Source organism: Staphylococcus coagulans (assembly GCF_022557135.1).
Classification (GTDB): domain Bacteria; phylum Bacillota; class Bacilli; order Staphylococcales; family Staphylococcaceae; genus Staphylococcus; species Staphylococcus coagulans.
In genome coordinates this window covers 275,512-319,580 of the sequence record NZ_CP092966.1, presented here as the reverse complement: position 1 = coordinate 319,580, position 44,069 = coordinate 275,512, and the positions used below count along the sequence as shown (strand labels likewise).

Annotated in this window: 38 protein-coding genes (1 of these 38 running past the window's edge); 14 read left to right on the top strand and 24 right to left on the bottom strand. The window is 36.0% G+C overall.

The window, feature by feature from the left end:
* On the bottom strand, nt 1–2,219 hold a 2,219-nt coding region (locus tag KM149_RS01390; protein ID WP_241415479.1), incomplete at its 3' end, for an Ig-like domain-containing protein.
* Nucleotides 2,220–2,839: 620 nt separating this feature from the next.
* The gene (locus KM149_RS01385) at nt 2,840–3,160 is read right to left on the bottom strand and encodes an HTH domain-containing protein (protein ID WP_214971391.1); all 321 of its coding nucleotides are present in this window, start codon (nt 3,158–3,160) and stop codon (nt 2,840–2,842) included.
* A gap of 363 nt (nt 3,161–3,523) precedes the next feature.
* Between KM149_RS01385 and ssuE the strand changes: the two genes are divergently transcribed.
* Nucleotides 3,524–4,072, top strand: coding sequence for an NADPH-dependent FMN reductase (ssuE, locus tag KM149_RS01380; RefSeq protein ID WP_214971394.1), 549 nt, complete (start codon nt 3,524–3,526; stop codon nt 4,070–4,072).
* 147 nt (nt 4,073–4,219) lie between these two features.
* Here ssuE and KM149_RS01375 read toward each other — a convergent pair whose 3' ends face one another.
* A complete protein-coding gene (locus tag KM149_RS01375) occupies nt 4,220–5,896 on the bottom strand; it encodes an SdrD B-like domain-containing protein (protein ID WP_214971398.1) in 1,677 nt (558 codons plus the stop codon).
* Between the two features lie 409 nt (nt 5,897–6,305).
* Here KM149_RS01375 and KM149_RS01370 point away from each other — a divergent pair, with 409 nt between their 5' ends.
* Complete coding sequence (locus KM149_RS01370) at nt 6,306–6,401, top strand: YSIRK-type signal peptide-containing protein (protein WP_214971401.1); 96 nt, start codon at nt 6,306–6,308, stop codon at nt 6,399–6,401.
* Nucleotides 6,402–6,858: 457 nt separating this feature from the next.
* Here the strand turns inward: KM149_RS01370 and KM149_RS01365 are convergent, their stop codons facing one another.
* From KM149_RS01365 to KM149_RS01345, 5 genes are all read right to left on the bottom strand, one after another.
* Nucleotides 6,859–8,400, bottom strand: coding sequence for an SdrD B-like domain-containing protein (locus KM149_RS01365; protein ID WP_241415575.1), 1,542 nt, complete (start codon nt 8,398–8,400; stop codon nt 6,859–6,861).
* A 731-nt stretch (nt 8,401–9,131) separates the two neighbouring features.
* The gene (locus KM149_RS01360; RefSeq protein WP_214971407.1) at nt 9,132–9,914 is read right to left on the bottom strand and encodes an arylamine N-acetyltransferase family protein; all 783 of its coding nucleotides are present in this window, start codon (nt 9,912–9,914) and stop codon (nt 9,132–9,134) included.
* Between the two features lie 100 nt (nt 9,915–10,014).
* Nucleotides 10,015–10,572 carry an isochorismatase family protein gene (locus KM149_RS01355; RefSeq protein ID WP_214971410.1) on the bottom strand — a complete coding sequence of 186 codons (558 nt, stop codon included), beginning with the start codon at nt 10,570–10,572 and terminating at the stop codon, nt 10,015–10,017.
* Nucleotides 10,573–10,586: 14 nt separating this feature from the next.
* The gene (locus KM149_RS01350) at nt 10,587–11,162 is read right to left on the bottom strand and encodes a TetR/AcrR family transcriptional regulator (RefSeq protein ID WP_165546192.1); all 576 of its coding nucleotides are present in this window, start codon (nt 11,160–11,162) and stop codon (nt 10,587–10,589) included.
* 18 nt (nt 11,163–11,180) lie between these two features.
* Nucleotides 11,181–11,972, bottom strand: coding sequence for an arylamine N-acetyltransferase family protein (locus tag KM149_RS01345; protein WP_214971413.1), 792 nt, complete (start codon nt 11,970–11,972; stop codon nt 11,181–11,183).
* A 118-nt stretch (nt 11,973–12,090) separates the two neighbouring features.
* On the opposite strand from KM149_RS01345, the gene KM149_RS01340 reads away from it, so the two are divergent.
* The 3 genes from KM149_RS01340 (at nt 12,091) to KM149_RS01330 (ending at nt 15,033) form a co-directional block, all read left to right on the top strand.
* Nucleotides 12,091–13,494, top strand: coding sequence for a DHA2 family efflux MFS transporter permease subunit (locus tag KM149_RS01340; RefSeq protein WP_216342111.1), 1,404 nt, complete (start codon nt 12,091–12,093; stop codon nt 13,492–13,494).
* 19 nt (nt 13,495–13,513) lie between these two features.
* Nucleotides 13,514–13,873, top strand: a complete 360-nt coding sequence (locus KM149_RS01335) for a DoxX family protein (RefSeq protein ID WP_060829301.1) — start codon at nt 13,514–13,516, stop codon at nt 13,871–13,873.
* A gap of 194 nt (nt 13,874–14,067) precedes the next feature.
* Nucleotides 14,068–15,033, top strand: a complete 966-nt coding sequence (locus tag KM149_RS01330) for an amidohydrolase family protein (RefSeq protein ID WP_182281065.1) — start codon at nt 14,068–14,070, stop codon at nt 15,031–15,033.
* Between the two features lie 271 nt (nt 15,034–15,304).
* Here the strand turns inward: KM149_RS01330 and merA are convergent, their stop codons facing one another.
* From merA to KM149_RS01280, 10 genes are all read right to left on the bottom strand, one after another.
* A complete protein-coding gene (merA, locus tag KM149_RS01325; protein ID WP_215021630.1) occupies nt 15,305–16,630 on the bottom strand; it encodes a hypothiocyanous acid reductase MerA in 1,326 nt (441 codons plus the stop codon).
* Between the two features lie 235 nt (nt 16,631–16,865).
* A complete protein-coding gene (locus KM149_RS01320) occupies nt 16,866–18,482 on the bottom strand; it encodes a xylulokinase (RefSeq protein ID WP_241415478.1) in 1,617 nt (538 codons plus the stop codon).
* 165 nt (nt 18,483–18,647) lie between these two features.
* Nucleotides 18,648–19,997 (bottom strand): nucleoside recognition domain-containing protein, encoded by a 1,350-nt coding sequence (locus tag KM149_RS01315; protein WP_241415477.1) that lies wholly within the window; start codon nt 19,995–19,997, stop codon nt 18,648–18,650.
* The gene (locus KM149_RS01310) at nt 19,991–21,103 is read right to left on the bottom strand and encodes an NAD(P)/FAD-dependent oxidoreductase (protein ID WP_165546186.1); all 1,113 of its coding nucleotides are present in this window, start codon (nt 21,101–21,103) and stop codon (nt 19,991–19,993) included. Before KM149_RS01310 ends, KM149_RS01315 begins: the two co-directional genes overlap by 7 nt.
* Before the next feature lie 180 nt (nt 21,104–21,283).
* Nucleotides 21,284–22,441 (bottom strand): aminotransferase class I/II-fold pyridoxal phosphate-dependent enzyme, encoded by a 1,158-nt coding sequence (locus tag KM149_RS01305; protein WP_165546185.1) that lies wholly within the window; start codon nt 22,439–22,441, stop codon nt 21,284–21,286.
* A 29-nt stretch (nt 22,442–22,470) separates the two neighbouring features.
* Nucleotides 22,471–23,880, bottom strand: a complete 1,410-nt coding sequence (locus tag KM149_RS01300) for a sodium:solute symporter family protein (RefSeq protein ID WP_050345071.1) — start codon at nt 23,878–23,880, stop codon at nt 22,471–22,473.
* An 845-nt stretch (nt 23,881–24,725) separates the two neighbouring features.
* On the bottom strand, nt 24,726–25,172 hold the full coding sequence (locus KM149_RS01295) for a Dps family protein (protein WP_050329793.1): 447 nt from the start codon (nt 25,170–25,172) through the stop codon (nt 24,726–24,728).
* A gap of 124 nt (nt 25,173–25,296) precedes the next feature.
* A complete protein-coding gene (locus tag KM149_RS01290; protein WP_050345070.1) occupies nt 25,297–25,623 on the bottom strand; it encodes a hypothetical protein in 327 nt (108 codons plus the stop codon).
* Nucleotides 25,624–25,868: 245 nt separating this feature from the next.
* Nucleotides 25,869–27,368, bottom strand: coding sequence for a catalase (locus KM149_RS01285; protein ID WP_060829292.1), 1,500 nt, complete (start codon nt 27,366–27,368; stop codon nt 25,869–25,871).
* A 238-nt stretch (nt 27,369–27,606) separates the two neighbouring features.
* On the bottom strand, nt 27,607–28,131 hold the full coding sequence (locus KM149_RS01280; RefSeq protein WP_050345068.1) for a YfiT family bacillithiol transferase: 525 nt from the start codon (nt 28,129–28,131) through the stop codon (nt 27,607–27,609).
* Between the two features lie 268 nt (nt 28,132–28,399).
* Here KM149_RS01280 and KM149_RS01275 point away from each other — a divergent pair, with 268 nt between their 5' ends.
* The 6 genes from KM149_RS01275 to tcaB all read left to right on the top strand — a co-directional run bounded on the left by KM149_RS01275 (nt 28,400) and on the right by tcaB (nt 36,144).
* Nucleotides 28,400–28,834 (top strand): Hsp20/alpha crystallin family protein, encoded by a 435-nt coding sequence (locus tag KM149_RS01275; RefSeq protein WP_060829290.1) that lies wholly within the window; start codon nt 28,400–28,402, stop codon nt 28,832–28,834.
* A gap of 748 nt (nt 28,835–29,582) precedes the next feature.
* Nucleotides 29,583–31,865, top strand: a complete 2,283-nt coding sequence (locus KM149_RS01270) for a nitric-oxide reductase large subunit (protein WP_214971426.1) — start codon at nt 29,583–29,585, stop codon at nt 31,863–31,865.
* Nucleotides 31,866–32,325: 460 nt separating this feature from the next.
* The gene (spn, locus tag KM149_RS01265) at nt 32,326–32,628 is read left to right on the top strand and encodes an SPIN family peroxidase inhibitor (protein ID WP_060829288.1); all 303 of its coding nucleotides are present in this window, start codon (nt 32,326–32,328) and stop codon (nt 32,626–32,628) included.
* Between the two features lie 306 nt (nt 32,629–32,934).
* On the top strand, nt 32,935–33,981 hold the full coding sequence (locus KM149_RS01260) for a 2,3-butanediol dehydrogenase (protein WP_214971429.1): 1,047 nt from the start codon (nt 32,935–32,937) through the stop codon (nt 33,979–33,981).
* Between the two features lie 199 nt (nt 33,982–34,180).
* Nucleotides 34,181–34,744 carry a TetR/AcrR family transcriptional regulator gene (locus tag KM149_RS01255; protein WP_182280746.1) on the top strand — a complete coding sequence of 188 codons (564 nt, stop codon included), beginning with the start codon at nt 34,181–34,183 and terminating at the stop codon, nt 34,742–34,744.
* Between the two features lie 191 nt (nt 34,745–34,935).
* Nucleotides 34,936–36,144, top strand: a complete 1,209-nt coding sequence (tcaB, locus tag KM149_RS01250; RefSeq protein WP_214971431.1) for a putative multidrug effflux MFS transporter TcaB — start codon at nt 34,936–34,938, stop codon at nt 36,142–36,144.
* Between the two features lie 83 nt (nt 36,145–36,227).
* Here the strand turns inward: tcaB and KM149_RS01245 are convergent, their stop codons facing one another.
* Nucleotides 36,228–36,869 carry an NAD(P)-dependent oxidoreductase gene (locus KM149_RS01245; RefSeq protein WP_214971434.1) on the bottom strand — a complete coding sequence of 214 codons (642 nt, stop codon included), beginning with the start codon at nt 36,867–36,869 and terminating at the stop codon, nt 36,228–36,230.
* Nucleotides 36,870–37,194: 325 nt separating this feature from the next.
* Between KM149_RS01245 and KM149_RS01240 the strand changes: the two genes are divergently transcribed.
* From KM149_RS01240 to KM149_RS01230, 3 genes are all read left to right on the top strand, one after another.
* Nucleotides 37,195–37,821, top strand: coding sequence for an FMN-dependent NADH-azoreductase (locus KM149_RS01240; RefSeq protein ID WP_060829284.1), 627 nt, complete (start codon nt 37,195–37,197; stop codon nt 37,819–37,821).
* 348 nt (nt 37,822–38,169) lie between these two features.
* Nucleotides 38,170–39,018, top strand: a complete 849-nt coding sequence (locus KM149_RS01235) for an LPXTG cell wall anchor domain-containing protein (protein WP_241415476.1) — start codon at nt 38,170–38,172, stop codon at nt 39,016–39,018.
* A 186-nt stretch (nt 39,019–39,204) separates the two neighbouring features.
* Nucleotides 39,205–39,384, top strand: coding sequence for a hypothetical protein (locus tag KM149_RS01230; protein ID WP_165545780.1), 180 nt, complete (start codon nt 39,205–39,207; stop codon nt 39,382–39,384).
* Between the two features lie 110 nt (nt 39,385–39,494).
* Here the strand turns inward: KM149_RS01230 and KM149_RS01225 are convergent, their stop codons facing one another.
* The 5 genes from KM149_RS01225 to KM149_RS01205 form a co-directional block, all read right to left on the bottom strand.
* Nucleotides 39,495–40,196, bottom strand: a complete 702-nt coding sequence (locus KM149_RS01225) for a 6-carboxyhexanoate--CoA ligase (RefSeq protein WP_165545781.1) — start codon at nt 40,194–40,196, stop codon at nt 39,495–39,497.
* Nucleotides 40,197–40,208: 12 nt separating this feature from the next.
* Nucleotides 40,209–41,330, bottom strand: coding sequence for an aminotransferase class I/II-fold pyridoxal phosphate-dependent enzyme (locus KM149_RS01220; RefSeq protein ID WP_214971440.1), 1,122 nt, complete (start codon nt 41,328–41,330; stop codon nt 40,209–40,211).
* Entirely contained in the window at nt 41,327–42,700 is a 1,374-nt protein-coding gene (bioA, locus tag KM149_RS01215) for an adenosylmethionine--8-amino-7-oxononanoate transaminase (protein ID WP_214971443.1), read from the bottom strand. The genes KM149_RS01220 and bioA overlap by 4 nt, the downstream gene beginning before the upstream one ends.
* Entirely contained in the window at nt 42,690–43,367 is a 678-nt protein-coding gene (bioD, locus tag KM149_RS01210; protein ID WP_214971446.1) for a dethiobiotin synthase, read from the bottom strand. The genes bioA and bioD overlap by 11 nt, the downstream gene beginning before the upstream one ends.
* A 292-nt stretch (nt 43,368–43,659) precedes the next feature.
* Nucleotides 43,660–44,069, bottom strand: the final stretch of a protein-coding gene (locus KM149_RS01205) for an L-lactate permease (RefSeq protein WP_050329776.1). It continues 1,195 nt past the right edge of the window; 410 of the gene's 1,605 nt are visible here — the last part of the coding sequence; its start codon lies off the right edge, out of view; its stop codon occupies nt 43,660–43,662.

The following is a 44,069-nucleotide window of genomic DNA, read 5'->3' as shown; positions in this document are numbered from 1 at the left end:
TCGCTTAACGATTCGCTTTCAGAAATCGATTGACTCTCGCTCAATGATTCGCTCTCTGAGATGGATTCACTCTCACTTATTGATTCACTTTCCGAAATAGATTGACTTTCGCTAATTGACTCACTTTCCGAAATGGATTGACTCTCGCTCGATGATTCACTCTCTGAAATCGATTGGCTTTCACTCAATGATTCACTTTCCGAAATGGATTGACTCTCACTGATCGACTCACTAATTGACTGACTCTCTGAAACTGATTGACTTTCACTTTCCGAAACTGACTGACTTTCTGAAACCGATTGACTTTCACTAATAGATTGGCTTTCATAAACATCGCCTAGCGCCGTTGATTTATCATTTCTAGTAGAGTAATTGTTGTTATGATAATAAGGTGTTTTTTTATTGTTTATATCCATTGTATTTAGAATATAATTAACTGAACCCTTTTCAACATTTTTACTATCATCTATATTAGCTACTTGTTGTACAATATAACTTTTCCCATTCCACAGATTAATTCCAAAATCTACATTAGCTGTAGTGTTATTATTGCTATACTGGATTTTAAATTGATTAGTGACATCTTTTAAGTTTCTCACATCTGGTGAAAAGCTATCCACAAATTGGTTAGTATTACTTACTTCATATATTCTAAAATTATTTTTAGATGGGTCGAATTTATAACCATTTAAATCAACTTGCATACTAGCACGATAAATAGTTTTCTTACTACCGTTTTGATTAATGTACGTTGTCATCTTTCTACTGCCATCTAAATCAATGTACTCAGTACTCGATATTATAGGTGACTGCTTTTTATTACCATAATCCACGATAATATCTTCACTATATTTTTGATTTGCAATTGTTACTTCCATTGGATAAGCAGTTTTATCTGTCGTTGCATTCTCTTTTCTAGAAAATGCATTCATTTCAAAACTACCTTTTATATTTTGATATTTATCTACATAATCAGTAAAAGTGTATGTGATAGTGTTTGTATTTTTGTCGTAGTTCCCTGTTGCTACTAGTTTTTTATCCTTATCATATAAAAAATGGTAAGGTCTAGGCAAATTCAAGCCACCTGGTCGTATATTTTGACCGAATTTAATTGTAAATTGATCACCTTTTTTGATACTATCATCTAAATCATAGTCTGCTTTTAGTTTTAATACTGATGAAGAAGTTGCCCAAAACTCTTCTTTACCAGTTTTAGGGTTGGTGTGTGGTGGTGCAATCGCAATATCAATATTAGATACTTTCACTTTATCATTAACATTTTTATTAACATCAGTTAAAGCTGCAGCTCTAAAAAAGCTAACCGATCTCATTCTTGTATTTAATCGATTACTTGTTGTTTCCCTCAAGGATGCTTTTGGTGTCTTGAGACCTTTTTCATTGCTATTACTTGTACCATTGTTTAATAAATCAAGAGTTGACACAGCATTTGTATCGGCTGATTTTATTTTATTTAATTTAGGCTGTTTTGATAAATTTCTTTCTACATTTAATTCATCACTGTTATTCTTTTCAACCCAGTCAGTTTCCTTACTGTTTTTCTTATCTACGATTTGTTTTGTTTCACCCATTTGTACTTCTGGAGCTTTTCTAACTGTTGGTTTAGGTCCAGTTTCTCCTTGAGTACTTTCGATTTCATTCTGTATAGTAGACGTTTCAGGTGCATAAGCTGTATTATCATTAGGCTTTTCTAAAGAATTTTTTACCTCAGGCTCATTACTCATTTGGCTCTGTGATTTTTCTGTTTGCTTTTCTTTGTTCTGAATTACGATATCAGTTTCTTTTCCTCTATTTTGTACAGCACGATGTTTATTTTCTTCTGATTCATAATCAGGAGTTTCAATAACTTTTTCTTCTTTATTATTTAAAGTTTTTGGGTTATGACTTTCAACTTTTTCTTCTGGTACCTCTGTAGCGCTCATTGGCTCATTTTCTTCATTCAATGATTCTGTCGTTTTTTCTATTTCTTTTTCTGAAATCGGAATTTTTTGATTATTTTCAATTCCTTCATTTACACTTGAATCACTATTTGGTTCTTCCACAATTACGTTTTCATTTCTTTGAGTTTCTGATGCACTAACTTCTTTTTGATTAATTCCAAGTATTAAAGTAGAACCAACTAAAACAGATGCAATACCCACAGTAAATTTTCTAATAGAGAATTTATTAAGCCTGTTAGGTAAAAAATCAAACTTTTTCATTTAATCCCTCCAATTATTTTCCATAACTAAATAATAGCACAATTAAATATTGTGTAGTATTAATTTTTCTTTAAGTTTTTATTGTTTAAGAAATTATATTTAAAATAATCTTTTTATTAAATAACTATAGATTGCAAAAGCTACGTTATTATATAATATTCGATTTAGCTTGTGCTTATTTGTAAAAAATATACTTATGAACAACCTATTTAGGTTTAAAACGCGTAGTTTACTTATGTCATTTGTCAGGTTAGCATGTTTACATTTAATTTAGAGTATACAAATTTATAAAATATATCATTTTATGGCGGTATGATTAAAGAGATAACAGCTAAAATTTTAGCCATACAATTTACTAGTATGCAGCACATTATATTTCGAAGAATTAAATTATATCGGAGTATAGCGAAGTGTTTGGGTTAATATTTTTATTAATTTTATAAATTGTCTGCAATATGGCTCTTTGAGAATCGTCCTTTTCTCACTAAATTGATCTTAAAGCTATAATTTTGTTTTAAATTAAAGAACAATCTTAATATCACTTTATTCGAAGTGTTTTCCTAACTATATTTAAGTCTTGTCATTTTTATATTACATTTAAAACATATTTTATTAGACCTCTAAATTTTATTGTTAATTTTAAATTTACTCATTTCAAATTTACTGCAACACTTTTGGTTAAGATGATTATAATATGTATTGCATTTTATTTTTTGAATATCAGCATTTAAGTAATAGCTATCACTTTCATTATTGTATATTATTGGATCATCTACTATTAGCCAATCTTCACTTTCGTGAATATAACTACGAATAAGTGAAATGTCTCGCTGTATTGTTCTACTGCTTACCCCCCATTCTTGAGCTAAATTCGCTTTATTTATCTTTCTTCCTAAGGCAAGATCGGTGTATATTGACAATAATCGATAAGGTTGATTCATATGCTCCTCCTCATGACATACTCTCATTGTAATAAAAAGGGTAGACATAATATGTCATTAATTACACATTTTTTATAAATATTACATATAGAATTTTGTAATCCCTTACTATAGCATTTTTATAAAATAATAATATATTATAAATAGTTTATTGCCATAAGTTTATAATTATTCAAATATTTATGTTGACAATGTTATTAAAATTAAAAAACTCAGTTATTAAAATAATGAAGGTTTTGGAGAATCAGTTAAAAATATACATTAATGTTAAATGAGGAAATGTTATACTTGTGGTATGAATCGTGGTTAATACAAAATTTTCACGGTTAAGTCTTTGTGAAATTAAATAAAGGGGGACTTTAAATGTCAAAAGTAACGATTATTGCAGGTGGTCATAAGGTGGCATCTCGATTGACAGGTGTTATTGACTATACAGAGCAGTTTCTTAATCAAAGAGGAATAGAGACAGAAGTCATTCAAGTGCATCAATTAGATGCTAAAGCATTAATCACAGCTGATTTTACAAGTGAATCGGTTACTGCAACACATCAATCAATCGAAAACTCAGACGGTATCGTCATCGTCTCGCCAGTATTTAAAGCAGCTTATTCAGGGATTTTGAAAACATATTTAGATTTATTACCACGTGGTGCTTTTACAGGTAAAACTGTTTTACCTCTAGCCGTTGGTGGCTCATTTGCACACACACTTGCGATGCAGTATAGTTTGGATCCTGTCATTAAAGAGTTAGGTGCGGATACAATTCATAAAGGTCGTTTTATTCTTGATCAGCATATTTCTTATGTTGAGGAGGGTCATTACGTCTTTGATCAAGAAGCAGAGGCATCTTTAACAAAAGTACTTAAAAAATTTGTAAACGATGAATCACACGTAAAGGATTCATTGTCATAAATTGCACATAAAAGTGCGGGACAGAAATCTGATTGACTTCATCGTCCCGCTTTAATAAAGATAACTAGGATGAATAGGTTATTTATAAAATGGATGGGTTGAGATGATTAAATGTCTCAACCCATTCTAATTTTGATGTTATTTTAATTATTCTTTATTCGCTCTTTTGGGACGTCTCACAACAGCAAACAGTGTGCCTAAACTGATTAAAAGTGAACCCCACAATGTTGTGTCGGTTTCTTCCTTACCTGTGTTTGGTAATGTGCGTTGCGGATTGACTTTTTTATCAGTTTTTTCTGTTTCACTTGGCACTAGCGGTTGTGAAGGAATCACGATTTCTTTATCTCTTGGCTGTTGTATGTCATGTCCCGGCGCTTCTGGTAATGCAGGGATAAGTTCTTTTGGTTTTGCTGAGTCTTCTGGTGCTTTCGGTAGTGATGGCACGAGTTCCTTAGGTTTAATAGGTTTTTCTGGCGTTTTCGGTTGCTCTGGTGTCTGTTCTTTTGGATCCATAGGCTTTTCTGGTACTTTTGGTGCTGGTTTTTCTGGATGTTCTGGTTGTTTTGGTTGTTCAGGTGCTTTAGGTTCTTCCGGCTTTTTCGGTTCCTCTGGCGCAGGTGGTGCTGGATGCGTTCTAAAGAAACCACTATCAATTGTTAAATTATCACCATCTTTGATATCAACAACTGAACTTATGTAATTAGAATCTAAATCTTGTGTGACATTCGGTGCACGGTCAATCGTTGGTTCGTATCCTTTTGGTGTTTCAAAAAGTACTGAATATCTTCCATTCTTAATATGATTGAAAACGTAGTGACCTTGCGCATCTGTTACTGTACGACCGACTTCCTCTTCTTTATCATTTAAAATAATAACAGTTACGCCAGCAATACCTGGTTCGCCTACATCTTGTTTACCATTTTTATTGATATCTTCCCATACAAAATCGCCTATTTTGTAGGTTTTTTCTGCTTCATTTGATTTTTTGAAAATACCAAAATCCGCATTCAAGTCATCTTTATCTGTAATATCTACGAGTGTCACTCTACCATTTGAATCATTTTCAGGTGTTGTTTGATGTTCATGTATGCGTGTAGGTGTATAGCCTTCAGGGGTGTGGAATTGTATAAGATAAGCCCCTTTTTTGACACCAGTAAAAATATATTCACCGTTGCCATTTGTATGAACGGTTTGTAATAATTGTCGATTCTTGTCTCTCAACTCTACTTTCACATTTGCGACACCTGGCTCACCTGCGTCCTGTTTGCCATTTTTATTGACATCTTCCCAAACTCGATCACCAATACGGAAGTTTTCAGCTTTTTCTACTTCAGGTTTTGAAGAATGCGCTTCTTTTTCATGTGTGTTTGTAGATGGTTGATGTGCAACGACTTGGCTGTTAGATTGAGAAACCACATTGTTATCAACAACTGCATGTTCTTTTTCTGGCTCAATGTCACGATTTTTAGCTTGATTTTGTGATTGAACTTCATTTGAAGTCGCGTCTGCTTGTTTTTGATCAATTTGTTGTGCTTGTGGCTTTATTTCTGAAACGAATTGTGATGGTGCATCCTTTTCTAATTGTTGAGATGCTACTACTACTTGAGAGTTTTCTTCTACTTTTGATGTATCCGTATTTTCTACAGCGACATGCTGTACCGCCTCTTTCGTTTCGCTTTCAGCTGCTTGTGCATCATTTTGAGCACCGAAAACTAAAATTGCGCCTACAACTAGTGACGCTGTGCCAACTGTACTTTTGCGAATACCATAACGGTTGTGTTTACTTTCTAGATGTTTGCTTTTGATACGCTTTTTGTTTTCCACTTATATCACTGCTCCTAATAATTAATGGCGAAATTCATTTCATTTAAATAAATATGATTGGTCAATTTAAGAATGATTTTATTTAAGATAATTTAATTATACATTCTATTTTTGATATTTCATTAGAATAATAAAAAGTTAAGATTCTTATAATTTGGTGCCATTGAAGAGGCTTGTTTTTGCTCGTTTTTATTGTTATAACAATGAAATTATTAACTTAAAGTTAATAATTATAAAATGGGATAAGGCGATAAAAGAGTAAAATTATAATGGAGATTTTTATAATATATATTTATTTTATTAGAGTATTAACATTCTATTTTAAAATGCTATATAAAGTGCATATATTTAATACCTATATTGTATTTTGAAATAGGTAAACACCATCATTAAAAGGAGTTTAATAGATATGGAAAAGATTCAATCATTTAGTATTCGAAAATTCAGCATTGGGGTAGGCTCTATCGTTTTAACAAGCACGTTATTGACGTCAGAGCATGTTTAGCCGATGAAGCACCATTTTTATCATCACAATCAAATGATGTAAGTGAAACAATTCTCAAATAGGTCATTAATCAGCTGAAAAACATTCAAGTGAAGCTTCAACAATCAAAACTTTACCTCAAATAGATAAAAGTGAATCACTTTTCAGTACAACTTTATTAGGAAGATTAACTATTGCCTTTGGAGGTTATTTAGTTAACCATCAAAAAACTCAAACTAATTCATTATCAATTAAAAAGTCATTACTAATACCCTATACTTATACTTACACGCGGATCTAATCAATCCGTTCGCTTAACATGGATGGTTCGAATTGAGGACAAGTAAGTGTTCCCCTCAGTTGAGTCATCTACTGTCATACATCACTTAAAAAACTCACATTAATCTAAATATGAAAAAACCTACTCTTATTTCTTCATCAAAAAACAGGCAACGTTAGTTACCTGCTTTCTCTATATTTATTTTCTTCCCGAACGTTGTCCAATTGTAAAAAGAATACCAATCGCAAGTAATAGTAATCCCCAAAATGATTTCGGTGTCCGTTTCATGCCGGTTTCAGGTAGAGCACGTTTGTGTGGGTGCTTATGATTGTCCTTATGTTGATGACTATCCTTTTGATGTTTATTCTTATGTTTCTCTGCTGTAGACTCTAACTCTTTTACGAATGTACGTGCATCTTTTTCCGAAGGGATCACATACGAATTTTTAGATGATGGTTCTTGTACAGACATATTCATAAGTCTATACGAAACGTGCGCTGTATCTATTTCTTCAGGTGTCACACCCTTGTGAGATTCCGGATTTTTAGTTTTTGAGCTTTCTGTTTGTTGTGGTGTCTCTTGTTCTTGTGGTGTTGGATTCTCTGGTTGTTTGGGCGCTTCTGTTTCTGTTGGACTCTCTGGGTGTTTTGGCACTTCTGATTCTTGTGGTGTCGATGCCTTTGGTTTATTAGGCATTTCCCGCTCTTGTGGTGTTGGATTCTCCGGCGTTTGTGGCTTTAGCACTGGTGGAACTTGCTGATTTGGCTTTTCAGTTTTGGTATCTGTATTAGATTCAGATAAAGTTAGATCTTTATAGAGCGCAAAATCAAAACTTAAGTCATCTTTATTGTTAATATCCACAAGGTCGATTCGCGTATTCGAGTCATTTTCAGTTGTGGTTCCTCTCGCAAATGCGATTGTCGGTGTATAACCTTTAGGAATGTCAAAAAAGATATAATAACGGCCGTTTGGCATGTCTGTAAATACATAACGACCATTAGGATCTGTATATGTTTCTTTTAATGTCTCTTTATTTTTATCTGTTAATCTTACTTTTACGTTGGCAACGCCCGGCTCACCCTTATCTTGCTTACCATTACGGTTAAGATCTTCCCAAACTTGATTACCAATTCGGTAAGGTTTGCCTTTTACGTCGTCATCTTGACTCCCACTTTTATTGATAGCGCTCTTTGCACGCTGACCAATCTGAGTAACATTGGTTTTAGACATTTGTGATGCAGTGCGTGCTGAAGGGAAATGATTCGTATATTTTTGTTCAACATCTTGAGGCTGATTTTGTGTCACTAACGAATCAGGCTGGCGCATTTCGGGTTGCCTATGATTCGTTGCTTCGGACATTTGTGGTGCTGATATAGGTGCTTGAAGCACTTGAGATTGAGGCTTTGAGATTTGTGTCTTTTGATTATCACTTGCTTGTTTACCCGACACATCGCCTTGTTTTAGCGATGTTGCTCTGGGTGTGCGCGTTTCCGCATTTGGCAATGTTTGCTTCTGATTTTCTGGTATTGAATCACTATTTTCTTTAGTTTGGTCGCCAGTAGATGCTATTTGTGTTTCACGTTCAACTGGCACGTTGGGCATTTCTGCAGCTTCAGCATCATGTGTATGTAGTCCCAACAATAATATTGAACCCATGCATAATGTCGTTATTGCGAAAGTTTTTCTACCGATATGATTTTGATTGCGTTTATTTGGCCTGTCAAAAAATTTCTCATTCACCAAAATAAACACCTCCCCAATTCCTCATTATTTTTAAATTTGCATTTGTATAATAGTAAAGTATCGCTTCAAACTTCATACTGCCATAGAGAAAACAAATTCAAATTGAAAAGTATTTCAATCTTTTTATATCGATCCTCTTCTTAATTAATACTGCTATGACAACGAACAACAAACTCAGACAAAATTATTTTTACTCCTTTAGTATATAATTTTTTCAAAATAAAAAACTAAACGATTTGAGTATGCGGATTATTTTATTATGGTCTTAAAATTTTTTCAATCTTTTATATTTCAGTTTAAAAGTGTGTTTCACTTTGTTGTATGATTAAAAAATGTATTTTTATGTGAAAATCCTTGCACGCTTAAGGTTCACATTTCCTCTTATCAATTGAGAAAACCTCTCCTTAAATATGCATTTGCCTAATGCTTTCTATGTACAACTTATGCTTCAAAAGCATAAGATGATGTGTATCAACCTTAAATGAAACGCTTCTTAAAATATCCATAGATACCTGTAAAAGTTGAAAATGACAACGATTTTAGCGTTTATTTTTTGAAGTACAACCTATTACATTTACAATCAAATTCATTTTCTACTCAAAATCACTCGTAGATTGTACTGTACATTTGTACAATGAAGCGCAATGTCTCCCCATTTAGTCACGTTAGCAAATGACGTATTAAAAAAAGCCGTCACCTCTTATCTAAGATAGAAGTGACGACATCCTTTATTGTTCTAAGGCTGGAATCGTAGTCTCAATATTAAAGTATTGTTTTAATAACGCTTGATAGTTGATAGGTGTGACATCAATTTGTTGTTTTTGCCCATTTTTAATGATATTGACATGATTTTCTGTCATTGTGATATGACCGTTATCAGTTTTTTTATTAATGAGCAAATGATGTTTAAAATTATATTGTGGATTAAAAACCGTATAATCAAAATCTCTCATAAAATCGATTAAAGCTCGTGGCTCACGCTTAAAATTCAATAGGTCCATCCAATTTTCTTTAGCTTGCTTTGTTGTCTGAACGTAATAACTTTGAGAATCACCATCGTAAATAATACGATAAAAGTCGTCTTCATCTTCAACCACTTCACCAGTCAATGGAATAGGCTGACTCGGAAAATGACCAAATCCGGTATCTGCCAAATAATGCTGATGATCGATAGTAACGATATTTGTTAAATGCGTCGCCCGCTTCTTCCAATCTCGTTTAGGGGGTTTCACATACCCAGCAACCATTATCGTATCAAAGCCTCGTGCTGTCAGATAAGCGTTTGTGACGACATTATTTTCATAACATAAACCGCCACGATGTTTTTTTGTAAATTTATCAATATTCGTTTGCACATCTGTTGAAATCGTTCTTCCATTATAAATATCAATCGCTTCAAACGGAATTGTATATAAAAATTTTCGGATATATGATGTTAAATCTTCAAGGGTGTTCCCTTCTTTTTCTGAGGCTGTGAGTCCAATGTGCGATTCCAATGCTTCAAAATTCATTGACAAAACCTCTCTTTATCTCTCATTGATTAGTGCACGAAACAACACTGATTCACCTATCTACAGTCCTATGACATATGAAACACAACTATATGTTTGTTTAAGACAACTGATCCAAAAAAGCTTGGGTTGTCATTGTTTGTCCCATCACTGGGAAAGTATAGTTAACAGAAAAATCATGCAGATGTTCAGCCGGTGCTGTCATCATATCTGTTAAAAAGTATTGATTATAACCGTACTGATAAGCGTCTCGTGCTGTTGTATCAACACCCATATGCGTAGAAATGCCACCAATGACTACCGTATCAATGCCACGGCGTCTCAACTGTAAATCTAAATCCGTTCCAAAAAAGCCACTAAAATGTCTTTTCGTTACGACGTAATCTCCTTCACGATAATCCAATTGCTCTGGGAAATCAGAAAAAGTAGGATCAGATTCGTCAGGCAGTTGCACCATCGCATTCGGTTGAAGTTTGTCTTTACCATCGTAAAAAGCCACATGTACAAAAGCAATAAAGCCATTATGCGCACGGAATTGTTCAATCACTTGATTCGCATGGTTCACTACCGATTCAGTTGAATGCGGTGCACCGTCTAAAGCGACAATCCCTTTTTGTATATCTACTAAAATTAACGCTGTTTTTTTAAAGTCTATCATTTAAAAGCCTCCATTTATTTTAAATATATTTTGAGTAATTTCTCTAAATACGCTTCTCTTGTATAACCGCGTGTAAATCGTTCATACATATAAATGTCTGAAGAAAAAGCGTTGAATAACATATCCAACTTCAATTCTATGTTTTCAATATTTCTAGATTTTTCAATCTCTTGTTGTATAATGCGGTACAAGTCACCATAAAAAGGTGCAGCATTTGTCGCATTCGCTTTTAAGCCGTTCTTTTCAATAAAGCTCAGTAATTTTAAATTGCGCTCTTTCAAATCTAAAAAAATGGCTAGTGCACCATAAATCCTTTTATGCAATGGTGCATCTTCATTTTGTGACAAAAAATGTTCAATTTCTATGAACATATCATCGATTTGGTCATCGATCACTGCTCGACATAGCATCGATTTACTATCAAAATGACGATATAATGTCCCTACGCCTACGTTTGCTTCCTTTGCAATCGCCGACATACTGATAGATTTGATATCATCATTTTCGCCAATCATTTTTGTTGCTGTTTCTAATATCATTTTCTCGTTTCTACGTGCGTCTAAACGTTTTGTCGTCTCTTTGCTTGTCATATGCAACACACCTTTGTCTTATTCTTCTGTATCTTGCTCCAAACGTGATACAGTAACGTCTAATCCAAAGTATTTTTTCAAAATTGCTTTGTAATTTACGGATGTCACATCGTGTTTTTCTTTCTTGCCTTCTTTTGAAATCGTTAAATTTTCGTGAGACATTGTTGCTCTACCGTATGGCTTAGGCATTGTGACAATAAGTCGTTTGACGAATACAGAATTAGGATTGGTTTGATTGTATTCGATGTTGTCAGAAAAATAGTCTAAATCGCGTGCTTGTGGCTCTGCTTCGTATTTCGTTTGCCATTCTTCATCGACCCATTTTTGAACTTGAATAGTGTCATCAATATATACTGCACGATAAGTACCTCCAATATCTTCCACAATATCTGAACCGTCATGTGTGACATGAAGGGCATCTGCAGGTAAATCTCCAAAGCCTACATCAGCAACGTAACTTTCACCTTCTATTTCTACAATCAATGACATATGCGTCCCAAATCGACTCCGACCGCCATTAGGTGTATGAATCGTTGCACCTACAAAATGCGTATCAAAGCCTTTTTCTTCGAGATAAGCACCAAAGAATGTATTGTTTTCATAACAATACCCACCACGATTACGCTTGATGAGCTTGTCATACAAATCGTCCAATTCTGTTGAAATACGAACACCATTTTGGACATCCAAATTTTCAAACGGGACATGATACATAAATTGTCGTGTATAGTAATTGAGCGCTTCAACACGACCTTTGAATTGTTTTTGTTCATTGATTTCTAATTTCTTCTCTATATTTTGTATATCCATAATGGCCTCCTTATTTTTTATGCCTCTAATATTAAATGGAATTTGCAAATTTGACAAATGGAATGCATTCCGCTTAAAATAAGTGATAGTCAATTCCGTTTAGAAAGAGGTGACGTATATGTCGGATAGGGCTACTTCGAACGATTCGATGCAACATCATATTCCTGCAATCGCAATGATGATGATTGGTGCTTTTATTGCAGTACTCAATCAAACTTTAATGACGACTGTGATTCCTAAAATAATGGAGGAATTTCGTCTTACAAGTGGCACTGCACAATGGTTAACGACCATCTTCATGCTTGTAAACGGGATTATGATTCCGATAACCGCTTATCTTACACAGCGTTTTTCATTAAGACGGTTATTCTTTACAGCTATGCTGTTATTCGTCGTGGGTTCCTTATTATGTATGCTCGCGCCTAACTTCACATTACTTTTAGTAGGTCGGGCGATTCAAGCAATGGGTGCAGGGATTTTGATGCCACTGACACAAATGTTTTTATTCCTTGTCTTTCCATTAGAAAAACGCGGTATGGCCATGGGGCTTTTCGGATTAGTCATTGGTTTTGCGCCAGCAATCGGGCCTACTGCTGCAGGTTGGTTTGTTACTGCATTTGATTGGCGCTATTTATTTTTAATCATACTCATCATTTCAGTGATTGATTTATTATTCGGTTATTTTAAAATGATGAATCTGACTGAATTATCCAAACCGAAACTTGATATTTTATCCGTGATATTATCAACGGTTGGATTTGGCGGTTTATTATTCGGCTTTAGTTCAGCCAGTCAATTTGGATGGGGCAATCCTATCATTTATTTAACACTTCTCGTAGCCGTCGTGACATTGGTCACTTTTGTTATGAGACAGCTTAAATTAGAGACACCTATGCTTGAAATACGTGTGTTTCAATATCGGGCTTTTACGATACCAATTAGTTTAGTCATTCTGATGTTTTTGATATTTATCGGGACATTGACAATACTTCCAATCTATATGCAGACGATGCGTGGCTTAACGCCGCTTCAATCCGGTCTCATTTTACTCCCGGGTGGTCTGGTGATGGGGCTCCTTTCACCTGTGACAGGTAAATTGTATGACATCATTGGCGGACGCATTCTCGCAGTGAGTGGGATGACGCTTATTTTTATCGGCACATTGCTTCTCTCGTTTTTAAATGCAGAATCATCTATCACTTATATCGTCTTATCATTTTTAGTGATGATGTTGGGTAACTCTGGCATTATGGTGCCAATGACAACTGAAGCACTTAATGCTCTACCAAGAGAACTCATCCCGCATGGGACTGCAATGAATAACACGTTACGTCAAATTTCTGCTGCGATTGGAACGGGGTTACTGGTTACGTTACTAACACAACTCGCTATGGGACATGGAGGTAGCACTGTTGCCAGTCACATTTTTGGATTGCAATGGACGTATAAAGTGGTTGCATTTCTAAGCTTAATTGGGACACTCATTGCCCTTCGTGTATCAAAAAAAGAATCATCAAATTAAAAAATTAGGAGGTTGTATGATGTTATTAAATCATGCGATTAACGCTTACGTTGCAAAGGATATTATTAAAAGTGGTTTGCCAAAAGTGAGAAATGATGAAGCAATGGCAACACAATTTAAAGAAGCATTTAATATAAACAAAAACTTGATGCAAATTGCTGGGGTATTTGAAATTGTAGGTTCTATCTTATTATTAACTTCTACATTTGGTAAAGCAGGTGTGAAATTTGTACGTCTCGGTGCTGTAATGATTAATCTCATTATGAGCGTTGCAATGTACCAACACATTAAAGCCGGTCACGGTTATAAAGCAACACAATCTGCTGGTAAATATTTCCTATTAAATACGTTAACACTGATTGATACTTTCAAAAAGTAAAATATGCGATTGTTATTCTACTTTATTGGGTAAATGTATGTTATGTGGGTATAATTACAATACCTTACACCTTAGTTAGTATACATGACGTCTAAGAAGCCATGTAAAATAAGACACTGACGCTTCGACAATCGTTTTGAGAAATTCGATTCTCAACGATACATTGTAAATTTGAAATGGAGATGATTGTGAGCATGACTAATATAAAAGCAATTGATACGCATGCACACTTATGGAGTGAAGCTTACTTAGAGCGTTTAGGCAAACTCGGCAGTCAAGGTACAGAGGTTGCAAAAGGGATTAACCAATCCGACTCAGAAGAAGACTTAAAAAAACGTTTTAAAATGATGGATGATGCGGGAGTTGAAAAACAAATCATTTCAGCCACACCGCAATCGCCACAGTGGGGAAATCAAGAAGAAGCCAAAGTTTCGGCAGAAATGATTAATGGATTGTATGAATCACTCGTACAAAAATATCCAGAACGTTTTTTAGCATATGGCGCCGTGTCACTTCCCTATATCAATCAAGCCATTGAAGAAGCTAAAGCGCTATTAGCTAAAGATGAATTTATAGGCATTGCCATTCCGACACTCGTCAAAGATAAAGTGTCTGTTGCTGATTTACAATTCGAACCTTTTTTCAAAGCAATGAATGACCAACATGCGACACTTTACGTTCATCCTACGGGTTGCGGTGCTCAATCACCAATGGTCAATGATTTCCAATTACATTGGGTCATCGGCGCTCCTTTAGAAGCGACTTTTGTGGCATTGCATTTACTCAAAAACAATATTCCACAAAAATATCCTAACATTAAATTTCATATTTCACATTTAGGAGGGGCGTTGCCTTTCTTTATGCAACGTATTGAAGATAACTACGAAGACTGGAATGCTTTTGAAACAAGTCCTTGGGAAATCTTAAATCGTCAATTTTACTTTGATACAGCCAATTTTCATGGGCCTTCATTAATCAACACGATTGAAACCTTTGGTGCTGAGCGCTTAATGATGGGAAGCGACTTTCCATATTTCCAAGATAAAAAATATACACGTGCGGTAGACTATATTAAAAACAGCGGTATTGAAGCTGATAAAATTGATGGTATTCTTCGTGGCAACGCAGTCGAATTCTTTGAAATCAATCGTCAAGAATAAACAATTTTAAAGTATAACACGAAAACGCTGCTTTTCTTGTCATCTCATATAAGGTCACTGAGAGATAGATCCCAAAATAAATATAGCGCTAAGATGATTTTTACTAGAAAATCATCTTAGCGCTTCCTTTTTATGATAAAACTTCGTACGATATGACTTTGCTTTCCGAGGGGGTCACAGTCCCTAAACAATCACGTTCAAGAAGGCAAAGTTATCAAAAATTTTATGTCCCGCATCCTTTTTTATATTTATTTTCTATCATTGAACTGAATTACAGATTAAACAAGTCATTCAATGCTTCAGCCATTGTTGGATGCGTATACATTTGATCTCTCAAAACGGTGTAAGGGAGTTTTTGATCCATGGCTAATTTAATAAGATTGATTAATTCTTCTGACTGTAAGCCATATAATGTGGCTCCTAAAATTTGTTGACTTTGTTTATCTACAACGGTCTTAAATATGCCTCGTGCGTCATTATTAATCTTATGACGAGGCAGCGTATTAACCGCAACAGTGTTTTCCAGAATCTCTTTCCCTTTTTGGCGCGCTTGTTCAGCCGTCATTCCCACACGAGCAAGAGGCGGATCGATAAAAACAGTATAAGGCACATTACCACGTTGTGCCGTTGTGCGCGAACCGTCGCCAAAGAGTTGAGACTTTATAATTCTAAAATCGTCTAACGAAATATAAGTAAATTGCATATCGCCATTGACGTCACCAATTGCGTATATGTGATCAATCGTAGTTTGTCGCTTCTCATTCACTACAATCTCACCACGTTCTCCCAATTGTACGCCGACAGCTTCAAGGTTTAAATGCGCCGTATTCGGTTTTCGACCTGTCGCAATTAACACAGCTTCTGCTTCAAAGTCACCCTGATTTGTTTTTACGATTGTTGTTTTGTCTTGGTCAACGATTGCTTCTGTCTCAACTTGATAAACAAAATGAATCCCTTTTTGTGTCAAATCATGTTCTACTTGTGTTGCAACTTCTGAATCTTCTCGACCTAAAATATGATGTTCTTTTGCTAATACGGTTACTTCAGTCCCGAAATTAGCAAAAATCGATGCAAATTCAAGTGCGATATAACCACCACCTATAATAACAAGGCGTTTGGGCTGAGTCGTAAGGTTCATGATCCCTTTAGAGTCAAACACACGTTCAGAAGTATGGATACCTTCAATTGGTGGCATGATGGGTGTTGCCCCTGTATTTACAACAATATTTGTGCCTGTTATACGCTGAACGGTTCTTCCTTCTGTATCCAACAAATTAATTTCTTTATCTGTTTCAAACTTGGCCGTTAAATTAATCACATCAATTGTTGGCTCATCTGCTAGCATATGATAATTTTTTTGGTTCAGCCCTTCTACGACATTTTGTTTACGATGCATACTTTCTACAAATGAAGCAGATGTTAAGCCGTCATGTACTAGAACTTTTGAAGGGATGCAACCGACATTAATACAAGTCCCTCCGTACATTTCAGCAGATTGCTCAACGACTGCCACTTTTTGTCCTTGTTGTGCAGCAAACTTCGCTAAAGTTTTGCCGCCTTTACCAAAGCCAATAATGATTAAATCGTAGTTATTCATAAAAATCACTCCAATTTCATATTGATTGATACAACTTTCTATAGAAAACAACAAAAATCTTGTTGAATACTCTCAATAAATACGATTTCAAAAAATATTCTATCTAAATTAAATATATTTACTAAATACCACATTTATCAGAATCCCAACCTTATCTTTGTTGCTACATCCAATGGGGTGTGTTCGTTTTAAATTGTTGAAAGAGACCGTTCTTTTCTGGACCAACGCGATCGATTTAATGGTTATTAAATTTTGTTTTAGAATGCTTTTTGTTGAGATCTCGTTCAAGTGTTAAATATTTTTCAAAGCGCTGAATATACGCTTTAAAACTTTCAATATCTTGGGGTTGCGGTGACCACGTAGACGTATACAAGTTATCTGTAAAAATCGTGTTTAAATAATCATCTAAGGTCATGTGGTTTTCTAATACGTAACGCGCTAAAACTGCGATTCCCCACGCGCCTCCCTCATTGGCTGTCTCCATAACAGTGATTGGCGTTTCTAAAGCAGCAGCTAAATAGCGCTGAACAACATTTTTAGTTTTAAAAATACCCCCATGACCAGTCATACGATCAAGCGCAATATTTTCTTGTTTTTTTAATCGATCCACACCGATTTTCAACGTACTGAGCGCGCTATAAATATGTGTTTTCATAAAGTTAGCAAGTGTCAATTCACGTTCTTCTAAACGCATAAACAGTGGAAAGCCTTGTTTGATATCAGTAATAAATTCACCCGAAACATAACCGTACGATAACAACTGACCTAAATCGTCATCCCCTTGTGTCGCCTGTTCAAACAGTCGCGTCCACAGGGTTTCTTTATCATACGAGACACCCATAATTTGGAAAACTTCTTCAAATAGATGCATCCATTGATTGATATCTGACGTACAATTATTCGCATGAATCATCGCGACCTCGTCTCCAGCTGGTGTCATTACAATATCCACATCTGGATCTACTTGCTTTAAGGGTTGTTCGAGGACAATCATCGAAAATATACTCGTTCCTGCCGACACATTTCCAGTCTTAGGTGCGATGCTATTTGTCGCAATCATCCCTGTTCCTGCATCACCTTCAGGCGGACACATCACACATCCCGCTTCTAAAAAACCATCAGGATCCAATCGTTTGGCACCTGTAGCGGTTAATAGACCCGCACGCTCATCCGCTTGATAGACTTTCGGTAAAATCGACTCAATAGACTGAGAAAAACCTTGTCCCTCCATCAATGTATCAAATTGTGCCATTAAATCTTTTCGATATGTATGTTGTTGCGCATCGATGGGAAACATACCAGATGCATCGCCTATCCCTAATGCTTTTTCACCTGTTAATTGCCAATGGACATAACCGGATAACGTTGTCAGATAGGCCACATCTTTCACATGCGCTTCTCCATTGCAGACACACTGATAGTATTGTGCAATACTCCAACGTTCTGGAACATTGAACTGAAATTGATGTGTTAACTTTGCACCTGCTTCTCGTGCATAATTATTTTGCCACGTACGAAAAGGAACTAATAATCCCCCCTCTTGATCAAAAGCTAAGTAACCGTGCATCATCCCACTGATGCCAAGAGCCGCAAGCTTTTTCAAACGGATGCGATACCGATCATATATTTCCTGGGACATACGGTGATAACTTTCTTGCAAGCCACGCCATACTTCATCGAGCGATAAAGACCAGTAGCCTGCATTCAACTGTTGCGTCCATTCATAACTTCCCTTTGCGATTGACCGTGTCGAATTATCAATCGCAACTGCTTTGATACGAGTTGAACCGAGTTCGATTCCTACTGTGATGTCGCCTTTCTCTATCGCCTCACGAATGTCTGTATCCACCATCAAATCACCTCATTTGTTCATTGCATTACGCTTTCATTTTATGATGCAGCCGCTCACACCGTCAATCTTCACTGACTACAAGTCAAAAGTGATATCGCAATAAAAAAAGAACAAAAGCGACATCCATGAAGATTCGGATGACGACTTTTGTTCTCTATGCCTATATTATAAAATGGATGTCCATTGTAAAACTACAAAAGTGATAATCCCTAATAAAGCAATACAACATACCGATGTTGCCATTTGTCTCAAAATCATCTTGCCACCTTCTCGAAGACCCAGTTGGCGCATTACCATAGTCATTGTTACAGAACAAGCCGTAAATGTTGAACTGAAAAAGACGAGTAATAGCACTTGCCATGCGGAAAGACTTTGTACCACACTACCGCCACCCATGTTAAAAAGGAGCATTCCATCTTTACGGATCATCGAAAATAATATACCAACCGATAAGTCATGCGGAATATGTAATAACATTAAGATCGGTACAAATATTTTTGAGATCATTGTCAAAATAGGTGTAAGTGCTAGTGTACTTGCGATTAAACAAATCCCAATAAATATCGGCATCGCTTGGAAAATAAACATTTTTACCGTTTCCCACATTTGCGAACCTACATTTTTAAAATCTGGCCATTGTATTTTTTGACCTACTGCTACACTATAAGGAATAAACGGTATTTCATCTCGATACCAAATTTTGTTGTGGATGACACCTCCGATAAATACGAGCATTAAGTATGGCGCAAACAACCACGAGTGATGTGAAACATTGAATATCGATAATGTCGCACCGATTTGATAACTACATGAGGAACCAAAACTAATCAGACTCATACATTTTGATCGCGTACATGCACGACATTGATGACCGGCTTGAACGATTGCCGCTGCATTACAGCCGAATCCTTCTAAAACAGGAATAATATCTGTACCATCTAAACCCATTTTTTCCATCGTCGGTGAAATCGACCAAATCATATACTGTTTAATATGACTCTGTTCAATAAGTGCTGTAGAAAAACTCAACAAAATCACTACAGGCAATGCCCACACGAGCGAATATGTCCCTAAAGATAAAACACCATAGTCTCCAAATAACAACGCTTGCACAATACTTTGTTGAAAGAGATCATGTTGAGAGACGCGCTCAATCCATGGTGCAATATACTCATTTTGAAGCCAATCTGAAAAATGATAGGCGATATAAACTGGAAATGCAAACATGAAAAAGATAGCGAGCCAACCTATCAGACTTTGATACCATTGTGGGCGTCGATTTTCACGGGCTTGCATAAATTCTTGCAAATGTGTGACCACATGCTTCGTCTCATCAGACGTATGCATGACACTTTCGTTCAAAGAGAGATTTAATTTATGCTTTACAATATACTGTCTCAATTGTTGTTGGTCTAATCGTCCAAGATGATTAAAACCTTTAACGACAAACGCATGTGTCGCCTCAGGAATCTCTGGCATTTGATTTTTCTTAAAATCATAAACAACGGTTAACATGAACAATTCACACCACAACAACTGTAATCATCTAAATACATTTGATTCGCTTTATATTCTTCAACGATGTCTGGATTCACGTGCAATCCTTCACGTTGCATGATGGCATGAGTTAAAACAGCAAAACGCGCTCTGAATTTGTAAATATAGCATAAAATTGCATCCGCATGACGAACTGTTGCGCCAATTAAAAAGACATTAGGATAGCGCGTTGATTCATCTAAATCAGTGAGGCTGACTTCACCCTCATTCACAGTAAACAGTTGTTGAATCAGTGGGTTGCGTGTAACATCAAATCCTGTCGCGATAATAGGTTCTGTTTGACTATAGACAACCTCTCCATTCGTAAAGAGAATCGCATATTGACCGTCTCGGAAATCAATAGCATCCGCTTGGTAATGCACCTTCATTGTAATAGAAGCACCTTCTTGGACCGCTTTTCTTAAACGCTGTTGTGTATATGGAGAAAGTCGAATACTCGGATCTGCTTCTTCTGCGTTAAATCCTGTTGAGTGCGTATAAATCGTAACTTCCGCCCCTTGTTGTGCCAAGTGAATGGCTGCATCAAAGGCGCTTTCGTTCCCACCGATAATCGTAAAGGCTTTTCCGGGTAATTCTGTAAAATCTGTCACTTCGCTATAATGAATCCCATGTTCAAATGGTTGATTTGGAAAAGCAAAGTCTCCTGTGGCGATAAATAAATAATCTGCAGTAAACATACCTTGAGAGGTTTCGAGTTCATAGACACCATCGACCAGATTCACCGCATGCACATGTGTCTCTGTTTGAACCTCAATCTCATAATGCCGAGCCACTACTTCTAAATATTCTGCATATGTTTCGCCTGATAGATGTTCTTCATTAAATGTAAAGGCCGGAGAAGTATCTTTACCTATCGCATTCATATCAGGCATGCCAAAGCCATTTGTTGTAAATGAAGGTGTAATCGTACGCGTTGATTTTGGCCAGTTTTTAAATGAATGTCCGATTGTACCACTCTCTATGACACAGACATCATCCAATTGAAATGTTTTCATCGTTACAGCCATACCTATACCTGCTGCACCTGCACCAATGATGATCACACGTCGATGTTGTTTGCTCATCACAATCCCTCTTTTCAAATCGAAATAATTACGATTTATAATTATATCTCTTCTTTAATGAGAATGCAATGTGAACAACCTGACATGATTCACCCTGTCGTAGCAGAGTTCAGCTTGAACATAAAAAAGGCTTTGCAATTACCCTTTCGAAAAAGGATGCAAAGCCTTAGTTGAATAGACTTACTTCTCATAATGACTTATAAAGTGCTCTAATCGATCACACGCTTCTTTAATGGTCTCCATATCACATGCAAAGGAAAGTCTAACGTATCCTTCCGCATAATCAGAAAATGATTTCCCAGGTACAATGGCCAGTTGCTCCGTTTCTAACAATTGATTACAAAAACGGAAAGAATCTGAATCATAAGCAGAAACATCAGGGAAAATATAAAATGTCCCTTGTGGAAGCGTTACAGGTAATCCCATATCAACTAAGCGTGCATAAATATAATCACGTCGCTCACGATAGGCTGCGTTCATTTTCTGTATATCTTTATCCCCTTCTTTTAAAGCACGTATTGCACCGTATTGACTCGGCGTTGCGACACAAATAGAATTATACAAATGCACTGTAGTTACTTCTTCAATCAACTCAGGTGTCGATAACACATAACCAACACGTGCACCTGTCATCGCATGCGACTTAGATAAACCATTAACAACAAAAAGCTGTTCCCTAATTTCAGGAAATTCCATAAACGAATGGTGACGTCCCTCAAACACATTTTCACTGTATATCTCATCTGTAATAATAAAAACAGATGTCTCTTTTAATACCTCAACGAGTGCACGGATTTGCGCATAACTCAAAGTCATACCCGTAGGATTCGTCGGATAGTTAAACATAACCGCTTTTGTTTTCGGTGTAATAGCTGCTTTGATTGCATCTGCCGTCGGTACAAATCCTGTGTGAGACGTGTCAATCCATTTGACCTCTGCCCCTTGCAGTTTAACAATCGGTTCGTACCCTAAATAAGTCGGCCCAGGCAAGATTACTTCATCTCCGGGATTCAATATTGTTCTAAGTACATCGTCAATACCTTCTGATGCACCGTTTGTAACGACGATTTCTGTCTCAGGATTATACTTTACACCAAATCGTGACGCGTTGTATTCGGATATCGCCTTTCTCAGCTCGATTAATCCCTTGTTATGTGTGTATTTGAGTTGCCCCGCCTGTATCGCTTCCACCATCGCTTCTTGCACATAGGAAGCAACAGGAAAATCGGATTGTCCAAGTGTTAAATCTAAACAATTCGGATACTGATCTACTCTATTCGCAAATTGTCTCGTTCCCGGTACTTCAATATCTTGAATATGATTATTTAATAAATACATTGCCACACGCCCCTTACGTTATCAATCTATCATGTTGCTTGACGTCCGTTTTTTCCTCTATCATATCGACCTTTTTTCGAATCAAAATATGATACAACTATCAATATTATAGCATTGATGACTATGGCGTAAAATATCGTCGCCGTGGATTGTGGACCCACAATGAAAATTGAAAGTAAAATGAACACCACACTCGCAATAATGGCTGAGAAAGCAGCTTTTGGCGTTAGCCACTTAATAAATAAGCCTAACACGACCGGCATAAACATGCCTCCTGTCAAAATCGCATAAGCGATATCAATGGCAACAAGCACTTCTTTAACCCATATTGAAATAACAATCGCAATGACAGCTAAACAAAGTGTGGTTACCCTTGTTAATCCTAAAAATTGATGATCTTCCAAATTTTTAAATACATACGGTTTCAACAAATCATTTGAAATAATCGTGGCTGACGCTAATAAAGTTCCTGATGCTGTGGACATGATTGCTGCAATGAGTGCCGCAAACACAATCCCTAACAGACCTGCTGGCAATGTTTCGAAAGCCATATGCGCAAAAACATTTTGTGTATTTTGAATATGTGGAAATAAAACGTACGCACACATACCGATAATGACCATCACAATAGAATAGAGCGCACTATATACACCAACTAAAAGGCCCGATGTTTTAGAAATACGTTTCGTCTTCCCCGTAAAGAAACGCTGCCAAATATCTTGTCCTACCATTACCCCTAATGTATACGTAATAAAATAGTTCGCAATTTCACCGAAACCAATATTAAAAAAGCTCAAATGTGAGGCGGGCATGTTTTCAAATAATGAAGAGAAACCACCGACACTGTATAAACTCATAGGTAACATGATTAAAAACATACCGATAGTCATCACAAGAAATTGAATCACATCAGTAATTGATAATGTCCACATACCACCTAAAATCGTATAGACAAATACAATGCTTCCTCCAACGAGAATGGAAGTAAACAGACTCCAATGAAAGATTTGAGAAACAACGGTCCCCATTGCAATCACTTGTGTTACACAAATCATCAAAGTATACATCGCTGTCACGATTGCACCAATAATACGGACACGATGACCAAATAATCGATAAAGTAGTTCACTAATCGTAATCACTTTTAAATCCATAATACGATCCAATAAAAATAGACCAAAAATGGTAATCCCAACACCTAAAGCAAAAACAAACCAAAACCCCGACAAACCGACTTCATAACCAAGTTGTGACGAACCAATTGTTGAAGAGCCTCCTAAAAAGACTGCCGTCAAACAACCAAACAACATAAACAAACCTAAATTACGGTCAGCAACCATATACTTTTCAGAGGATTTCGCTTTTAATACTCCTAAAATACCTATCGTAATCAATGCAGCAAAATATACAATAAATACTATAAAATCAATTGTCCCCATCTTTTTCAACTCTCTTTGTTTTAATGACAACATGTGGCAGTCTAAACAAGCAAAATAGCAGAGAACCTTTGAAATAGAATAGGCTTCTCTCTTAAATCACGCACTTTTCAAAGTGAACAATATAATGATTTGAAGATTCTGAATATTTAAAGGTTCTATTTTACTTTTAAGAATCCTACCTACATGTCATTAACATTTTGATAGCTATGCCTTAAACACGGCAATCAGTCTCAAATGATAACTCATCATTTGATCCCTCAGCTCGCCCTGTTATTTATCCTTTCCCTTATTGGAATCATATTAAGCTTTTTGAGCAGTATTGATATCATTTCCTACTATTGTGACGCTACTTATTTAATACGATAAATCATTTATCTCACATCATTCATTATCGTTAATGCTAACTTCTATGTTTGATTGTTGATAGACTTTACCTTCTTCCCCCTAGATAACAAGGCATCATCTATCAAATAGCGCCTTTAAAGCAATTAAAGTAAATTAAAAAAATAGGCGTCCTTTTGACTTTTTAGGGTATTCGCTTATAGATTATAAATCTTAATCTCTTGGTCCAAGTCGGTGAGTGGTCGTTAATTCAAGAATCCTTTGCTACATTTGTGATTATGGTCATCTTTGCCATAAGAATCGCTTATAACATTATAAAAAAACACTTTCCGATAAGCATGAAGCTTAGAAACCACTTACCTCTATCGAACTTCATTATCCTCTCCAGTTTTAAGGTGTTTCTCAAATACATCACAAATACAATAAGAGCCAAACCTCCTATTATCAGGGAAGTTTGGCTCTCTCTTTCACTGCACTTCTCATGCGTGCAATTCAAATTGCTTTTAACCGATATATGCTTTTAACATCCAAATGTTGTGTTCTAATTCAGTCGCAATTTCAATAAACATATCCGCTGAACGATCGTCGCCAGCTTCTTCTGCGTTACGTTGTGCGACTTTCAATTCTTTTACAATTGTTTCGAAGTCTGTTGCTAATTGCGCTACCATTTTTTCTGCGCTAATTCCGTACTCAGCTTCTTCAATACTAGATACTTCTAAAACTTCGCTCATTTTACCCACTGGGTTACCTTCTAATGCCAATGCACGTTCTGCAATTTCGTCCACATAAACTGCAACTTTATTATAAAGTTCTTCAAACTTTTCGTGCAATGCGAAGAAGTTATGTCCTTTTACATACCAGTGATAGTTGTGAATTTTAGTCCATAATACAGTGAAGTTTGATAATTGTAAGTTTAAGTCTTCAACTACTTGTTTTTTGTCTTGAGCCATTGAAAAACAGCACCTTTCTCGTTTTAGTTTAGTTTTTTATAAAATCACTCACTTATTTAAATAACCTTTATTATACGGTTTAAACATCGTCCGTCCAAAGTTCATGACTTTGTCATTCATCGTTCTAGGATATTTTCGTGTGTAAATAATCTGACATTGCTTTCACATCATCAGCGTTACATTCTTTTAAAGTAAATACGCCATAATCAAATGTAATTTTTAATTCATGTTCGTCCGATTCAATCTCTTTAATTTCATTGAACTGAATATTACGATAATAAAATTGCCCATCCATATCCACATTCAATATTAATCTTTCATTCGTTGCCACATATGCTGCATCATAAATTTTTGTCATATCTTTAACTGTGTATGGCATTTTACCTAATACAGAAGTTTCAACACGTTCAGTAGGAAACAAATCATCAGGATTAATCTTATCTAATATCATGTCATAACCTCTCATTAAAAAATAGCTTACAAAAGTGAAGTGGCATTAAAAGTCCCTCACTCAAACCTCTAAATCTACCAACGTGCCATCATCTTAAATGAAGTGCCCGCTGCCTCATCTTAAAATCATATGAAAATTACTTAACGGTCAAGAAGAATCGGCTTGCAAAAGCCTAGATACAAAGGCGTACGCAAACCGATCAACTCGTGACCAGGTTTACTTTCATCGTCCTTAATCGGACAGACTTAAGCTTCTATTTCAGCAATAATGCTTTCCAATTGATCTTCCATGCCAAGTGCTTTCGCTACACCTGTACCATAGTTAACATCTGCTTGGTAACAATGTTTAATGTGACGACGTTTCACTTCGTCTGTTGTGCCTTCCATTTCACTTGCTGTTGTTTTAAACATACGCTCTTGTTGCTCTGGTGATTGGAGACGGAACAATTTACCCGGTTGTTCGAAGTAATTGTCATCATCTTCTCTAAAGTCGTGCTCATAAGCCGTACCATTCAATTCTAATGGTGCACGTTTGTATTCAGGTTGGCTTTCATGCGCACCGTAGCTATTTGGATAGTAATGTGTTTTACCACCTTGGTTACCATCTAAGAAACGCATTGCACCATCACGGCTAAATGGACAAATGTTTTCTATGCCTACACCTTTAGGTTGGTTGACTGGAATTTGCCAGTGGTTCACACCTAAACGATAGCGTTGTGCATCGCCGTAAGAGAATAAACGCCCTTGTAACATTTTGTCAGGTGAAAAATCAATACCCGGTACAATGTTTGTTGGTGCAAAAGCAGCTTGTTCTACATCCATGAAATAGTTTTCAGGGTTGCGGTTTAATTCAAATTCACCGACTTCAATTAATGGATATTCCCCTTTGTACCACACTTTTGTGAGGTCAAATGGATTATCTTTATGATTTCTGGCTTGTTCTTCAGTCATCACTTGGATGTACATTTTCCATTTCGGGAAGTTGCCTTCTTCAATCGCATTGAACAAATCACGTTGTGAAGATTCACGGTCTTTAGCGATAATTTGTGCTGCTTCTTCATCTAATAAGTTTTCAATACCTTGTTGTGTTCTAAAGTGGAATTTCACCCAAACACGTTCATTTTGCGCATTAATCATGGCATAAGTATGTGAACCGAATCCATGCATATGTCTGAATCCTTTAGGAATACCACGGTCAGTCATTAAAATCGTTACTTGGTGTAATGCCTCAGGTAATGATGTCCAGAAATCCCAGTTATTTTGAGCACTTCTCATGTTTGTACGAGGATCACGTTTAACAGCATGGTTTAAACTTGCAAATAATTTAGGGTCACGGAAGAAGAAAACAGGTGTATTATTCCCCACTAAATCCCAGTTTCCTTCCTCAGTATAGAATTTCAAAGCAAAACCGCGAATATCGCGTTCAGCATCAGCTGCACCACGTTCCCCTGCTACTGTTGAAAAACGTGCAAACATTTCTGTCTGTTTCCCAACCTCTGAGAAAATTTTAGCACTTGTATATTGTGTGATGTCGTTCGTAACTGTAAATGTACCAAACGCTCCAGAACCTTTCGCATGCATACGTCGTTCTGGAATGACTTCGCGATCAAAGTGTGCCATTTGTTCTAAGAAGTACCAGTCTTGCATTAATAAAGGTCCCCTTGGTCCAGCAGTCATAGAATTCTCACGATCACCCACAGGATGACCGAATAAGCCCGTCAATTTCGATTCGTTGTTATTGCTCATGTTATTCACACCTCTAGTTTAGAATTATTTTAATCTAGTATAGCATTACTTTAAATTAATTACAAAGTAATTATACCCCAAAATAAAAACAATTTGTGACAATACCTTGATTTAAACACCTATTTTTAGCCTTTAACTAATTAATAAAATAGGCTAAATATTTTCAATTATTCCTCTTAATTTTGATAGGATACCATGCCATAAAATCGCTTTCTTTTTAATTAAAGAAGCTTCAATGTTATAAAAATTCCTCACTCTTGCCGAGAGCTAGTTGAATATGTGCTAAATGATGACGCTCGTGCCAAGATAACTTTGCGATTGTTTCTCCTACTGAAATTTCACCTGTACCTTCTAATAAGAAAGTACGAGACAAATCACTTTTTGATAACTGTCGACCAATCGCTGTAATACGTCTGTTAATCATTTCTAAAAGTTGTATAGAGATTTCTACAGGGAGTTGAGAATCTGGTAATTGAACCCACGCATCTTGTTTAAACTCTGCAATTTTTGGCTGTTCATCCGTCAATGCTAGTTTTAAACGCTGATACAGATTGATTTGTGAATCTGCGATATGATGGACAAGTTGTCTAACTGTAAAGCTGCCCTCACGATATGTTTGGTTATAGGCTATTTCGTTAAGGGGTATGACAACTTTCTTTAAATTTTGTACATAACTTTCAATCTCGTCTAACCATTGATGAATATGCTTCAATGTAATCGATTCAGGTATTTCTAACTGACCAATTGGATATCTTAAGTTCATAACGACCCCTCCATCCATTTGTAGTTACTTTCATCTTATCATTTCATCCTGAATTTAGCATGTAAATACCGGTTCAACCCAAGTCAATTAGTATCTCCATTGTTTTTATTTTGAAACTGAGAAATATAGAAATATTTTTAATCAAACTTTGACCTTGACTATCTTTGACCTTAGGTGTATACTGTAACTATAAAGTCAAAGGTGCTTAATATAGCTTCACTAAGTACCTTTCGCAAATCATTATTAATAATACAAGGAGAGATGGACTATGGCATTTGAAATGAAACCATTCAATAATTCTTTTTTCAATATGGAACCCAGTGACTTTTTTAAAGACTTTGGCCGTCATTTTTTCGACGACAATTTTGCTCAAGCTGCCATTACGACTGACATTAAAGAATTAGATGATGCCTACATCGTTGAAGCTGAACTTCCTGGTATGGACAAAGAAAATATTCGTGTGCAGTTTGAAAACAATATCTTAACAATTGCTGCACAAAATACGGTTGAAAATAACAATGAAGATGATGAAGGACGTATCATCCATAAAGAACGAAGCTATCGCAATGTTCAACGTCAATTTAGTTTTGATCATGTGGATGCTACTCAAATTAAAGCGGCTTATCAAAATGGCATGCTTAATGTAAAACTTCCTAAAGATATGCGTAATAATCAAACTGATAAAAATATCCCTATCGATTAGTAACTAAAAAATAAACAATGATGAAAACTACATGATTAAATTGAGCGTAAACCAAGAGAACTGACATGTAGTCTGGAACATCGGTAAATAACTGATTAAAATAAGGAGGCAAGACGTTGAAGTCTGCCTCCTTATTTGATTGGGTACCGTTTAGAATAACCTTGAAATAAATTATAAAAATCAGTACCTATAACTTTTAATCGTTCATCCAAAGAAATAGATATCGCATTCAATCACCAACAGTCGACCAAGCACCATAGCTTCAACCTCGTGATTATCAATCTAGACGAGACCGCTAGTCAAGCGCGGGTGAGTACGTATGAATATGATGATTTTTATCCCTTATCTATTCTGGCTAGTTAATATCTCATTTCTTATCTTAATAATTTAAAGATAAATTATTAACATTTATTGAAAAGACACTCCATTTGACGGACTTCTCAAATTTTTGATACTCGCTTTTCTATACATACCTTTCTCATATCACAGGGTTATCTTCTATATTTTCATTATGACAATATGATTTCCATAATGAACGACACTTCATCCTTTCTATAAACGAAATCATCAAACACTTTATACCCTAACCTTCCTTTTTTTACTATATTTTTATAGTATTTTCCCTAATATTTTAAAGTAAAAAATATTTATTTGTTACGAAATATTGAAACAAATAATGTATATATTTATTTTTATAAAAAAGAGATTATGATGGAGATAAACTAAGAAAAGAGGAGGTATTCTATACATGTCACTCCAAAGAAATATGTATAAACGTTTAAATAGAGTTTTATTGACGATACTCGCTTTAGTGTTTTCTATTTTGCTAATAGGAGGGTGGTTTATATTTCAAAATGAAGCACCTCGTCCCGCAAAAATTGTGGATACACACGGAAACACAATAGTGACAAAATCTGAGCTAATTAGCGGACAAGCCATTTATGAGAAATATGGTCTTACTGATTATGGGTCATATTTAGGTAATGGTTCATATCTTGGTCCTGATTATACAGCAGAAACACTACATCATTATATTAGAGGGATGCGGACTTATTATGCGCACACATTGTATCATAAACCATTGAACCGTTTGGATGAGGCGGAACGCGCTGCTGTCAAAGATAAAGTAACTAAAGAAATACGGGTAAATCGCTATGCTCCACAAAAGGATCAACTTGTACTTACAGATGCGCAAGTATACGGTTTGAATTATATCCAAAAGTATTATAAAAAAATATTTATCAACAATCCTAAACAAGCAGGCCTTACTGAAAATATGATTAAACAATTTAAGAATGATGACTATATGGTTTCTGGAAATAAAATCGAACATTTAAGTCAATTCTTCTTTTGGGGGGCTTGGCTCTCATCCACTGATAGACCAAGTCAAAATTTTTCATACACTAATAATTGGCCATATGATCCTGATGCGGGCAATATGTTACCGAGCTCAGGTGTGCTTTGGACAGCCATTTCAGTAACTTTATTAATTGGCGGACTCGCATTCATTATTTATATTCAAAGACGTTACGACTTCGATATGAAGGCCACCTATCAATCTGAAAAATATCTCCCTAAAATCGAAGTGGATTCTATCATCACACGAAGTCAACAAAAGGTAGGTAAATATCTTGTTATTGTGATGCTTTTATTCTTAATTCAAATCTTATTAGGCGAGCTTATGGCTCATTATTATGTAGAAAACAGCTTCTTTGGCATCCCTATACAACAGTTTTTACCATTTAATCTTGCTAAAACTTGGCACTTACAATTAGCAATTTTCTGGATTGCCACAGCTTGGTTGGCAGCAGGGATATATATTGTTCCTAAAGTTTTAGGTTCAGAACCTAAAAATCAAAGTTTACTCGTAGATATTTTATTCTACGCATTATTAGTAGTAGTTTTTGGTAGTATGCTAGGTGAATGGGGAAATATTTTAGGTGTGATTAATCAACATTGGTGGTTATTCGGTCATTTTGGATGGGAATATATCGAAATGGGGAAATTCTGGCAAATCTTATTCATCATCGGCATGGTGCTATGGATTATCATATTATATCGCGGTTTTATTCCAGCAATTCGTAATAAAATACAAACCAATTATGATAAGAAACATTTGCTTTCACTACTCTTTATCGGTGCGATTGCAATCCCATTATTTTATTTAGCTTCTCTTTTTATCATGCCTAACACGCATGTTACTTTTGCTGATTATTGGCGTTGGTGGATAGTGCACTTATGGGTTGAGGGGATATTCGAAGCTTTCGCAGTTGTACTGATAGGCTTTTTAATGGTCAATATGAAACTTACAACTATTCAATCAACCATTCGTGCTTTATATTTTCAACTCATTCTATTACTTGGTACAGGCGTGGTAGGTATGGGCCATCACTATTACTGGCAGGGTGATCATTCCATTTGGTTAGCGTTAGGTTCTTGTTTCTCTGCCTTAGAAGTGGTACCACTTTGTTTACTCATTTGGGAAGCATATACACATTATCGTTTATACAAAAAAAGTGATATGGCTTTTCCATATAAAGGTACATTCATTTTCTTAGCTTCTACAGGCTTATGGAATGCTATTGGTGCGGGGGCCCTAGGCTTTTTGATTAATACACCCGCAGTCAATTATTTTGAACATGGCACCCAATGGACAGCTGCACACGCACACGGCTCAATGGCAGGCGTCTATGGGATGTTTTCTATTGCTATTGCTTTATACGTTTTTAGAAACATCACTCAAAAAGCATTTTGGTCCCATAAAGTTGAGAAATGGATTAAAATTTCATGTTGGACATTAAATATTGGGTTAGCTGGAATGGTCTTATTTACCCTTCTTCCTATTGGCTATATCCAATTAAAAGATGCGCTTAATTATGGTTATTGGCATTCTAGACTCGCTACTTTTTATGAAAATCCACTTGTAGCTGGATTAATCTGGGGAAGAATGCCTTGGGATATCATATTTACTATCGGTGTTCTTATTTTAGTATCCATTTTTGTCAGAGGGTTCAAATACATTAAGCGTTAATTGTTCAATAGTGTGATTCATTTTTATATTTACTCATAAACGCATAGCTATTTGTGAAATATTCGTTTATTCATATCTTTTCAAAATATATAGCAGGGATGACGAAATCAATTCTTTTTTCGCTTTGTCTATTTCTTTATTTGTCGATGTATTTTGCATTAAGATTTAGACTTTTAATTTATTTTCATTCAAAAATAGTTTGGTAATTTCTTTTTTAAATTTAAATACTTACCCATGCTTTTCATATTAAATGAATGGCGTCAATATCATATTATTCGGACGATGATTTATATTTTAAAATTGACTTAATTGCTTTACATAACTTATTAATATAAAACAAAGCAAGTATTTTGCTCAATTATTAAATAGTTATTAACTATTATTAAATATACTTACTAACGCAATATTTACCAAAATAATATGTTATATTGGTGTCAGAAAAATAAAGGAGTTGCATAATATGAAGAAATTATTAGTTTCAACTTTAGCAGTTGGTATTTTATCAACAGGTGCTTTTGCATTAAGTCACGAAGCAGACGCGAAAGTAACAGCACAAAATGGTATCATCTTACATGACGACTCAAAACTTTTAGAACATGAACTTTCTTACGTTGATATCTTAATTGATGACAATGCAAGTGCTGATTCAAAACAACGCGTGAAAGCTTATTTTGATAAACAAGGTTTACACAGTGTGAGCGACATTATTAAAAAAGCAAAAGCTGACGGGCTCGACACATCTAAATACGATCATTTAATCTAACATTTCTATATATCTAACGCTCGAGGTTAACAATCATTGCTATGTTTGCTAGCCCGGAGACTGTCCAAAACGTTTCAAACGTGTTGGGCAGTCTTTTTATTTTCCATTTCTTTATTTCATATGCGACTCTTCATAAATCATCTCAAACACTCATTGCCATCAGCACAACTCAATTGAACTATCTTTTTAATTTCTAACAATTGATTATTTTTTATATAATTTTAACATTTCAATTTATAGCCATTGTTTTCATCCCAAAATAGGCATATAATAAAAGTGTAAATATTATAGAAGAAGGTGCTTAAGATGAAAGCAGCAGTTTGGTACGGACAAAAAGATGTACGTGTTGAGGAACGTGAACTTCGTCCATTGGGTAAAGACGAAGTAAGAGTTCAGGTCAATTGGGCAGGTATTTGTGGTACAGATCTCCATGAATATTTAGAGGGACCCATTTTTATTTCGACTGATCAACCCGATCCTTTTTTAGGACAAACTGCCCCAGTGACATTGGGACATGAATTTGCCGGCGTTATTTACGAATTAGGCTCAGATGTGAAAGACTTTGAACTTGGTGAACGCGTTGTCGTTAACCCTACTGTTTCAAAACACGAAAAAGAAGAAAACGTTGATTTATATGATGGCTACACTTTTGTTGGATTAGGGTCTGACGGTGGATTTGCAAGATATACAAATGTTCCTGCAGAAAACATTTATCGTTTACCTGACAATGTGTCAGATGAAGAGGGGGCACTTGTAGAACCAACAGCTGTCGCAGTACAAGCCGTTAAAGAAAGTGGTCTACTCTTTGGAGATACAGTTGCCATCATTGGTGCAGGACCTATTGGATTATTAAACATCATTGCAGCTAAAGCAGCAGGTGCAAGCCAAATCTTTGTCTTTGATTTATCCGAAGAACGTTTAGCCAAAGCGAAAGAATTAGGTGCAACGCACGCTGTTAATTCTGGTAAAGAAAATGTAGAAGCTTACGTTGCCAAACATACTGACAATGGTGTTGACGTGACATTTGAAGTTGCAGGTGTTGGACAAACCTTAAAAGATTCAATCAATATTACGCGTCCACGTGGAACAGTCGTTATCGTTTCTATTTTTGGTAGACCTGTAGAATGGCATCCGATGCAATTAACAAATTCCGGTGTTAAACTCACTTCTACTATTGCCTACACACCTACGACTTTCCAACAAACAATCGCTCTTATGGCTGCTGGAAATTTAAATGTTAAAGGTGTCGTGACTGACCATATTCAACTTGTCGACATCGTTGAAAAAGGTTTTGAACAATTAGTCAATGACAAATCACAGGCTAAAATTTTGGTCAATATTGCGCAATCATAAGCGATAGAAAAATAATAAATGAATGAAAAAGCTAGAAGCGTGTCTATCACGTTTTTAGCTTTTTCTTTATTTATAGATTTTTACATGGTAAAAAGTGCCCACATTCTTTTTTTGAAGCATAAAACTTGCAAACGGACACCCGTCTCACTTACAATTAATCTCGTCTAAGACAAACAATGATACGTAAGGAAGGATACCCATGGTCAAGCGGAGTGACGCCGTTAAAAATGCGCAACTGATTATGCATACTGCACAAACACTCTTCAATAACGAAGAAGTTGAAAAAGTCAGTATGAAAAAAATAGCAGAAACAGCTCAAATTGGTACTGGCACACTTTATCGTCATTTTTCCGATAAATCAGAGATTTGCCATGCATTACTTGAACATCATATTGAAGCGATGTTCGAAAAAATTGAGCAACAAAAGCAACATGTTACTGACCAACAAGAACTACTTCGCTTTATTTTTTTAACGTTAATTCAATTGATGGAAGATCACGTCGACTTACTCAAAGAAATAGAACGTAAAGACAAACAAAATCGTGTCATGATGCAAACACCTTTTTACTTAAAACTAAAAGCTGAAGTGGTGTCTTGTATTACGCAATTACAAATTGTAGCGGATCCTGATTTTCATGCCGACTTATTATTGAATTCATTTTCTGCAGATGTTTTTGAATATCAACATTACGTTAAAAAGATACCATCAGAACAATTTGTTGACCGCGTCTTGAAAATTTTTGTTCGTGGTGTTCAGTCTTAATCCATTAAACATTTTGAAGAATCATCATAAGTATCATAGAGAGGCAATTGTTTAATGCACCATATAAGTTCAATTCAGGGATTCTAAACAACAACATGAAAAAGTACTCAGCACGGAAGTCTCCCCTTGATTTCCGTGTTCTTTTTATCGTATAGGGCATCAAATCTTAAATAGAAAAAGGAGAAACAATGATGAAAGAAAAACGTATGTCACCTTTATTCATCTTAATTATGGCAGGACTGTCTGCATTTGGTCCGCTTTCAATTGATATGTATTTACCTGCATTACCTGAAGTTAAATCGATGTTGAATACGACTACAGCACATGTGCAATTAACACTGACATTTTTTATGGTGGGCCTTGCTGTAGGGAATGTTGTACTGGGGACACTTTCCGACAGTACTGGACGTAAAAAACCTTTGATGGTGAGCTTAATCATTTATATTTTATCTTCTATGGCGATTGCACTAACACCCAATATTACAGCGCTTATCATTTTCCGCTTTATTCAAGGCGTCTCTGGAGGCGCAGGGATTGTTTTAGCAAGAGCGATCGCGACTGATTTATATAAAGGAAAAGTACTAACACAATTTTTAGCTATGCTCATGCTTGTCAATGGAGCTGCACCCGTTTTAGCACCGATGTTTGGTGGCGCTATTCTAAGCTTTGGTAATTTTCGTACTCTTTTTTGGATACTCGCGACCTTGACCCTTTTCATGTTGATAGGGGCACACTTTAAAATTGATGAAACCTTACCACCTGAGTTACGTCGACAAGGTAATTTCAAAAGTGTCATCACTGACTTTAAAATACTGTTAACACGGCGTTCTTTCGTTGTTCCAATGTTAATCCAAGGTTTTACGTTTGCGATGTTTTTCGGTTATTTAGCAGCTTCTCCATTTATTATGCAAAATATCTATCATCTCACTGCACAGCAGTATAGCTACATTTTTGCACTAACAGGCATTGGGTTAATTGGAACCGCACAGTTAACAAGCCGTCTCGTTGAACATATCAATCAGCACACAATGTTTCGCATTTATTCAATGATTCAATTGATTGGAACTGGTATTGCGATTGTTGCACTTCTTAATCATCTCAGCCTATGGATTCTGTTACCGTCATTTTTACTTATTGTGGCACCAGTCGCAGGCATTGGTACTTTAGGTTTTGCGATTGCGATGGAAGGCCAACAAAAAGGGATTGGGAGTGCATCCAGTTTAGTCGGTCTCATGCAATATTTTATCGGTGCAATTGCCACACCGCTTGTCGGCTTACAAGGTGAACATAGCTTTATCCCTTATATCATCGTGATCACAATTACAATGGGCTTAATCGTAATATTTCAGCTATATCAGTTTTTTATAGTAGAAAGAAAATACACAACATCTCAATCATAAAAAAGAAGCGCTAAGACGATTTTCTATTCATAATCATCTTAGCGCTATTTATTTTAAGATTGAATTCCAACTTCACATTTATGCTAAATATGTTTTTCGCTTACTACAGTCATTTGTTGTCGATTGTGATCGCCACTTTCAACTTCATCTACAATTGCAAGCGCCATATCAGGGTAGCTTAAATAACTTTCACCATCTGAATTATATAACATGACGTCCCCACCGATACGATATCGACCTGTACGTGGCCCTTCTGGATCATAAAATGCTGATGGACTCACAAATGTCCAATTTAAATCCGAAGTTGCTTGTAAATCTTCTAAATTTTTAGCTTGTCCTATCGCAATTTCATATGCAAAATCTGGAACAGTGCCTGCTGAAAAGCCATTTTGCTTGCGTGAGGCATCTACATATAAACTTCCTGCGCCACCTAATACGACTAAACGCGTGTCTGTTCCGCTCAAAGCTTCAATCAATACACGTCCTGCATCAATATGGGGCTGAGTTTGTCCAATCGGTGTGCCAAAAGCATTCACCACAACATCAAAAACGGATAGATCCTCAGTCGTCAAATCAAAAATATCCTTCTCAACCACTTTGGTTTTGGATTCTTCTAACTTTGATGCATTCCTAACGATTGCCGTAACGTCTAACCCTCTTTTCAACGCTTCTTCTGTAATCAAGCGACCTGACTTTCCTGTTGCACCAATAATTCCAACCTTCATTTCGAAGACCCCCTTATTTCTTATTACACTTTGAATCGTGTCCATTATAGAGCCAGATTGTAAAAAAATGCAAACATTGTTGGTTCACATTTAAATCCCCTTTTGAATAAGCACATTTCACTGACGAATTGTAGGTATAGTATTCAAATTCAACGCCTAACAAAAGTTTATATTTAAATTAAAACACCATCATATCAGGCTTGAAACAGAACTTTTTGATGAACAGCCAAAAAAATATTACGAATTCGAGATTTTATTATTGATATATATTTTATACCTGTTATAATAAGACTATGAATTCGATAAAGAAAGGGAAGTATTAAATATGACTAAATTACTTTACATTACAGCACATCCATTAAATGAACTTGTATCATCATCTATGGCAGCAGGGAAAGCTTTCAAAGAAGCTTACGAACAAGCACACCCTGAAGATGAAGTGGTACACATTGACTTATTTAAAGAAGATATTCCTCAAATCGATGCAGATGTTTTCTCTGGTTGGGGTAAATTACAAAATGGCGAACAATTAACTGAAGACGAAAGTCGTAAAGTAAATCGCTTAAATGACATTGTAGAAACATTTATCAATGCAGATAAATATGTTTTTGTTTCTCCAATGTGGAACTTGTCTATTCCACCTGTACTTAAAGCATATTTAGACGCCGTTTCTGTTGCAGGTAAAACATTCAAATACACTTCAGAAGGTCCAGTTGGTTTATTAACTGACAAAAAAGCATTACACATTCAAGCACGTGGTGGCTACTATTCTGAAGGTCCTGGTGCAGAATTAGAACTTGGTGATCGCTATGTAAGAACAATGATGGGATTCTATGGCGTACCTTCTTATGAAACAGTGATCATCGAAGGTCATAACGCTGAACCAGAACGTAGTGAAGAAATCAAAAACGCTGCAATTCAAAAAGCAGAAGAAGTTGCTCAAACATTCTAATTTAGTATGAAATGACCTGATTTACCTCACCCTTTTAGCTCGAAATCTTTCGGCTAAAAGGGATTTTTTATGATGATTTAAAACATAAAATTTTTAATAATTGATTCAGCATCTCTTTTTGAAAATAACATATTTCTTAACTTTTCATTAAACACCACTCAAATAAATGAATTCTTATATATACTTGTGTTATATTGCAAACAAGAGGATAGAATGTTATTAATTTAGTTATTTTAAAAACTCTCATAGTTATACCATTCTTTTTATACTTAAACCTATACCACTTCAATATTTAATAGCATCACTATTCCCATAACATTATAAGTTAATATAAAGGAGTTATGTAAAATGAAAATGAAATATTTACTCGGTTCAACAGCTTTATTATCAACGTTAGTGCTTGCAGGGCAACCTAGTTCAGCAGAAGCATCAACAACAGATGCTTCATCACAAAACAATCAAGCGGCACATGTCATCGATCCAGGTTTTGTTCAACCGACAAATGATGAGTTAAAAGAAGGCTATTTAGCTGAAAACGATCACGGCTTTGTTCAACCTACAAATGATGAACTCTATCAAGACTACACACCTGAAAATGATTTCGGTTTCGTTCAACCGACGAATGATGAGTTAAAAGAAGGCTATTTAGCTGAAAACGATCACGGCTTTGTTCAACCTACAAATGACGAACTCTATCAAGACTATACACCTGAAAATGATCATGGGTTTGTACAACCTACAAATGATGAGTTGAAAAAAGGCTACTTAGCTGAAAATGACCACGGCTTCGTTCAACCGACTCAATACAGTGCTAACAAAGATTACACACCTGAAAATGATCACGGTTTCGTTCAACCGACGAATGATGAATTGAAAAAAGGCTACTTAGCTGAAAATGACCACGGCTTCGTTCAACCGACGAATGATGAATTGAAAAAAGGTTATTTAGCTGAAAATGACCACGGCTTTGTTCAACCAACTAAAGACGAAATGAAGAAAGACTACTCTCCAGCAAACGACCGTGGATTCGTTCAACCGACTAAAGCAGACATGGCTATGGGTATGAACAAATCTCAAGGACAAAAAGTATTACCAGCAACAGGTGAAACGACTTCTGCTACACCTGCAATCATTGGCGGTGTTTTATTCGCTTTAGGTAGCGGTTTACTTCTTCTTAAACGTCGTGCGACTAAATAAGAATAAAGTATAATAAAATAAGCTAAAAAGATGCGCTATAAGTATGAACCTTTCTACTTACGCGCATCTTTTATTTTCATCCTATATTTTTTAAAATATACTTAAAGTAACTTTATTTTTGCCTTATGATATCATCCAAATCATTCAGGTACAATGGGAAATAATTATCTAATGAAGGAGATTAAAATGAAAAAACTCGCTTTCCTATTTATTATTTCTTATATGATTTTTGTTTATACCGTGCTCTTTGTTCTTTTACCAGCACTCCATATTACTGCTCATTGGCAAACACAAGGTGTCACAGTATTACTCTTTCTTTTAGGCCTATTTTTAGGTATGAGAGTAAGACGTCGATTTTTAGAATAATAAGGTGTATCAGTATCAATAGTGACACAGTGATATAGATTGTATGATTCAATTTGAAACTGAAAAGTGCCTTTAAGAAAATCAAGAACAACGGCTATCTATTCCGCTTCCTATTTTTCCTTTGAGCAATCCATTGTCGTAATTTGTTTTGGCTGCTGTTCTAAAAAAGTGACATAGTGTTCAAGGTGAATATGGTCATCCACAAAAATAATACGTCCACCTTGACGCGTCCCTGCTGCCTTGATTTGATGAATACGATGATAGCCTGTTCCACGTGTTGCAAAATATCCCGTTGTATAGTTCAAATCATCGGACACGCAGAGCTCCCCTTTTACAAAGGGCGAAGCAGTCGTACAACTGGCAATAGCCAGTGCATCTTTGACGCGAGCTGTGTAGGTTTGAGATGTTTGGTCATCAAAGCAAAATTGTGTGACACGTATACCTCTGTCACCACTTCTATCTAATCGTTCACCCGTTTTTGCACTTAAAATCAAAGCCCCCGAATATTGAATCGAATTAAAAATATATGCCATCCCTTTGTTTAACGCCTCTTGTGTAATATCATTTTCATTGCATAATTGCGCAACCTTATCGTCCGGACGATCGATGATTGGTAGTGCCGGTAAACGCAGTAACGGTTGAGTCACTTTTTCAATTTTTAAATTCAAAAAATCTGCTTCTCCATTTTCATGATGAAACCCCTTTTCAAAAAATGCTTGAATCACATCAACAATCTGCTCTTTTTCACAAATCGTTTCTGCACCGCTTGTATGTTGCTCATTTTGATTCGCTCTCATTTTTACACTGTACATGCTCGGCCTCCTTCACTGAATTTCTTCCATGACTTCAAAAAGTCGCTCAATGTCATGTTTATGATGCAACCAAGAAAGTGAAATGCGTAAAATTGGCTGTTGGACTGTTGGATATCGAAAGAGGCTTAATAATATGCCCTGTGTGCTCAATTGTTCTTGTGCCTTTACAGCCTTTGTATTATCAGTAAATGTAATTTGTTTAATTGGAGACAAAGCCATCTCTGGATAGCACTTTTGCGTATATTCAGCATATAATTCATTAAAACTTTGACTTAACTGTTGTAGCTTTTGACTTCGCTCTGTATCTTTCAACATCAAGCTTAGATTGTTTTGAATGCGATATAAATTAAAGAGTGGCAGTGCACTTGAATAGATGAGTGCCCGTGCGGTGTTAATCAATACTGTTTTAAACAATGCGGAACATAATATCGCGCCTCCATGTGCACCTACTGCTTTCGATAAGCTGGTCGTTAAAATATCAATATCTTCATAATATGGATGTAACCTTAATCCAAATGCATGGGCGTCATCTACAAAAAGCCATGTATTCGGATAGTGCTTTTTTAGTTGAACAAGCTGTTGTAAATCCGCAAGTCCACCGTTCGTTGAAAACACACTGTCTGTCACAATGATTTTAGTCTTTGATTTTGGATATTGTGCCAACAAATTTTCCAAATGTTGCACATCTCGATGTCGATAGATTTCTTTGTCAATACGACTTAAGCGAATACCATCAATCAAACTCGCATGATTCTCTGCATCAGAAAAGACAACAACAGATTCATCTTGAAAAGCTTGAAATACAGCTAAATTGGCATCATAACCACTATTCGTTATGAGCGCTGCTTCAAAACCAAAATGTTGGCACATTGTCGTTTCGATTGCTTCATATATTTCAGCGTTGCCACTTACCCACCTTGAACTCGCCAAATTTTCAAAGACAGCTAAATGTTCTTCATCTGTGACATTTAGAAAAAACGGCGCTTGACCTAAGCCTAAATAATCATTCGAAGTAAAATTAAGTAACTTTTGTCCATCCATTGTCAGCCATTTTCCTTCTAACCGTTCAACGGGTTTGAGTTCTCTAAAATGACCTTGGGCCTTAATTTTGGCTAGCTTATGTTCTAAGTTCATCGAGAGGCGCCTCCCACCGATTCAACACGGTACTGATTTAAAAGCACTTTTTTAAAAATACGCACCATTTTTTTAATTTCCTTGTTCGACATACTCAAAACGGGCACAAATGTAATGACATTTTCTAAATTTCGAATCATAAGCCCTTCTTGTTTACACTGATTAATAATGGCTTCCACACTTTCTATTGCTAACGGCGTCTTTTGTTCTTTATTTGCGACGAGCTCTACACCATACATCAAACCTCTACCTCGAATATCCCCTACATAAGGATGAGTGGATAGCGTATGTAATTGTTGTGCAAGCGTTTGTGATGTTTTTTGAATTTGCGATATAAGATGACGTTTTTTAAATAATTTAATATTTTCTAATGCTACGGCACATACGACTTGGTTTCCTGTATACGTATGACCGTGAAAAAATGTCTTTTCGGCATGCGTATGACTTAAAAAGGCATCATATATTTCTTGTGACGTTAACGTTGCAGCAAGCGGAACATAGCCTCCTGTGATGGCTTTGCCTAAGCACATCAAATCAGGTTGCACATCTTCATGCTCACATGCAAACATCTTACCAGTACGACCAAAACCAACTGCCACTTCGTCAACAATCAGTAACACGTTATACTTTCTACATAATTGTTCCACAGCTTTCAAAAAGCCTTTAGGATGTACAAACAAACCTGTTGCGCCTTGAATTAATGGCTCAATAACAAACCCTACAATTTCATCACCGCGCGTTTGTAATAGCTTTTCAATTTGGTCGAGTATGTGCGCTATCATTTCTTCTTCTGATTCAGCATCACTGTGATAATAAGAAGGGCATGGCACTTGGATATTTTCAAAGATTAAGTCATTAAAAATGCGATGAAATGTATCGATTCCACCGACACTCACCGACCCAATTGTATCGCCATGATAAGCTTGATGTAGGGTCAAAAATTTATTTTTCTTCGCATACTTTTCAGGGTCTTTATTTTTCCAATATTGATATGCAATTTTAATGGCGATTTCAATAGCTGCACTCCCTGTGTCTGAATAGAACACTTTTTTCAACCGTTCAGGTGTGATTTGAACTAACTTTTCCGCAAGCTTGATGGAAGGAATATTTGATGAACCTAAAAGGGTTGAATGCGCAATGGACTTTAACTGCTTTTGAATTGCGCGATTTAACTGCTGATCTTGATGGCCATGTACATTAACCCATAGAGAGGCATAGCCATCTAAATAACGCCGTCCTTTCGTATCATATAAATAACTCCCTTTGCCACTTTCGATAATTATTGGTTCTTTTTCAGCATACACCCCCATTTGCGTAAAAGGGTGCCATACGTACTCTAAATCTTTTTGAACTAGTGCCTTATGTTTCATCATTAACCGCTCCTTTAATTTTTGATAAGAAAGATTCTGAGAAGTCTAATGCCGTCCCATTTTCTGGGAACACTTCGAGAGATTGACCTGTTAATTTTTCTATCGTTTCAAAATTATCTAGTTCTAATGGACGATATTGATAGCGATTGAGCATGAATAGCGTCGGTGGTAATGCCATCGACTGGATAAAATGATGATGAACGACAGCATCACTAATAGCACCTAATTGCGCAGGTAAAATCGTCAGAACTAAATCTGCTGTTTCACGAATCAAGTCTGTCGTCATATAAAATTCTGTTTCTCCTTCATATATCGGAACAGCAATGCCACCTGCACCTTCAATAATGACAATATCAAACTGTGCGTCTAACGTTTGGATACGATCAATAACGGATTGAAGATCAAAATGCTGTTGCGGCTCACGTTTAAAAGCTAAATGTGGAGAAACCGGATCTTTAAATGTATAAAGTGACGTTCTTTCATAACTCAAACCACAGTCCCTTTTGTAACTTTCTAAGTCGGGGTAAGTGCCATCAGCTAGCACCTCTGTCTGAAAAGGCTTGAAGATTGTCGTACGCCACCCCTGTTGTTGTAAAAAATGAAATAAATGCTTTGTCACATATGTTTTTCCAATATCTGTGGCCGTTCCAGTCACAAAAAGTTTCAAATTCATTCACCTCTTTAAAAAAATCTTTACAAACCATATCTTAATCATTCCACTTTTAATTGTAAACTTATTATATATTCAAGTTTACAATTAAGCGCTAATCATTTTTGAAAGATAAAAAAAAAGACGAGACAGAAATCGATTTGATTTCATCGTCCCGCCTAAGTGATGTGCAAACTGAACAGCATCTGCACAGCCACTTGAAAAAGGCTATTCTATTGTTTTACGTCATGACGTCTATGTAGACGACTCTATTTGAGCTACTGTGACTTTCATATATTCCACTCATAATTTAAAAGAAAAATGTAACGAAAATGTAAGCACTCAATCCAACGAGTGCACAATAAAGGAGTGCAGGTCCTAAAGTTTTACGAATGACGCCACCTTCTTTACCTGCCATGTTGACAACCGCACATACGGCCACAACGTTATGAACACAGATCATATTCCCTGCTGCACCACCAATGACTTGCGCGGCTAAAACGGTATAGAGATCTGCACCAATCGTATGCGCAATATTTGCTTGAACTGGCGCAAAGGTAAGTGTCGAAACTGTTGCACTTCCTGTGATGAATGAACCCAGTGCGCCTAAAAACGGAGCAACAAAGAGCCACATATCACCAAATGTATGCGCCATACCATTTGCTATGTATTCCGGCATACTAATCAATTCTTTCGTATTTAAGCCTGAGTTACTAAAGA

What these genes read in the sequence shown, in the direction of transcription:
- KM149_RS01385 (WP_214971391.1), bottom strand. Translation starts at nt 3,160, where the DNA reads ATGAATCAACCTTATCGATTATTGTCAATATACACCGATCTTGCCTTA.
- ssuE (WP_214971394.1), top strand. Translation starts at nt 3,524, where the DNA reads ATGTCAAAAGTAACGATTATTGCAGGTGGTCATAAGGTGGCATCTCGA.
- KM149_RS01370 (WP_214971401.1), top strand. Translation starts at nt 6,306, where the DNA reads ATGGAAAAGATTCAATCATTTAGTATTCGAAAATTCAGCATTGGGGTA.
- KM149_RS01360 (WP_214971407.1), bottom strand. Translation starts at nt 9,914, where the DNA reads ATGAATTTTGAAGCATTGGAATCGCACATTGGACTCACAGCCTCAGAA.
- KM149_RS01355 (WP_214971410.1), bottom strand. Translation starts at nt 10,572, where the DNA reads ATGATAGACTTTAAAAAAACAGCGTTAATTTTAGTAGATATACAAAAA.
- KM149_RS01350 (WP_165546192.1), bottom strand. Translation starts at nt 11,162, where the DNA reads ATGACAAGCAAAGAGACGACAAAACGTTTAGACGCACGTAGAAACGAG.
- KM149_RS01345 (WP_214971413.1), bottom strand. Translation starts at nt 11,972, where the DNA reads ATGGATATACAAAATATAGAGAAGAAATTAGAAATCAATGAACAAAAA.
- KM149_RS01340 (WP_216342111.1), top strand. Translation starts at nt 12,091, where the DNA reads ATGTCGGATAGGGCTACTTCGAACGATTCGATGCAACATCATATTCCT.
- KM149_RS01335 (WP_060829301.1), top strand. Translation starts at nt 13,514, where the DNA reads ATGTTATTAAATCATGCGATTAACGCTTACGTTGCAAAGGATATTATT.
- KM149_RS01330 (WP_182281065.1), top strand. Translation starts at nt 14,068, where the DNA reads ATGACTAATATAAAAGCAATTGATACGCATGCACACTTATGGAGTGAA.
- merA (WP_215021630.1), bottom strand. Translation starts at nt 16,630, where the DNA reads ATGAATAACTACGATTTAATCATTATTGGCTTTGGTAAAGGCGGCAAA.
- KM149_RS01320 (WP_241415478.1), bottom strand. Translation starts at nt 18,482, where the DNA reads ATGGTGGATACAGACATTCGTGAGGCGATAGAGAAAGGCGACATCACA.
- KM149_RS01315 (WP_241415477.1), bottom strand. Translation starts at nt 19,997, where the DNA reads ATGTTAACCGTTGTTTATGATTTTAAGAAAAATCAAATGCCAGAGATT.
- KM149_RS01310 (WP_165546186.1), bottom strand. Translation starts at nt 21,103, where the DNA reads ATGAGCAAACAACATCGACGTGTGATCATCATTGGTGCAGGTGCAGCA.
- KM149_RS01305 (WP_165546185.1), bottom strand. Translation starts at nt 22,441, where the DNA reads ATGTATTTATTAAATAATCATATTCAAGATATTGAAGTACCGGGAACG.
- KM149_RS01300 (WP_050345071.1), bottom strand. Translation starts at nt 23,880, where the DNA reads ATGGGGACAATTGATTTTATAGTATTTATTGTATATTTTGCTGCATTG.
- KM149_RS01295 (WP_050329793.1), bottom strand. Translation starts at nt 25,172, where the DNA reads ATGGCTCAAGACAAAAAACAAGTAGTTGAAGACTTAAACTTACAATTA.
- KM149_RS01290 (WP_050345070.1), bottom strand. Translation starts at nt 25,623, where the DNA reads ATGATATTAGATAAGATTAATCCTGATGATTTGTTTCCTACTGAACGT.
- KM149_RS01285 (WP_060829292.1), bottom strand. Translation starts at nt 27,368, where the DNA reads ATGAGCAATAACAACGAATCGAAATTGACGGGCTTATTCGGTCATCCT.
- KM149_RS01280 (WP_050345068.1), bottom strand. Translation starts at nt 28,131, where the DNA reads ATGAACTTAAGATATCCAATTGGTCAGTTAGAAATACCTGAATCGATT.
- KM149_RS01275 (WP_060829290.1), top strand. Translation starts at nt 28,400, where the DNA reads ATGGCATTTGAAATGAAACCATTCAATAATTCTTTTTTCAATATGGAA.
- KM149_RS01270 (WP_214971426.1), top strand. Translation starts at nt 29,583, where the DNA reads ATGTCACTCCAAAGAAATATGTATAAACGTTTAAATAGAGTTTTATTG.
- spn (WP_060829288.1), top strand. Translation starts at nt 32,326, where the DNA reads ATGAAGAAATTATTAGTTTCAACTTTAGCAGTTGGTATTTTATCAACA.
- KM149_RS01260 (WP_214971429.1), top strand. Translation starts at nt 32,935, where the DNA reads ATGAAAGCAGCAGTTTGGTACGGACAAAAAGATGTACGTGTTGAGGAA.
- KM149_RS01255 (WP_182280746.1), top strand. Translation starts at nt 34,181, where the DNA reads ATGGTCAAGCGGAGTGACGCCGTTAAAAATGCGCAACTGATTATGCAT.
- tcaB (WP_214971431.1), top strand. Translation starts at nt 34,936, where the DNA reads ATGAAAGAAAAACGTATGTCACCTTTATTCATCTTAATTATGGCAGGA.
- KM149_RS01245 (WP_214971434.1), bottom strand. Translation starts at nt 36,869, where the DNA reads ATGAAGGTTGGAATTATTGGTGCAACAGGAAAGTCAGGTCGCTTGATT.
- KM149_RS01240 (WP_060829284.1), top strand. Translation starts at nt 37,195, where the DNA reads ATGACTAAATTACTTTACATTACAGCACATCCATTAAATGAACTTGTA.
- KM149_RS01235 (WP_241415476.1), top strand. Translation starts at nt 38,170, where the DNA reads ATGAAAATGAAATATTTACTCGGTTCAACAGCTTTATTATCAACGTTA.
- KM149_RS01230 (WP_165545780.1), top strand. Translation starts at nt 39,205, where the DNA reads ATGAAAAAACTCGCTTTCCTATTTATTATTTCTTATATGATTTTTGTT.
- KM149_RS01225 (WP_165545781.1), bottom strand. Translation starts at nt 40,196, where the DNA reads ATGTACAGTGTAAAAATGAGAGCGAATCAAAATGAGCAACATACAAGC.
- KM149_RS01220 (WP_214971440.1), bottom strand. Translation starts at nt 41,330, where the DNA reads ATGAACTTAGAACATAAGCTAGCCAAAATTAAGGCCCAAGGTCATTTT.
- bioA (WP_214971443.1), bottom strand. Translation starts at nt 42,700, where the DNA reads ATGAAACATAAGGCACTAGTTCAAAAAGATTTAGAGTACGTATGGCAC.